53 protein-coding genes (2 of these 53 running past the window's edge) are annotated in these 57,671 nt (G+C 39.3%); 19 read left to right on the forward strand and 34 right to left on the reverse strand.

Annotation, left to right across the window (positions count from 1 at the left end):
- A protein-coding gene (gene lpxB, locus J2Y37_RS02890) for a lipid-A-disaccharide synthase (protein ID WP_349031796.1) crosses the window boundary here: on the reverse strand, window positions 1-983 show its 5' portion. Its footprint begins 295 nt before the window's first position; the window shows 983 of its 1,278 coding nt (coding positions 1-983); it begins with the start codon at window positions 981-983; the stop codon falls past the left edge of the window.
- Between the two features lie 147 nt (window positions 984-1,130).
- Here lpxB and J2Y37_RS02895 point away from each other — a divergent pair, with 147 nt between their 5' ends.
- From J2Y37_RS02895 to J2Y37_RS02915, 5 genes are all read left to right on the forward strand, one after another.
- A complete protein-coding gene (locus tag J2Y37_RS02895) occupies window positions 1,131-1,424 on the forward strand; it encodes a hypothetical protein (RefSeq protein WP_241322409.1) in 294 nt (97 codons plus the stop codon).
- Window position 1,425: 1 nt separating this feature from the next.
- Window positions 1,426-2,982 (forward strand): PepSY-associated TM helix domain-containing protein, encoded by a 1,557-nt coding sequence (locus J2Y37_RS02900; protein WP_349031797.1) that lies wholly within the window; start codon window positions 1,426-1,428, stop codon window positions 2,980-2,982.
- Window positions 2,979-3,275, forward strand: coding sequence for a hypothetical protein (locus J2Y37_RS02905; protein WP_349031798.1), 297 nt, complete (start codon window positions 2,979-2,981; stop codon window positions 3,273-3,275). Before J2Y37_RS02900 ends, J2Y37_RS02905 begins: the two co-directional genes overlap by 4 nt.
- A gap of 116 nt (window positions 3,276-3,391) precedes the next feature.
- Window positions 3,392-4,279, forward strand: a complete 888-nt coding sequence (locus tag J2Y37_RS02910; RefSeq protein ID WP_241322406.1) for a sulfite exporter TauE/SafE family protein — start codon at window positions 3,392-3,394, stop codon at window positions 4,277-4,279.
- Window positions 4,280-4,397: 118 nt separating this feature from the next.
- Complete coding sequence (locus tag J2Y37_RS02915) at window positions 4,398-5,489, forward strand: 3-deoxy-7-phosphoheptulonate synthase (RefSeq protein ID WP_004671025.1); 1,092 nt, start codon at window positions 4,398-4,400, stop codon at window positions 5,487-5,489.
- Here J2Y37_RS02915 and J2Y37_RS02920 read toward each other — a convergent pair.
- Window positions 5,475-5,816 (reverse strand): hypothetical protein, encoded by a 342-nt coding sequence (locus tag J2Y37_RS02920; protein WP_349031799.1) that lies wholly within the window; start codon window positions 5,814-5,816, stop codon window positions 5,475-5,477. The two genes, J2Y37_RS02915 and J2Y37_RS02920, sit on opposite strands and share 15 nt — an antisense overlap.
- 137 nt (window positions 5,817-5,953) lie before the next feature.
- Here J2Y37_RS02920 and J2Y37_RS02925 point away from each other — a divergent pair, with 137 nt between their 5' ends.
- From J2Y37_RS02925 to J2Y37_RS02935, 3 genes are all read left to right on the forward strand, one after another.
- The gene (locus tag J2Y37_RS02925; protein ID WP_349031800.1) at window positions 5,954-6,424 is read left to right on the forward strand and encodes a hypothetical protein; all 471 of its coding nucleotides are present in this window, start codon (window positions 5,954-5,956) and stop codon (window positions 6,422-6,424) included.
- Window positions 6,425-6,499: 75 nt separating this feature from the next.
- Window positions 6,500-8,611: a TonB-dependent receptor gene (locus tag J2Y37_RS02930; RefSeq protein ID WP_349031801.1), complete on the forward strand. Its 2,112-nt coding sequence runs from the start codon at window positions 6,500-6,502 to the stop codon at window positions 8,609-8,611.
- Window positions 8,612-8,614: 3 nt separating this feature from the next.
- Window positions 8,615-10,075 carry a PepSY domain-containing protein gene (locus J2Y37_RS02935; protein ID WP_349031802.1) on the forward strand — a complete coding sequence of 487 codons (1,461 nt, stop codon included), beginning with the start codon at window positions 8,615-8,617 and terminating at the stop codon, window positions 10,073-10,075.
- 65 nt (window positions 10,076-10,140) lie between these two features.
- On the opposite strand, the gene J2Y37_RS02940 is transcribed toward J2Y37_RS02935, so the two are convergent.
- From J2Y37_RS02940 to ybaK, 16 genes are all read right to left on the reverse strand, one after another.
- Window positions 10,141-10,884, reverse strand: a complete 744-nt coding sequence (locus J2Y37_RS02940; protein WP_349031803.1) for an adenosylcobinamide-GDP ribazoletransferase — start codon at window positions 10,882-10,884, stop codon at window positions 10,141-10,143.
- Window positions 10,885-10,986: 102 nt separating this feature from the next.
- On the reverse strand, window positions 10,987-12,573 hold the full coding sequence (locus tag J2Y37_RS02945) for a histidine-type phosphatase (RefSeq protein WP_349031804.1): 1,587 nt from the start codon (window positions 12,571-12,573) through the stop codon (window positions 10,987-10,989).
- Window positions 12,574-12,679: 106 nt separating this feature from the next.
- A complete protein-coding gene (locus J2Y37_RS02950; RefSeq protein ID WP_349031805.1) occupies window positions 12,680-13,288 on the reverse strand; it encodes a histidine phosphatase family protein in 609 nt (202 codons plus the stop codon).
- On the reverse strand, window positions 13,278-14,348 hold the full coding sequence (cobT, locus tag J2Y37_RS02955; protein WP_349031806.1) for a nicotinate-nucleotide--dimethylbenzimidazole phosphoribosyltransferase: 1,071 nt from the start codon (window positions 14,346-14,348) through the stop codon (window positions 13,278-13,280). The genes J2Y37_RS02950 and cobT overlap by 11 nt, the downstream gene beginning before the upstream one ends.
- Before the next feature lies 1 nt (window position 14,349).
- The gene (gene cobU, locus J2Y37_RS02960) at window positions 14,350-14,868 is read right to left on the reverse strand and encodes a bifunctional adenosylcobinamide kinase/adenosylcobinamide-phosphate guanylyltransferase (RefSeq protein WP_349031807.1); all 519 of its coding nucleotides are present in this window, start codon (window positions 14,866-14,868) and stop codon (window positions 14,350-14,352) included.
- Between the two features lie 2 nt (window positions 14,869-14,870).
- A complete protein-coding gene (locus tag J2Y37_RS02965) occupies window positions 14,871-15,494 on the reverse strand; it encodes a 2'-5' RNA ligase family protein (protein ID WP_349031808.1) in 624 nt (207 codons plus the stop codon).
- 77 nt (window positions 15,495-15,571) lie between these two features.
- Entirely contained in the window at window positions 15,572-17,707 is a 2,136-nt protein-coding gene (locus tag J2Y37_RS02970) for an HAD-IA family hydrolase (protein ID WP_349031809.1), read from the reverse strand.
- A gap of 322 nt (window positions 17,708-18,029) precedes the next feature.
- Window positions 18,030-19,247 carry an MFS transporter gene (locus tag J2Y37_RS02975; protein WP_349031810.1) on the reverse strand — a complete coding sequence of 406 codons (1,218 nt, stop codon included), beginning with the start codon at window positions 19,245-19,247 and terminating at the stop codon, window positions 18,030-18,032.
- 54 nt (window positions 19,248-19,301) lie between these two features.
- Window positions 19,302-21,572, reverse strand: a complete 2,271-nt coding sequence (locus J2Y37_RS02980; protein WP_349031811.1) for a TonB-dependent receptor — start codon at window positions 21,570-21,572, stop codon at window positions 19,302-19,304.
- Window positions 21,573-21,581: 9 nt separating this feature from the next.
- Window positions 21,582-22,820 carry a putative ferric acinetoferrin MFS transporter permease subunit ActC gene (gene actC / locus J2Y37_RS02985; RefSeq protein WP_349031812.1) on the reverse strand — a complete coding sequence of 413 codons (1,239 nt, stop codon included), beginning with the start codon at window positions 22,818-22,820 and terminating at the stop codon, window positions 21,582-21,584.
- The gene (locus J2Y37_RS02990; protein WP_004671003.1) at window positions 22,817-23,203 is read right to left on the reverse strand and encodes a hypothetical protein; all 387 of its coding nucleotides are present in this window, start codon (window positions 23,201-23,203) and stop codon (window positions 22,817-22,819) included. The genes actC and J2Y37_RS02990 overlap by 4 nt, the downstream gene beginning before the upstream one ends.
- Window positions 23,200-23,838 (reverse strand): GNAT family N-acetyltransferase, encoded by a 639-nt coding sequence (locus J2Y37_RS02995; protein WP_004671001.1) that lies wholly within the window; start codon window positions 23,836-23,838, stop codon window positions 23,200-23,202. Before J2Y37_RS02995 ends, J2Y37_RS02990 begins: the two co-directional genes overlap by 4 nt.
- A gap of 37 nt (window positions 23,839-23,875) precedes the next feature.
- A complete protein-coding gene (locus tag J2Y37_RS03000; RefSeq protein WP_349031813.1) occupies window positions 23,876-25,687 on the reverse strand; it encodes an IucA/IucC family protein in 1,812 nt (603 codons plus the stop codon).
- The gene (locus J2Y37_RS03005) at window positions 25,684-27,165 is read right to left on the reverse strand and encodes a SidA/IucD/PvdA family monooxygenase (RefSeq protein ID WP_349031814.1); all 1,482 of its coding nucleotides are present in this window, start codon (window positions 27,163-27,165) and stop codon (window positions 25,684-25,686) included. Before J2Y37_RS03005 ends, J2Y37_RS03000 begins: the two co-directional genes overlap by 4 nt.
- Complete coding sequence (locus J2Y37_RS03010) at window positions 27,158-28,942, reverse strand: IucA/IucC family protein (protein ID WP_349031815.1); 1,785 nt, start codon at window positions 28,940-28,942, stop codon at window positions 27,158-27,160. The genes J2Y37_RS03005 and J2Y37_RS03010 overlap by 8 nt, the downstream gene beginning before the upstream one ends.
- A 317-nt stretch (window positions 28,943-29,259) precedes the next feature.
- Window positions 29,260-29,727, reverse strand: a complete 468-nt coding sequence (gene ybaK, locus J2Y37_RS03015; protein WP_349031816.1) for a Cys-tRNA(Pro) deacylase — start codon at window positions 29,725-29,727, stop codon at window positions 29,260-29,262.
- 165 nt (window positions 29,728-29,892) lie between these two features.
- Here ybaK and J2Y37_RS03020 point away from each other — a divergent pair, with 165 nt between their 5' ends.
- The 5 genes from J2Y37_RS03020 to J2Y37_RS03040 all read left to right on the forward strand — a co-directional run bounded on the left by J2Y37_RS03020 (window position 29,893) and on the right by J2Y37_RS03040 (window position 35,431).
- Entirely contained in the window at window positions 29,893-30,198 is a 306-nt protein-coding gene (locus J2Y37_RS03020) for a hypothetical protein (RefSeq protein WP_004670991.1), read from the forward strand.
- A gap of 193 nt (window positions 30,199-30,391) precedes the next feature.
- Window positions 30,392-31,765, forward strand: a complete 1,374-nt coding sequence (locus tag J2Y37_RS03025; RefSeq protein ID WP_004670989.1) for an AarF/ABC1/UbiB kinase family protein — start codon at window positions 30,392-30,394, stop codon at window positions 31,763-31,765.
- A gap of 228 nt (window positions 31,766-31,993) precedes the next feature.
- Window positions 31,994-33,289: an acyl-CoA dehydrogenase family protein gene (locus J2Y37_RS03030; RefSeq protein ID WP_349031817.1), complete on the forward strand. Its 1,296-nt coding sequence runs from the start codon at window positions 31,994-31,996 to the stop codon at window positions 33,287-33,289.
- A gap of 22 nt (window positions 33,290-33,311) precedes the next feature.
- Window positions 33,312-34,511 carry an acyl-CoA dehydrogenase family protein gene (locus tag J2Y37_RS03035; RefSeq protein WP_349031818.1) on the forward strand — a complete coding sequence of 400 codons (1,200 nt, stop codon included), beginning with the start codon at window positions 33,312-33,314 and terminating at the stop codon, window positions 34,509-34,511.
- Window positions 34,512-34,732: 221 nt separating this feature from the next.
- The gene (locus J2Y37_RS03040; RefSeq protein WP_004670983.1) at window positions 34,733-35,431 is read left to right on the forward strand and encodes a hypothetical protein; all 699 of its coding nucleotides are present in this window, start codon (window positions 34,733-34,735) and stop codon (window positions 35,429-35,431) included.
- Between the two features lie 88 nt (window positions 35,432-35,519).
- Here J2Y37_RS03040 and gorA read toward each other — a convergent pair whose 3' ends face one another.
- Window positions 35,520-36,872, reverse strand: coding sequence for a glutathione-disulfide reductase (gorA, locus tag J2Y37_RS03045; RefSeq protein ID WP_349031819.1), 1,353 nt, complete (start codon window positions 36,870-36,872; stop codon window positions 35,520-35,522).
- A 151-nt stretch (window positions 36,873-37,023) separates the two neighbouring features.
- Window positions 37,024-38,280 carry an alkane 1-monooxygenase gene (locus J2Y37_RS03050; protein WP_349031820.1) on the reverse strand — a complete coding sequence of 419 codons (1,257 nt, stop codon included), beginning with the start codon at window positions 38,278-38,280 and terminating at the stop codon, window positions 37,024-37,026.
- A 186-nt stretch (window positions 38,281-38,466) separates the two neighbouring features.
- Between J2Y37_RS03050 and J2Y37_RS03055 the strand changes: the two genes are divergently transcribed.
- Window positions 38,467-39,399, forward strand: a complete 933-nt coding sequence (locus J2Y37_RS03055; protein ID WP_004670977.1) for an AraC family transcriptional regulator — start codon at window positions 38,467-38,469, stop codon at window positions 39,397-39,399.
- A 57-nt stretch (window positions 39,400-39,456) separates the two neighbouring features.
- On the opposite strand, the gene lpxA is transcribed toward J2Y37_RS03055, so the two are convergent.
- The 12 genes from lpxA to rimO form a co-directional block, all read right to left on the reverse strand.
- Window positions 39,457-40,245: an acyl-ACP--UDP-N-acetylglucosamine O-acyltransferase gene (gene lpxA / locus J2Y37_RS03060; protein ID WP_004670976.1), complete on the reverse strand. Its 789-nt coding sequence runs from the start codon at window positions 40,243-40,245 to the stop codon at window positions 39,457-39,459.
- Window positions 40,242-40,682, reverse strand: a complete 441-nt coding sequence (fabZ, locus tag J2Y37_RS03065; protein ID WP_349031845.1) for a 3-hydroxyacyl-ACP dehydratase FabZ — start codon at window positions 40,680-40,682, stop codon at window positions 40,242-40,244. The genes lpxA and fabZ overlap by 4 nt, the downstream gene beginning before the upstream one ends.
- A gap of 51 nt (window positions 40,683-40,733) precedes the next feature.
- The gene (gene lpxD / locus J2Y37_RS03070) at window positions 40,734-41,804 is read right to left on the reverse strand and encodes a UDP-3-O-(3-hydroxymyristoyl)glucosamine N-acyltransferase (RefSeq protein ID WP_349031821.1); all 1,071 of its coding nucleotides are present in this window, start codon (window positions 41,802-41,804) and stop codon (window positions 40,734-40,736) included.
- A 3-nt stretch (window positions 41,805-41,807) separates the two neighbouring features.
- Window positions 41,808-42,296, reverse strand: coding sequence for an OmpH family outer membrane protein (locus J2Y37_RS03075; RefSeq protein ID WP_349031822.1), 489 nt, complete (start codon window positions 42,294-42,296; stop codon window positions 41,808-41,810).
- Window positions 42,297-42,341: 45 nt separating this feature from the next.
- Window positions 42,342-44,852, reverse strand: coding sequence for an outer membrane protein assembly factor BamA (gene bamA, locus J2Y37_RS03080; RefSeq protein ID WP_349031823.1), 2,511 nt, complete (start codon window positions 44,850-44,852; stop codon window positions 42,342-42,344).
- A gap of 35 nt (window positions 44,853-44,887) precedes the next feature.
- On the reverse strand, window positions 44,888-46,243 hold the full coding sequence (gene rseP, locus J2Y37_RS03085; RefSeq protein WP_349031824.1) for an RIP metalloprotease RseP: 1,356 nt from the start codon (window positions 46,241-46,243) through the stop codon (window positions 44,888-44,890).
- A 5-nt stretch (window positions 46,244-46,248) separates the two neighbouring features.
- A complete protein-coding gene (ispC, locus tag J2Y37_RS03090) occupies window positions 46,249-47,445 on the reverse strand; it encodes a 1-deoxy-D-xylulose-5-phosphate reductoisomerase (RefSeq protein ID WP_349031825.1) in 1,197 nt (398 codons plus the stop codon).
- The gene (locus tag J2Y37_RS03095) at window positions 47,446-48,270 is read right to left on the reverse strand and encodes a CDP-archaeol synthase (RefSeq protein WP_005197084.1); all 825 of its coding nucleotides are present in this window, start codon (window positions 48,268-48,270) and stop codon (window positions 47,446-47,448) included. It lies immediately after the preceding gene.
- Window positions 48,271-48,272: 2 nt separating this feature from the next.
- Window positions 48,273-49,022, reverse strand: a complete 750-nt coding sequence (uppS, locus tag J2Y37_RS03100) for a polyprenyl diphosphate synthase (protein WP_349031826.1) — start codon at window positions 49,020-49,022, stop codon at window positions 48,273-48,275.
- A 4-nt stretch (window positions 49,023-49,026) separates the two neighbouring features.
- Window positions 49,027-49,581, reverse strand: a complete 555-nt coding sequence (frr, locus tag J2Y37_RS03105; RefSeq protein WP_004670967.1) for a ribosome recycling factor — start codon at window positions 49,579-49,581, stop codon at window positions 49,027-49,029.
- A 76-nt stretch (window positions 49,582-49,657) separates the two neighbouring features.
- On the reverse strand, window positions 49,658-50,386 hold the full coding sequence (gene pyrH, locus J2Y37_RS03110) for a UMP kinase (RefSeq protein WP_004670966.1): 729 nt from the start codon (window positions 50,384-50,386) through the stop codon (window positions 49,658-49,660).
- Window positions 50,387-50,439: 53 nt separating this feature from the next.
- Window positions 50,440-51,783 carry a 30S ribosomal protein S12 methylthiotransferase RimO gene (gene rimO, locus J2Y37_RS03115; RefSeq protein WP_004670964.1) on the reverse strand — a complete coding sequence of 448 codons (1,344 nt, stop codon included), beginning with the start codon at window positions 51,781-51,783 and terminating at the stop codon, window positions 50,440-50,442.
- A 328-nt stretch (window positions 51,784-52,111) separates the two neighbouring features.
- Between rimO and glnL the strand changes: the two genes are divergently transcribed.
- The 4 genes from glnL (at window position 52,112) to argF (ending at window position 56,541) form a co-directional block, all read left to right on the forward strand.
- Window positions 52,112-53,221 carry a nitrogen regulation protein NR(II) gene (gene glnL, locus J2Y37_RS03120; RefSeq protein WP_005197090.1) on the forward strand — a complete coding sequence of 370 codons (1,110 nt, stop codon included), beginning with the start codon at window positions 52,112-52,114 and terminating at the stop codon, window positions 53,219-53,221.
- Window positions 53,208-54,713 carry a nitrogen regulation protein NR(I) gene (gene glnG, locus J2Y37_RS03125; RefSeq protein WP_349031827.1) on the forward strand — a complete coding sequence of 502 codons (1,506 nt, stop codon included), beginning with the start codon at window positions 53,208-53,210 and terminating at the stop codon, window positions 54,711-54,713. Before glnL ends, glnG begins: the two co-directional genes overlap by 14 nt.
- Window positions 54,714-54,866: 153 nt before the next feature.
- Window positions 54,867-55,508, forward strand: a complete 642-nt coding sequence (locus J2Y37_RS03130; RefSeq protein ID WP_121929288.1) for a TetR/AcrR family transcriptional regulator — start codon at window positions 54,867-54,869, stop codon at window positions 55,506-55,508.
- 112 nt (window positions 55,509-55,620) lie between these two features.
- A complete protein-coding gene (argF, locus tag J2Y37_RS03135; RefSeq protein WP_004670955.1) occupies window positions 55,621-56,541 on the forward strand; it encodes an ornithine carbamoyltransferase in 921 nt (306 codons plus the stop codon).
- A gap of 60 nt (window positions 56,542-56,601) precedes the next feature.
- Here argF and J2Y37_RS03140 read toward each other — a convergent pair whose 3' ends face one another.
- Window positions 56,602-57,027, reverse strand: coding sequence for a type II toxin-antitoxin system VapC family toxin (locus tag J2Y37_RS03140; protein ID WP_349031828.1), 426 nt, complete (start codon window positions 57,025-57,027; stop codon window positions 56,602-56,604).
- A gap of 1 nt (window position 57,028) precedes the next feature.
- Window positions 57,029-57,286 carry a type II toxin-antitoxin system Phd/YefM family antitoxin gene (locus J2Y37_RS03145; RefSeq protein ID WP_349031829.1) on the reverse strand — a complete coding sequence of 86 codons (258 nt, stop codon included), beginning with the start codon at window positions 57,284-57,286 and terminating at the stop codon, window positions 57,029-57,031.
- Window positions 57,287-57,465: 179 nt separating this feature from the next.
- Between J2Y37_RS03145 and J2Y37_RS03150 the strand changes: the two genes are divergently transcribed.
- Window positions 57,466-57,671: the 5' portion of a protein tyrosine phosphatase family protein gene (locus J2Y37_RS03150; RefSeq protein ID WP_349031830.1), read on the forward strand. 319 nt of this gene lie beyond the right edge of the window; the window shows 206 of its 525 coding nt (coding positions 1-206); it begins with the start codon at window positions 57,466-57,468; the stop codon falls past the right edge of the window.

The raw sequence follows: 57,671 nt of genomic DNA on the forward strand, positions 1-57,671 counted from the left end.
TGCAGCAACATCGCCTCAAGTGTGGCTGTGCCTGATGCAAGTGCCACAATATCACTGGCACTCATCACCATACGGCCGATCTTTGATTCATTATCGGTATTTTCTAAAACATGAATCTTGGCTTTTAAGCTGATATCCAAGTTTTGGATACCTTGCTCAATCTGCTGTTTTCTTGCATCGTTAATCGCTGGGATCAAAAATTCAAGCTCAGGATGTTTACGATGTAAGATTTCGGCTGCACCAGTGAGTAAAGGCAATAAACGTTCAATTTCACCGCGACGGCTACCCGGCAATAGCGCAATATGCATTTTATGCGCAGATAAACCAAGCTGATGTTTTGCTTCTATAATTGGATTTTTTAAAGGTAATTGCTTTGCCAATGGGTGACCAACAAAGGCGGCTGCAACATCATAGTTTTCATAAAAGGTTTTTTCAAATGGGAATAAACACAGCACTAAATCAATACTTCGCTTGATGCTATGGACACGTCCCTGACGCCATGCCCACACTGATGGGCTAACATATTGAACAGTTTTTATCGGTAAGTTCTTTTCTTTTATCGTTTTCGATAAGCGTAAATTAAAATCTGGTGCATCTATCCCAATAAAAATATCTACAGGTTGTTCAGTCCAACGCTCAACCAAGCCATCACGTACAGCAAAGAGTTTTTTTAGGTCTTTTAAAACTTCAACAATGCCCATGACCGATAATATTTCCATTGGATAAAAACTATGGAAACCCTCGGCAATCATTTGTGGACCACCAATCCCTTCAAATTCAGCATCAATACCTTGTTCACGAAAACTGCGCATGAGTTTTACACCCAACGTGTCTCCAGAAACTTCCCCCACTACAATGCCAATTTTTAGTTTTTGCTTTAACAAGACTAACGCCCCATTCAAAAGTTTAAAAGATTCTAACAGAATGATTTTACATCGAATCACAGCAAACAATGTAATTTGTTCATGATTAGTGAAGATCATTTTAATCTAATAAATCATTGATTGGGTGAATGAGCATCTAGATTTGCGATAAATCAGCAATTGCTTGCGTTGTATATAAACATTAATATAAACAAGAATCATTTACATGTGTGATTTTCTCTCCTTCTGCTATTTCTAAGTACATTTATGGCTAAATCCACTTCCCTAACATTTGCCTACCGACTGAGTGTGTTCTATCGCTTTACATTTATATTCGTGCTTGGCTATTTAGCAATGATGTATTTGAGTTTAAGCCTAACGACACTATTCAGCTATTTTCTAGATAAAGCAGAAGCAATTTTTCTCGCGGCATTTATCTCGATTTTGTTTTATTTACTCTTTGTTATTGTTGGATTTTGTTTCAACTCATTATTGAAGTTGACATTGCTCAGTTTGGCTTTGGTGGGACTCTTGTTTGGCTTATCTGCGGGTTTAAATTAAAATGCAAAATAAAGGCGTCCGCCAATCAATGGCATGGTTACATGCTTGGACTGGCTTGGTTTTTGGATGGCTTTTGTTTGCCATTTTTTTGATGGGAACGAGTTCTTATTATCGTCATCACATAAATTTGTGGATGCAGCCGCAACTTGCACAATATCAAGTGAATCAAGATGTGGCGATAGGCACTGCGACTGATTATTTAAAAAAAAATGCGGCAGATGCGAAGTCATGGTATATCGGCATTGCCAATCCTGAGCAGCCTGTAAATAAAATTTATTGGGAAAAGGCAGATGGTGGCTATGAAAGTCGTAACTTGGATATTAATACTGGGCAAGAATTAAAATTATCAGCAACACAAGGTGGAGAATTTTTCTATCGTTTCCATTACCAACTTTATGGGATGCCGATCCTCATCGGTCGACTGATTGCGTGTTTGGCCGCATTTATCATGCTGATTGCTTTGGTTTCAGGCATTATTACCCACAAAAAAATCATTACTGATTTCTTTACCTTTAGAACCTTTAAATCACAACGCTCTTGGCTCGATTTTCATAATGTGTCTTCTGTTGTGGCACTGCCCTTTTTCCTTACCATTACTTTTACAGGTTTAGCGATATTCTTTTATCTGTATCTACCCTTAGGTATGAAAAAATTATATCCAGATAATCCATATCAATATTTCACTGAAATCAGAACAGTGAACCAAAGCAATGACAATAATGCAGCACCTAAACCCGCTGAAACAGTTTCAATTGCAACCCTCCTCACCCAAGTACGGCAACAATGGGGAGATCAAGCGCTTGCAACGATCGAAGCAAAAAATCTAAATACAGATCAAGCAACCATTACATTTAAACAATTGGAAGATCGATCAATCACCTTAAATCAAGCGCAAATTAGCTTTGACGGTACAGGTAAAATTCTTGCAGATACTCGAAACAATAGTGCGGTAGCGACCCTAAACTTTGGTGTTTATAGCCTACATATGGCAACTTTTGCACAGCCTGCGCTGCGATTTGCTTTCTTCCTGTCAGGGCTTCTTGGTTGTTTAATGATTGCTTCTGGTTTGTTGTTATGGAGCTTAAAACGTCAGATTCAAAATAAATCAAATCAGTTCCATTTTGGCTACTGCTTGGTTGATCGCTTGAATGTTGCTGCATTTGTTGGTTTGCCTATTGCAATGCTTGGCTATCTTTTTGCCAACCGATTGGTGCATCTAACAGAAACCATGCCTAACTATGAGATTTATACGTTTTTCATTGTTTGGGCACTGAGCTTCATTATTGCACTTATAACGAAACAACAATATTTATGGAAATCACAGATTCTCATTTTTGGATTGCTCGCAATTGCTTTGCCTATATATAACTTGCTTTATCTAACTCACCATCGACTCATTTCAGATCTGCAAAGCTATTGGCCTTTTTTGCGGATTGATTTATTTCTGATCGCTTGTGCACTCTTTGCTGTATTTATTTATCGAAATATTCAACCTATTCAAGCCAAAGCGCACAATAAATTAAAAGCGAAACTTGATCGAAAAGAGACAAAAAAATGATGTTATTTGCACTTATCCTGATTGGCTTAGGCATGACGTTATTATATCAATGCAGTGATAAAGCGATCCGCAAAATTAAACCGAAGCGTCAACCATTCGTACAGCGCTTTCGGTTACAGCTAAGAATGTGTGCTTTTTTCTGTTTTTTCTTGGCAGGTGCTTTGCTGTGTTTAATCTACGGGTCTTCAATCGGTTTTGTAGGATGGTGGATCTTTGCTACACCGCTGACGTTTTTTGTGATTTTGGCCGTGAATGATTTAAGCAATCAGCCACGTAAAAGTCATAAAAGCTAGAATTTGAAATACTCCTTTAGCATTTTTTTGCATAAGGAAATCACTATTCATCACAACGAGTTAGCTAAAAAAGAAATAAGATATGCTGTTTTTTGCATAATTTAGGCATATCGTCGATGTTTGGTCCAATGGAATTTATTTTAGCTGGTGTACTGGTTGGTTTCTGCGTTGGAATCACGGGTGTCGGCGGTGGTTCATTGATGACACCGATTTTAATCAGCTTATTTAAGATTGAACCGCATATTGCCATTGGTACAGATTTACTCTATGCCTCGATTTCAAAATTCTGCGGCTCCTTGGTTCATGCCAAAAAACTAAATATTGTATGGCCGATTGTCCTTTGGTTAGCATTGGGCAGTATCCCTGCCTCATTCGCAACGTCTTGGGTGTTAGAACATTATTTGAGTCAATCCGCACACTATAAACCAGTATTGACCATGGTTTTAGGCGTAATGTTGACCTTGACGGGTATCTCAATCGTCTTCCGTGCTCAAATTGAGAAGTTCTTCGATCGTTTTAGAAATCGTGAACAAGCCAATATGGAAAGCGAACAACATGCCCTACAGCATAAACGTCGATATATTGTGTTTATGGGCATTATTTTAGGCGTGTTGGTAACTCTGTCTTCTGTCGGTGCAGGTGCTTTTGGCATCATGGCGTTAGTGATTATGTTCCCCAATTTACCGATGATTCGTATCATTGGTTCTGATGTTGTGCATGCTGTATTACTGACTGCTGTCGCTGGTTTGAGCCACATGTCTTCTGGCAATGTCGACTTCAGCTTATTGATGTGGTTATTGGTTGGCTCTATTCCTGCGATTATTGTGGGAACATTGATCAGCTCGCATTTACCTGAACGATTTATCCGCAAAATATTAGGAATCACGCTATTTGCATTGGGTATAAATTTCATTATTAACCCTGTAAAAGAGAAACCGAAACCTGTTGAAACAACCCAAGTGGTTCTGATTCAGCAAACAACTCATTCTACAACAATAGTTTAAGTGCTAAATAGCCGATTGTTTATACATAAATGATGTGAATCGCTAGTTAATCAATCGGCTTTTCGTGCTATATTCGTAGACAAATTAACCTCTTCTTTCGATTGAATTTGTGACAGCAATGAATACTCTACAGTCAAATCCAGTTTCTCAGCCAGATATCGACGACGTTAACATTAAAAGCATTCAGACTTTGATTACTCCAGCAGAACTTAAAAGTGACCTTCCTTTATCAGAAGTTGCCTACCGAACTGTACTTAATGGGCGTAACACGGTTCGTAATATTTTAGATGGTAATGATAAGCGCTTGTTTGTCGTGATCGGGCCTTGTTCTATTCACGATACCAAAGCTGCGCATGAATACGCAGATCGCTTGAAAGTGCTCAGTGAAAAAGTAAAAGATACTTTATATATCGTGATGCGTGTTTATTTTGAAAAGCCACGTACAACTGTGGGCTGGAAAGGTTTGATCAACGATCCTGATATGAATGACTCTTTCAATATTGAAAAAGGCTTGCATATCGGTCGTGGGCTTTTGCTTGAATTGAATGAAAAAGGCTTACCATGTGCGACTGAAGCACTTGATCCAAACTCTCCTCAATACTATCAAGACTTAATTTCTTGGTCTGCAATTGGTGCACGTACTACAGAAAGCCAAACACATCGTGAAATGTCTTCGGGCTTATCATCACCTGTGGGCTTCAAAAATGGTACTGATGGTGGTTTAACGGTTGCAACCAATGCGATGCAATCCGTAAAACATGGTCACAGCTTCTTAGGCTTAAATGAAAGTGGTCAAGTTGCGATCATCAATACCAAAGGTAATCCATACGCGCATGTGGTTTTACGTGGTGGTAATGGCAAACCGAACTATGATGCAACTTCTGTTGCTGAAGCTGAAGCAGCTTTAGCCAAAGCGAAAGTCAGCACTAAAATCATGATCGATACCAGTCATGCTAACTCAAACAAAGACCCGTATTTACAACCATTGGTTTTGAAAAACATCACAGAGCAAATTCTTGATGGCAACAAATCAATCGTGGGTATCATGGTTGAGAGTCACTTAAAAGGTGGACGTCAAGACATCCCTGAAAATCTGTGTGACCTCGTATATGGTCAATCTGTAACAGATGGCTGTATTGATTGGGAAACCACTGAAAAAGCATTATTAGAAATGCATGAAGCGTTAAAAGACGTTTTACCCAACCGTTAATCTTTGAATAAATAAAAACAGGCTCTCATGAGAGCCTGTTTTTATTTTTAAAATCTCTATTAATTTGTCATGATTAACCAAGTCTTGAATTACTTTCTCTATATTTAGTCGATTAATATTTGGTATAACGATCAGATTCTGTTCTAAAAAGTACTGTTGCGAATGTAGGTCATCAGTCATCGTTTGTGTCAAACGAACAGGATCATAAAAGTTTAATTCAAATTTTTGATTCTTATAAGTTATTGTTAATGCAATCCATCCTTTAGCCTCCCATATCCACTCTTCTAAATCAAAATCATCAGGGAAATCTAAACTGTAATTTTTCATTTTTTCAGCTGATCAACTGTTTAATATGTTTTGAACTGTAACATTTTTTTAATTATACTGCTGCCACATTCCCCCTGCGACGTATCACCGATATGAAGCCCAGTTTTCGTCAACATATGTACAAGTGGCGTACCTTATTGGGTATGATAACTTTGCTTTGTTTACTCTGGCATATCTTGTTACCAACGATGGTACATACGGGCGTCGTACCTGCACTTTATGCAATGCCATCACATTGCCAAGTCACAGAAATTCAAAAAGTCACACTGTTATCGACACAAGTACACAGCAACCATCATACTGAACATCACCACCATACGATGCAGCAGCATAATCATCACCTTGATCATGCTCAACACGGTTCACAGCTCAGTGAATATGCACAACAAGTTTATGCACTGGCTAGCCAGATCATGAAACATTGCCCACTATGTACCTATGGTTTAGATGCAGCCGCAATTATTCCATTACTTGGCTTGATTATCATTTTCTTATTGGCTTGGTTTAGTCGTGTACGTTGTTTGTGCCATGCGTGGACACAGGATCTGTATATTCCACGTATTTTCTATATTTTCCCCCTTAAACAAGCTCCGCCAGTCGCTCTATAAATCGCAAACTTTTACATACGTATCCAGTTCATCACTGCGATACAGCTCGTTTAATGCTTTTATAGAGTTTTAAAAATGACGACTTATTTTCGTTTGTCAGTCTTAACGGCTGCCTGCCTGTCTGTGACTTACAGTTCATTGGCGATTGCTGAAGCAAATCCTGCACAAGACACCAAAACCTTAGCGACTATTGTGGTAACCGCAAGTCGTGAGGGCGAATCACTCAATAATACCCCTGCTGCGATTAGCCAAATTACCAGCCAAACATTAGCCGATAAAAATGCCACTTTTATTGGGCAATTGGTCAATCAAACCCCTGGGGTATTGATGAATGACTTGGGTAATGAACAACATATGATGTCGATTCGACAACCGATGACCACCGCAGCGGTTTATCAGTATTTAGAAGATGGTATTTCAGTTCGTCCTGTTGGTGTATTTAACCACAATGCACTCTATGAACTGAATCTTGCGGGAATTGATCGTATTGAAATCTTACGTGGTCCAGCCAGTAGCTTATATGGAAGTAATGCTATTGGCGGCACAATTAACTTTCTAACTAAAGCACCAAGTGCAACACCGACTGCTGAAATCGGCGTACTTGCGAGTAGTGAAGCTTACCGCCGTGTTGATCTTGGTGCGTCAAATACCTTTGCGACTGAGTTGGGTGAACATGGTCTACGTTTGTCTGGCTACGCGAGTGATCGTGGCGATAGTTGGCAAGATCATGCCGAAAGCAATAAACAAAGTTTCACCCTTCGGCATGATTGGCGCATTTCTGATGCCACACAAATCAAAAATATTGCCAGCTATAATCATCTAAAAGCAGACATGACTGGAAGCGTGAATGCCAAAGATTTTAGTGAACGTCCGGGTTATAGTTACCAGACATTTACCTATCGTGAAGTCGATTCCACCCGTTTATCTTCACAGATTAGCCATGCTTGGAATGAGATCAATCAAACTCAAGCAACCATATATTATAGAGACAACACCACTGAACAAAATCCAAGTTATAGCATTCGTACTGATATACGAAATGGTGTGCCTACAGGGACTTATACGGGCCAAACCACTTATAATCAGTTCAAATCTTATGGTCTAAATTTGCAACACGCCACAAGCTTTTATCAGGTGAAGTGGATTATCGGTACGATGGCAGAACATACGCCAAACAAAGCCAAAACTAATGATATTGAAGTATTTCGTGATCCGGAAACACGTATTTATACAGGTTTTAAACCACGAAAATTATTACGTGACTTCAATGTTGATGTCGATAACCAAGCCATTTACACCCAAGTCAATTGGCAAAGATTCGATAACTTAAATCTAGTCGCTGGTGCTCGCTACGACTGGATTAGATATGGCTATCAGAATAATTTAACGCCTTCGAATGTTACGGGTGCCCCGAACGAAACACGCCGCTTCCATAAAGCCAGCCCACAACTTGGCTTTATTTGGAATGCACATCCACTATTGGATATCTATAGCAACTGGTCACAAGGTTTTGTACCACCAGAAGTAAGCAATTTATACGGTGCAAACTTAGTGACACCAAATTTGTCTGAAGCAACATTTAACAATATGGATCTTGGCATACGCTTCAAACTTTTGGATGAACGTTTAGATGGTGAAATTACGCTTTATCGCTTAGATGGAGAGGATGAAGTCATTAACTATACTAAACCTGATAATACCCGCGAACCACGCAATGCAGGTAAAACGCGACATCAAGGCATTGAAATTGGTGCAACTTGGGATATTACAGATCACTACGATCAGCGTCTGAAACTATCCGGAAGTTGGGCGAAACATGAATTTAAGCAATTTCAGCCATCAGCAAGCTTAAATTATAATGGCAATCGTATGCCAAGCGCTCCAAAGGCATTTGGTACTGTTGAATACCAAATTAAACCCATTCCTGAGTTGTTGTTGTCCGCTGAAGGTGTCTACGTCGGATCATACTGGATCAATGATGCCAATACTGAAAAATATGATGGGCATACGGTATTAAATCTACGCGCAACCTATCGCCGCAATGCTTATGAAATCTATGGTCATATCATCAATGCCGCAGACGCGCATTATGCTGAAAGTACCTCATTTAGTAATAACCAAGCGAGCTTTACCCCTGCTGCACCGCGTACCTATTTATTAGGTTTACGCTATCATTTCGGGAAATAAGCCATGAATGCCAACCAACTCAAAAAGCTACTGAGCTTTCATCGTAGCCTTGGAATGGTGTTGGGCATTTTGGTTCTATTTTGGGCTTTAACAGGTGTGTTGCATCCAATTATGAGTGCAACACAACCGCAGCCTTTGAAACGAATGCCTCCACCGCAACAACTAGATTTAAACAATGCTTTACCAGCAAAAACGGTCTTAGAGCAAAATCAGATCAAGCAATTTTCTGCACTTCAAGCCATTCAAATCAATGCCGATCAAACAGCATATCGGGTATTGGGCACAGACCAAAATATTGCTGAATACTATGATGCGCATTCAGGTCATCGTATTGAAAATGCAGAATCACAAGATGCCAAACGTTTAGCCGTTTGGTATACAGGTCTTGCTGAGGAGCATATTGTTTCCACGCAACTGGTTACAGAATTTAGTGATGATTATCCGAGTGTAAATCGCTTGTTGCCAATCTGGCGTGTTGATTTTGATCAAGGTTTACGTGCCTATGTTGATCCTAGTCATGCACGACTTGCCACAATTTCTAATGACCAAAAGATGTGGATGGCACGGATTTTCCGCTTAGGTCATACATGGACGTGGAATAATCAGCAATGGTTTGGTCAAACACTTTTGATGCAGTTTGCTCTGATTGGTATACTCGTCATCACGTGTATGGGAATCGGACTGTTTTTCAAAATTCATAACCGAAAAAACCATCGTTTACGTCTGAAACCAATTCGATTCCTACATCGCTATTTAGGCATCAGTCTGAGTGTATTTATTTTACTTTGGGTGATCAGTGGTTTTTACCATCTTTGGCAAAAGAAACCCGAAATCGAAAATATTCAGCCTATTTTCAAGACACAAGATTTAGATCAAACGTCGTGGCAACTAGCAACAGCTCAGTCGATACAGCAATTACACCTAGTACCCATGTCATTCGATCACGATCAAACACGGGCTGCGTGGATGATCCAACTCATCGGCAAAAAAGACATGCAAGGCAGTATGACCGCAGCCAAAGAACATGATCATCATGGTCAGAGTAAAAATCAAACACCTGCGATCCAATGGATTGATGCTGAACAAGCCAAACCAGTTGACGTGCTTGAGCAAAGTAAACAGCTCGCTGCCGATTATCTCAATGTACCGATAGAAAGAATTAGGCAAAGTTCATGGATTACCAGCTTTGGTGGGGAATACGGCTTTATCAATAAACGTCTTCCAGTGATTAAAATTGATACCCATTTAAACGATCAATTACGACTCTATATCGAGCCAAGTAGCGGTGTAATCGCGGCAAAAGTCACGGCACAGGATGCACTCGAAGGCATAAGTTTTACTTATTTGCATAAGTGGAGTTGGTTACCGATTGATAAAATTGTTCGTGATATCTTATTAGGTTTAATCGCTGCATTGATTGCTATTTTGGTGATACTAGGCTTCTGTGCCTACCGTAAAAGATAATGTTTTTTTGATCCTCTCACGAACAATGAGAGGATCAATATCGCTCGAGATTCAATTTCATGAGTCTAAGACAGATAGAAAAATGTAATCAGAAAACTGATCAAGACACCCATCTCTGATAACTCAATCGAAGCACCAATCGTATCACCAGTAATCCCACCAATTCTTTCAATGAACTTCGCACGTAAATAAAACAGCAGCAGTAAAAAAATTGCTAAACAAATAATGCCAGACCATCCAAACACACAAAGAAATGACAATGTAATGACAAATACCATCCATGCCGCCGTTTTTGGGATCAGATCAGCAATAGAACGTCCCAAACCTTGTTTTCGCACATAGCTTGTAGTTAGGAAAAGAAATAAAGCCGCACTTCGCCCAATTGCAGGGACAATAATCAAAAGCGTAGATAATTGTTGTTCTAATAACACATAAATAGCGACAAATTTAAGCAAGCAAAGCATGATCAAACTTAAAACACCGATAGGCCCACATGCTGGGTCTTTCATAATTTTAAGTGTACGTTCAGGATCACCGAAACCACCAACCCATGCATCTGCGGTATCTGCTAATCCATCTAAATGTAATCCGCCAGTCAGCCAAATCCACAATACGAGGATAATACTTGCCAGCAATAAGGTTGGCAGTTTGAATAGCAATATTGAGCAGGCAAATAAAACCAAACCGATCAATAGTCCAATGAAAGGATAAAACAAAATAGCTTGTGCATTTTGCTGTGCGGTTGGTATATTTTTTAATTGAATCGGTAAAACAGTTAAAAATTGCAAGGCAATCCAAAAAGGTGTCATGCTAGAAATCTCAGCCAAGCTATATCTTTTATTCACTCATTATGAAGAAATAAAAATGGGAATAGCAAGCCTATTCCCATCCTAAGAAATTATTAAGTTAGATTATTGAATTTGATAGCATTGCTTAAGCTTTAAATAATCATAATAAAAACTGTTTGCGCGATATCGAGCATAGTTACATGAAGGTTTGAACAAGGTTTCTTTTTCATTGTAGAGCATTTTGACTAAGGTACTTCCTTGAGCATTTTGATAAATATCCCACTGTAAATTGGCCGCCATAGGCGATACCAATTCACCTCTCCATGCACTATTTGTATAGTTATAGGTTTGGCGTAATGGCAAAGTTTGCATCATGTTATGCAACTCAAAAGTCGTCGCAAGCGGAATAATGATTTCAGCATGCGCAAAGCGTAAAACTGCACGATGTGATTGTTGTTTATCTACGACTGCATCGACCTGCTTAAACAGATCTTGTTTCAATCCCTGAGCAATCGCACTGGTGACTTGATTCGACTCGCTAAAGCTGGGACCTTTTTCATAGAAATCATTGGCATCATTAAATTCTGCATAGAACTTTGCTGCATCTTCAGGCATATATTTATCAAAATCGACACCTTTGAGTTCACTCTGCATACCTCCCATGATTGAATAAAGCTCATATAAATAAGCGGCTGCATCCACAGCACTAGTAATGCTATTTTTACCCTTGCCTTTTTCAGTAATGGTTTCCCCATTCGGTGCGACTACGCTATATGAACCATTATTGCTAAAAGTATAAGCCTCACTCGTCCCTAGTTTTTGAATAAACTCAGCTTTGAAAATTGGCCTAAGCACTTGCATTGCAACCGTTTCAGCACGTGTATCACCTGTCAGTTCTTTCAGCTTTTGAGCTAAATCCTGATCTTCTTCGGCAAATTTCTGGTAAGCCTGACTCGCATCATAAACGGCTTTTTCTTGCTCAGATAAAGATTGAGCCAAATCTTGATCTGCCGTTAACTTATGGAAATAAAGCTTGAAGCGATCTACGCCACCATCTTCAACTGTTGGCACACTTTCACTGGCTAGGCTAGTATATGAAATTGGTGTAATTTTATCTTTAAGCTTTTGGTTTTGTTGAATAAGTTCATCAGTAAAAAACTTAGCGCTATCCACGGCACGGTCTACACCCGAACTTTGCACTAAAATAGATGACGGTTGGCTTTCTGCTGCTTTAAATAAATTTGGTAGGCGTTGCAATAATCGATCTGCAATTCCTCTATGCTCTAAAATCCCCGTCAAACTTTCATTGCCGTAACCAAACTGGCGAATACCCTCGACACCATAGCCTAACAGAATATTTGCTTTCATCATGCTTTCTAGATCTGCACCGAGTTTTTCACCTAACGGGGTCAGCGCATTTTCAGCCTTTGCCTGTTTCCATAGATTATAAAGTGCTAAATCATATTTGATACTTGATAAGCCTCGAGAACCATGACGTGCAACTAATTCAGTAAAAACAGATTCGAAGCCTTGTGGAATTGGCTCATATTTTTTTAGATCTTGTAAGGGCTGATAAGGTGTTTTAGTTTGATAATATTTTGATGGTGTATTATTTTCAGGCTTTGTCTGTGGTTGCTGATGATCATCATTGTTGCAAGCGACCAACAAGATACTTGCGCATAACACACTGCTTTTAAATAATATATTCATGAATTATTTGCTTATAGATAAAGAAGTGCCATGTATCATAGACAGGAGCAATGACAGTTCTATTAAACCATTCAGTAAAAATTTTAAATACAGTTGTATTTAGAAGCTAAGGAGCAAGTGTCTTTTCCATAAAACCAATCCCACTATCAGTGTCAAGCAACTCTAATTGATACAGTTTTCCCAGTTCTGCTGGCATTTTTAATAACTCATCTAAGCTATGTTGTCTTGCTAAACAGGTTAGTAACTTTATTACCCCTCCGTGTGTAACAATCAGCGCTGTTTCCCAACTGTTCTCCTGCATTTGCTGATGAATTTGTTCAAAACCTAACGTGACTCGTTGTTGAAATCGTGCAAATGATTCACCATTTGGTGCTTGATATTGAGTCGGGAATTGCCAAAAATTTGCCAGTAACTCAGGAGTCGTTTCATAAATCCTTTGAGTTGAAACACCTTCCCAATCACCAAAATACATTTCTTTGATATTTTCATTGATCAATAGCGGGCGTTGCAATTGATTGGCCAAATTTTCAGCAAAAAGACGGCACCGTTGCAGAGGGGAACTGATGATGACATCCCAATACTGCTGAGCGTCAAGATAACCTTGAACGGTTGTTTGCATCTGCAACCAACCTTTCTCTGTCAATTCATCATCAAGGTGTCCACGTAAAGTATGGCTTAATGTCGTTTCACCATGGCGCAGAAGATCAATCCGCAACTTTATCCCCTGAAACTGCCGCTTCTGCAAAGGTTGCCATCTGATTATGCAGCACACAAGCCAGTTGTATCATCGACAATGCTGCACCTGCACCACTGCCTTCACCTAATCGTAGATTCATCTTGAGAATGGGCTCAGCATTGAGTTCTTTTAATATTCTTTGATGGCCATACTCAGCGGATTGATGTCCGGATAACATCCACGCTCGTACTTTAGGTTGAATACGAACCGCACATAAAGCAGCTACAGAACTGATAAAGCCATCCACCACGATTGGTAAACCAAGCTGTGCGCAACGTACATAAGCACCTGTCATCGCAGCAATTTCAAGTCCACCCACTGCCGCCAAGATTTTTAGTGCATCATCAGCGACATAAGACTTGTGTAGTTTTACAGCTTGATCAATGACGTCAATCTTATGTCGCAATTGTTGATTGGTGATACCTGTGCCTACACCAGTCAATTGTTGGGCACTTTCATTTAATAACAAACATGCCAACGCAGAGGCTGAACAAGTGTTGCCAATGCCCATTTCCCCCGCAATAAAAATATCCGCTGCTTTTGATTTGGCTAAATCCACACTGTTTTTACCTAAGCTAAGCGCAGCTAAGCATTCTGACTCAGTCATCGCCGCTTGTTGTGCAAAGTTTGCTGTGCCAGCTCGAATACAATGACGCTCGACACCGACATAATCGTAAACTTCACCAACAGTTCCGCAATCAATCACCTGTAACTGAGCATGATGATGTTTGGCAATCACGCTAATCGCAGCACCACCTGAGGCAAAATTTTGTAGCATTTGGCGTGTCACCGCTTGAGGATAGGCAGAAATATTTTCTGCAACCACACCATGATCCCCTGCAAAAACACTAATCCAAGTTGTTTTAATTTGCGGGTATACTGTTGCTTGCAATCCAGCTAAGGTAATCGCAATCTGTTCAAGATCGCCAAGCGCACCTGTGGGCTTGGTTAACTGCAATTGACGTTGTTCAGCTTGCAATTTTGCATTCATATCGGGCTGTTTAACAGGTTCCAACCACCATTGAACAGATTCTGTCATGCTATTTCTCATCTTTTAAAATCATTGGAAAGCCCGCCACACAAAACACAACTTTATGTGCTAACTGCCCTAAAACCTGATGTAAACGCCCTGCTTCATCGACAAAACGACGACTAATTTCACCCATTGGTACGACACCAAGCCCCGTTTCATTACTGACGAGAATGATTGTTGATTTTAACTTTGGTAATACATCTAAAAGTTTTGCGGTTTGTTGTTGCTGCAATTCAATATCATCGTGCAGCAATAAGTTCGTCAACCATAAAGTCAGACAATCAACCAAAATCAACTGATTTTCTTGATCCAATTGCAATAATTTATCAGCGAGAAAGATCGATTCTTCACAAAGCTTCCACTCCGTTGGGCGTTGTTGCTGATGGTGCTCTATTCGCTGTTGCATTTCGTCATCAAGTGCTTGAGCTGTTGCCACATACACCACAGATAAGCCGCTTTCTCTAGCGACTTGCTCAGCTAAACGACTTTTACCTGAACGTGCGCCACCTAAAATCAGTTGCAACATATCTAATCCAGTCTAATTTGGTGATAAGGATAAAGTAATCCTTGTAAAATCTGAGCTTTATAATAGCCGAAAGTGAGTTGATTGACCTGAATTTTAAATTTTCGTAGTGGCAGTTTTTGAATACGTTGCAGAACAAACTCACTTTTCCAAGCTGCACGATAAAGTCCCAATGTGATGTGCGGACAATATACTGGCGCGGCAATTTCAATTGAGGTTTGTGAAAGTTGCTGACGGATTTTAGTTAAGACATTATTTTTATCATGAATGTGCAGAAATAAAGCACTGCTAAAACTATCAATATGCATTACTTCGAGCTCAAAAGTATCGAGCTGTAATTTTTCAAGCTGTTCAATCTGCTGATTCAGTTTATAAACTTCAAAATCATCATCAAACTTCGGTGAACTTTCTGTTAAGAAACCTGCAACAAATAAGGTGATATGGTATTGGCGTTGATTCGAAGGAATCAGCAGATCTGAAAATGCTTGTTGTAATTGTTCTAGATATACAATCAGTTCAGGCTGATTGATTTCGATATACCACAAACCGTATTTGACCCGACCATGATGCCATTCTGGATAATCATGAATACCTGTTGCCATCAGTTTTGTAAATGCTTGCAATAACACAACTTGTAGATCATTTTGAAGTTGTGTTATTCAAACATAAATTGCTTCATTCTTTAAAGCACTTTTGGTACTTTCATTTAAACGCTTTCTAGCCGAGTGACCAAGAGATTTTGAACATCAAGTTGCATACCATCTTCTTTCAATTGTGACTGTATCCCACGATAGAGTACATCTAGCAAGGCTTTACGCTGACTTTCAGAAATATCCAACTGCGCAATATTTTTTTGTAGATGCTGTACGATCACCATTTCATCTATATCCAGAACTTTTAAAGCATATACATAACCATAAATCGCTCCTTTCAATAAATTTTGATAAGGAATGTGCTGATGAATATGTTGCTCGATACTACCCAAAACGCGTTCATTAAGACTTAGCTTCCTTAAAGGATCTCTAGCCACGCGCTCACAAGGATCTTTGTAGGCCGATCGACATGAGTCCAAAAAGCTCTCTGCCATACGATCAAGTTCTTTGGCTTGATTTGGCACGACATTGCCTAGACCCAATTTAACCTCATCAACCAGTTGCTCAACAAAACACTGCATTCGTTGATCAGACATCGCGATACCGATGGTTTCCATGTCATTTAGACTTGCATACCACGCCAACATAGCATGACAACCATTCCACAACCGATTTTTAATCACTTGAATATCGGCAATCTGATCGACTAAAACCATTTGGCGCATTTTACTTAAGAGTGGACTTCGATTTTCAACATAAATGGGCATATCTGCTTCACTGTTGAATAAAATGAGATCCATATTTTGTGTGCATTGACCTGCTTGAAATTGCTCTCGTAGCTCCTCCAAGCATCGTGTCATTTGTTGCTCGTGTTTTTCACTCAACGTAGTTTCATCTGAAAGCTCAATAGCATCTGCATTCAAGTTAGCTTGGCTTTGTATATATAAACGATGCTTAATGTTGAGTTGGCGGTATAGGGTTTGGTCGGTCAGTTTTGAAACCATTCGATTCACGACGGTATCGCAAAAATAGTGTTCACTTAGAATGTGTTCAGCGATATCTTCATCAGTTATTTCAAGTAAAGCATCACGAATATATTTGAGTACGAGATACTTTGCACAGACTTTATTGAGAATGATTAAAAATGTAATGGGTTCATTATTTTGCTGTATATCTTGCGACATAAACCGTGCAAGTAAGCCTTTCGCAATCACTCGCGCTTCAGATTCAATCGCATTTTCAGGGATACACAATGCAATCAGGCTCGACTGCATATACATTTCAAGCATTTGCTGTTCATTGTTGGCATCAATGGCGGTTAGATTGTCAATTCGCTCATCATAAGAGGATTGACCATATCGAATGCTATACCCAGCAAATGTATTCACAGACTCGAGATACAAACGATTTCTGGTCGAAGCCAAAATTCGTTTAGGTCGGGTAAAACCATCCCAGTGCGACAGAACTTGAGCAATATATCCGCCACCTATTGCCCCAAAACCATGAATACCAACTGTCAACTGATTCAGGCTTTGCGGAAAAGCTTCTTGTAAAATCGGCATCCCCATTTCAGGAATATATTGATCCAAAGCATTTAGACACGCATACATATCTTGATAATAGAAATTTGCCTTTGAAAGCATATCATCGTTTGGTTCTTTGATATCTTTAAGCAGAATAGTGATACCACTAGCATCAAATGCAGAGCGAATACCATTTTCTGAATCTTCAAACATTAAACATGTCGATGTATCTAAATTTAACTGTTCCGCAGCTTTCAAGAAAATTTCGGGATGTGGCTTGCCTTTTTCGACTTCATCACCACAAACCAATACATCAAAAAACTTATACACGTTGGCATTAATTAAATACTCTTCGGCGATTGCCCGACGGCTTGAAGTCGCAACAGCCATCCTTAAACCAGACTTTCTTAAACGCTCTAGAACTTGAACCAATCCCTTTTTAATCGGTACACCGAGATGTCGAACAGACTCTAATTCTAATTCATCCGCACGCTTTCGAATTGCTTGATAAGGAACATCCTCACCATAAAATTTTTGAGCAAGTTGCTCAGCCGTTGTTGCACTCAAACCTAAACAGTTCATGAGATAATCATCTGAAAATTCCTGTCCGATGAGTTCTTGAGATGCCTGTTTCAATGTTTGAAACCGTAACCGCTCAGTATCAAACATTGTTCCATCCATATCAAAAATTGCCCCATGAACAGGATAATCATGAAAAATCAGCATTTTGACTCCTAAAATATTTATTACGCTATCTAGAGTAACCAATAAAGATGCCAATAATTCAGACTGTAAATAAATGAAATGAAATTGATTAAATATTATTCAACAATGTGCTTTTCTCATCTTATTTTGTTAGAACCAAGCAAAATACTTGCTCTATTAGAAAAAATATGATCGTTTATTGAGCGAATTTATGCTTTTGATTAGACATACGCAGTAAAGCGTATGCCTAAACTCTGTATATTATTGATGGGGCGAAAATCTGGAACGATGCCATTATTCATTTTTTATTCCACCCAAAAATCTTATACGTAACTAAAAAATATTAAAAATTTCTGAGCAAGGTCTTCTGATTTGAAAATGATATGACCAGTAAATAAATCACCACAGCGATCATCAGTATTAAGAGCGAATAAAATGGTAATTGAATGCCCCATTGATATAAAAAAGTGCTCAGTAAAGGCGCTACGATTAAACCGATCGCTTGAGTGGCTGTACAAAAACTTGCCATTTTGACTTGTGCTGATTGAGCAACAGATTGGGCTGCCCCAGTTGTAAATGCAGGTAAAAGGCTTGCCACACCAACCCCATAGAACACATAGCTTGCTTGAAATATCCAAATATGCATCGCATATAACGATAGGATTAGTCCAATCATCATGCTAAATGTACCCAACAATACCAATGCCATCAATTTCAAACGCATTACTTTTACAATCAGGATCTGCGTAACCACCAAGCTAAAGCCAACGATGAGCATACATTGGGAAAAATAAATCGCACTTTGTTGTGTTGTTAATTGAAAATGATCTTGAATATAGAATCCAGCAGTCATATTCAAAGTGACGATCGCGACGAATGTACTAAACCCAAGTATCAACCAAGGCAGCGCTGGCTTCAGTGAGAAAGAATCTGCTTGTGTTATATCTTGTTGTTTTTCAGCAGTTACAGCAGACATCACCGAGTCTTTCTGAAAATAGAGCGTAATAATTAAACTAAAAACCACCAATAAAATGACAGCAACCCACATCGGCAATAGAATTCCACCGAACAATAACACTGAGGTCAGAAATGGGCCAACGATCATACCTAAACTATTCATCGCGCCATACATCGCCATTTTTTGGCTGCGTTGTTGCTCATCTATGACATGTTGCATCACATAACTTTGTAGACCAATTTGTGGCATCGCCATAAAACCACCCGTACTGGCTCGACTAATCACTAACAATGCAAAAATAACCAAAACAGGTAATGTCTGTTGTATTCCCAAATAGAGAATTGCTGTAAATATAGCCCAAGTAATGGTCATGCCCCAGAAACCATAATTCATTAATTGATAAGGCGTCTGTATTTTTTTCCCTTTGGCGATCAGAATGGATGCAATTGCCATACAAATCGCACCTGCTGAAACAATCATGCCACCTTGTAACTCTGTTAAGCCAAGCTCACGAATTAATGGTGCGAGTAAAGGCAAAATCATTGAGAAACAAGTGCCGTTGGCTAAAGTTGCCCAAGCCAATAATTTAAAATTTTGCTGCATAATGTGTATTCATCAAAAGAAAAGGCATCCTGTGAAGATGCCTTTTTGATTGGATTAGTATTTGAGTGTATAGCTCAAACCATAAGTACGACCTTGAGCTGGTAGGCTAGAGATATCACCGTATACAGTTGAAACTGCTTGGCTATATACTGACTTGTAATCTGTATTCCAAACATTATAAACACCAAAGCCTAATGTCCCTGGACCAGCTTTTGCATTGGCAATCACATCCATAACCGCAAAACCTTTAATTTCTGCTGCTGGACTGCTGCTATTTGCAATCGCGTCTTTACGTGCTTTATCCGTACCATCGATAGCTAAAGCTTGTACTCGCAACCCTAGACCATCATTAAATTGCCAGTCTGAATATACTGTTGCTTTTAAAGGCGCTACTCGAATTGCATCTAGCTCTTGCCATTTACCATTTGAGTTTTTGAACTGACCACGTGTATAAGCTAAAGTCCCTCCGACATTCCAATCATCTGAAACGGTATATTTGACATTACCTTCAACGCCATACACTCGTTCATCAGTATCAATAACCTCAATCGCAAAACTTGGCGGACCAAATTTCAACGATTTGTCAGATTTGTTATAGAACGCCGTAATACCTGTACTTAATGCGTCATCTTGTAGACGCCAACCTAACTCAAAACTATTTACTTTGATTGGATCAATCGTTTGATTACTTACAACAAAGTTTGCTGGAACATCTCTCAACATGCGTTGTACATCAGGTAAATTCGCACCTTGCGAGAAGTTTGCAAACACCTGTTGTGCATCGGTTAAATGATAAAGTGCACCCACATTGAAAAGTGTTGCATCATGCTTAACTGAACCACCTTTTAAAGTTTTAGCTTGATAAGTTGGAACAAAGTCGGCAACCATTGCTTCAGAATAAGGAACTGAGTCTTTAACATCACTATCAATACGCTCATGACGAATACCAGCTTGTAGATTTAAGCGATCTGTTGCTTCAAATTGGCTTTGTAAGAAGAAACCAAGCTTTTCCGTATCAACATCCGGACCAAAAACATAATTATTTAAAGGCTTGAATTTCAGACCATTACTCACCATAAAGGTTGTTAAATCATATAATTGTGCTGTTGCACTTCCTTTTTCTTGGTCATAATCTACACCATAAGTTAAGTTTAGCGCACGTTCAGCAACATTTAACTTACTTTGCAGTGCCACACGTGCACCAAATACATCAATATCTGTTTCAGATTGGGTAACAATATTTGTTCCGCCTCCTGAAATAGATGAATGTACTAAAGCATTTGCACTTGGATAGAATCTGCCTTTTTCAGTACGATAGTAAGCTTCTGCATTTAAAGTCTGTCCCCAAAAATCTTGATTTTCATATTGGGCATTTACCGCACCACGCTTTGTTCGTGGTTGAGTATCAAGCTCTAAACCTTTAACCGCTTTCTGGCTTGGTTTTGTGCCTTTAACTAATAACACAGCTAAACCTGGACCATAGTCAGCACCATACTCACTGTCTTGTTCATCGTTATAGTACTGTGCACCAACACTTAGTTTTTGTTTGTCTGCAAACTGCCAGCTCAAACGACCATTAACATCTACAGTGTCTGTATCTTGACGGTCTGTTTGTGCAATTTCTGGACCGACACGATCACCATGGCTGTCTTGGATTTCTCCACGTTTGGTATAGCTTGCCCCTAAAAAACCACTCCAATCACCTTGATTAAAAGATGCGGACTGAAATGCTTCATAAGCTAAAGCATCGCTTTTGAAATTATCGCCAGATGTAACACCAAGTTTTGTTTCAAAGTTTACGCCATCACTAGAACCTCTTTTGGTGATAATGTTGATGATCCCCCCAGTAGCACCAGCACCATAGATACTGCTAGCACCTGATACAACTTCAACTCGCTCGATCATGTCTGGACTAATGCTATTTAACTGACGCGAACTATCACGTGATCCAGTTTGTGGTACACCATCAATCATATATTGCACAGTACGACCACGCATGGTCATACCGTAATTACTGGTTGTACCAGAACTTGGTGTTAACGATGGAACCAAAAAACCTAAAATATCCGCTGTACTTTTACCTGCTGCTGCTTGTTTCGCAATATCTTCTTGGCTGATGCTGTAAACCGTCCCTGCAATCTCAGCAATACTTTGTGCTGAACGTGATGCGGTCACAACAATCGGTGCAAGTTGTGTTGGCTTTTGAACTTCTGCTGCAACATTGGCTTGAGTCGTTGTATCGATCTCAGTTGTTTGCGCATAAAGCTGAGCGCTCACCGCCAAGCTCAAAAGTGTTAATGTTGTCGAAAGCGTATGAACTTTCATAAATAACCCCTAGATAAGTTGTTTCGATTGTTTTGCTTTGGAAATCAAAACCTGACTGAGTAAAACGCTCAAAATGGATGTAGCGGCAAGAATTAAATAAAAGTTTCCATAGCCAAACGCTTTGGCTAAGAAACCTGACATCGCACCACCAATGAAATAAACCAATAATTCAAAACAAACTAAAATGGTAAAATCCGTTCCAGCTTGCTCTTTGGAACTGGTCTGCATGAAATGTGCATATAACGCCGTCATCGCGATATAACGAATCGCAAGAATGACAACAACAAATACGCCAAGTAATCTCTGCCATTGATCAAACCAACTGAGTAAAACAGCAACTCCCAATAAGGCATAAATCAAAGTTCGTGCCCAACCTGCCCAAATCAGTAATTGTGTTGCTGCTATTTTTTTCAAAAGAAATGCAGCAGATACGGCTGCTAAAAACCCTACACCAGCTCCAATCACTGACATGAGGACACCAATTTCAGACAGTGACCATTTTTGATCAATCAGCATTGGGTTCAGCATTGCCATTGCTGGTGCTTCAACGATGCGATAGCAAACGATCAATGCTAAAGCCCATAACATTTCAGGGCGTTTAAAAGCTCGGATCAGACTCGGTGGTTGCTTTGCAATTTTCTCGGTGCTTGATTTTTCTTTGATTTGGGAAATGGCAAGCATAGTCAATGCAGTCATTGCAGCAAGTGACATCAGTGCCGTCTGCCAACCGTAAAGCTGATAAAGCCATAAGGTCGCAGCACCACCCACCATACTGCCAAGTGCAACGCCAATGCTTTGCGCCATACTCCCTAAGCGGTACTCAGATTCTGAAAAAGTTTCGACGGTATAGCCATCAATCGCAATGTCTTGGGTTGCAGCAAAAGTTGAAATCCAAAGCCCTACGATGACAAATACACCAAGTCCATAATCGAACTGCGTGAGTGCTAAAGCGACCACACCCAAGACCAATGCGATCTGCGTAAATAGAAGCCAAGTTTTACGTTTGCCAAGTGCTTTAAAATAAAAACGATCGATTAATGGTGCCCAAAAGAACTTAAATGCCCATGGAATATAGAGCAGCGACAACATCCCAATCCAGCGTAAATCTACACCTTGATGACGCAAAATCGCAGGTAATGCAACGTTGTAAAAGTACAATGGTAAGGCATGTGCTAAATAAAGCACGACGACAACAGATAGACTTAATGCAGATACTTTTTGAATATTGAGCGTATTTTGCTGATTCATAAATACCTCTGCATCGCCCATTGCATGGCATCAGTTTTATCGACACTCACAAAATACGGAACGTGCCATGCTTTATGCAAAGCAGGTGTATCTAATCGAATACGATCCTCTTCGTCCTGCGCAATACGAGCAAAACCCAAACAATACTGGTAAAAATCTTGTTTATATTGTTTGTACCACTTGCCCTGTATCGCGCGGTATTCTTCAGGAAATGCTGTATTCACATCGGTCTGCATAATCAACACAAAATTTCTTTTTTGTTCAAAATAGTGCTGAATATGTGCTAGCCATTGTTCAAATTCTGCCACTGAGACTTGCGCCGCAAAGCGCATGTCTAAGATGTGCATCTCATTGATTGACTTTTCATTGATCAATAAGCTCATGTAACACTCAAGGATTTGGCTGGCTGTTCAGCGAGCTGTTGTTGAGAAGCTTGGTAATATTCCCCAAACTTGTGATAAAACGTTTCTCTATAGCAGTAATACAACATGGCAGTTTTCTCTGGCATCGGAATCAGACGTTGACTTTCATAGCAAAGCTCTTCTACTACCGCTGCATAAGGTTTAACCGTATGATCTGGTTCTCCTACGATTTTTTTAGCATTTGAATATTCAAAAATATAGAAACTCAGTAAACGAATCGTTGGACGCAAAAAGCCTTTGCCAAAAACAGACTTATCGCCAAATAACAAATGCCAACCTAAATCATCATCATCACCTTCATAATAACGACCTAAACGATCCCGTTTACCTTCATAGATTTCGGTATAACCCACATCTTTTCCATCAATACCCACAATGAGTAAACGGTGATGATCATCCGCTAGCATCTTGTCAAAATAAACTTGTAGTTCTAATTCAGACTTATTTAATTGCCATTGGGGGATCACATGTGGTTCATGCATCCATTTGTGTAATAAAGGAATATCTTGTGGATATTGGACTTGTCTTAAATAGTATTGCGTCCCATTCTCATAGTATTCAAAAAAATCAGGAAGTTGTCTAGAGATTGTTTTCATATCAAAACCTTCAAATTCAAAAATTGTTTACAAATGCTTAGCCTGCCTTAGTATTAACATTCTGGACTGACCAGTCAGCTAAGGTGCTCGGACTAACAGGATTCGCGATTGGATCAAGGAAAACAGGCACAGGACGTTCTGCTTCATCGTTATAACTTGTGGTAAATAAACGCACACGGTTTAGACAAATTTTGGTGTAGGTTGGGCGTAACATGGCAAACTTTTCAGCACGCTCTGCCAGTTCTGGATGTTGATGGTGAAATTCAACAATCGTATTAGAAATCGTTTGCCAAAAATCCAGCTCTGAATATTCAGGATAATCTTGCAAGAACACATTACAGATATAACGGTAATGCACCATGAATAGACCAGTGAAAATAAAGTGACTCAAATCAGAGGCTTCATGACGTAATAACAAATCAGCTTCAGATGGCAATTGAGCCAACTCTGGGAAATCCTCATCGACCAAATTAATATCATCAATAAAGTCTTTTAAGACCAATGCTTTTGGTACACCATTTTCATGTACCAGCATGGTGTTTTCGCCATGGGGTGAGAATGCCAAACCGTAGCGGTACAAACAAAGCAACAACGGGCTAAGACAAACTTGTGCAAATTGCGCTAACCATTGCAACGGATTGAGACCTGAAGCTTGAATCAACACACTGAGAATGGACTGCCCTGAAATATCTCGATGTAATAAAGCAGCTTGAGAAAGCACTTGTTGAGATGGATCAACATAGCGATCTACACTTTCGCGCCATAAGCAACCAAATAACTCTTTAAATTGATAAGGCGCACCTTCTATTCGATCAAAACAGGGCTGATGTATGGTTAAAGTCGCAACTTCACCTAAAAAAATGACACCTGTTTTCTGTAGATCTTGATCCTGTTGATGGATTTGTTTTAACCATGCCGTCACTGCTGGAGCAGCAAGATTACGTTTCGATGGTAATCCGCGATAAACTGCTGTATTAAAAATACTGACAGGCATCTTAATGTAATGACGTTGTAGGTTTGATGTATTGCAAAGCGTGCGAATTGACTGCATCGGCACATAGCTATCTTGACTGATGCTCAGCTCAATAATTTTCTGATCCACGATTTCATTGGCATAAGTTGGAACAAGCCATTGATGCCATTGCCAAGCATGGACTGGAATCAAAAAGTAATCTTGTGGGTTTAGGTTTTTCGTTTGTAGAATACTTTGGAACTGTTGCAGTTCATTTGTATCAAATTCGTGTTGGTACAAATCACATGCGTTCCATTCTTGAGTACTGCGATATTCAGCTAAATCACGATGGACTGCTAACCAGAGCACTTTCATTTCAGGTGAAAGTTCTGGCGCTGATGAAAGATAATCATCATAACCAAAACCCATACGTCCTTTACTCATAATCAGCCAAGGATGACCACGTAACATGCCTTCAACTTTATAATGTGGTTCAGTCAAAACCGCATGGCTTGCCAAGCGATTCACATCAAATAAATGCGCTTCTGCCAACCAAGTATTGTTCATTTCTTTAATCAAATACGCTTTGGTAAATGGCTTTACATTGGAACTGTCAGCCATAGCAACAATAAATTCATGCAGATTCCAAGCAGGTTGATCCTGATCATGACTTAGATCACGTACAGAACCTTCCAAAATCTTCCAATGCCCAAGCAAATATGGATGACCTTGAAACTCATAGTGACGATCGCCTAGATCTAACTGGTAATGTCCAGCAGTTGAAGCGTTCACTTCAATAATTTCTTCATAGAGAAACTCTGCAATTGCCATTTCAATAAGACGCTGTCCTGCGGCACGCCATTGCTGCTGATTAATTTTTAACGTTGCAAAGTTCATATCAGTTTCTCATACGTTGGATGCGCAGAAGTAGTTTGAGTACGTTTATTGGAACAACGGCTGCTTGAATGTGCTATCAACACGCCCTGTTCTGTTTTCTTTAAAATCAAATGGTTTTTGCTACTCACTTTTTCACCGAGGCAATCATCTGAACGTACGTTTTCATCTGCTAAACAAATTTTAGGGTTTTGGGAGAGATTAAAATGTTGGAAAGTTTTCTCTTGCTGACCAAGATCATAGAGTTGCTCGCCAAGCAATTGATTGATAATTGTTGCTGCGCGGTATGCACCAAGCCCTAAATCAGGCGTCCCAACACCATGACTATGCATTTCCTGATTTTGGACAAAAATATTGCCATTCAAATGATGAACAACACGATAGTCCTCAGTGATTTTCCAGCGCTGTTTATGGTCAAATTCAATATATGGCTTCAGCAATTGCATAAACTCAAAGTCTGGTGTGAAATAGCCTGTTGCTGCGACCAAGAAATCACAATCGAGATGGAAAGCCTGTGGTGTGGCACGGTGTTGGAAATACAAACGAATTTTTTGCGTATCCAACACTTCTGCGTCTTTCAACTCACATTGGCTATGCAAATGCGTTTGTAAACGCTGCCCTGCAATGGAGCGGTGATAAAGCTTTTGATAAATTTCCCGAATCGTTTTTGCGCTGATGCCCTTATACAACAAAGCCTGCTGCTGCAATTGCTGATCTTTTTGCTGTACTGGCAATTCGTAAAAATGCTGTGCATAGTCTGGACTAAAGTGTTCTAAACCTAATGGCGCATATTCCATTGGGAAGAAACCTTGAGAACGCGTAAACCAATGCAAATCAAATTGATGACGTGATTTATCCTGTTGTTCATCAAACAGATCAATAAACACCTCAGCCGCAGACTGTCCAGCACCAAGTACCACTACATCGCCGTGTAAATCCGCATCAGCGTGTGTCATATACTGAGCTGAATGCAGACATTGTTGTGGTTGCTGTTGCTGAACTTTAGCCAAACATTCAGGTAAATAAGGCACATTACCGCTACCGATTACTAAATGACGGCATAAATAACTTTGTTGAACACCTTGTGATTCCACAACCACTTTAAAACCAATTGTTTGAGGCTCAATCTTTAAAACACGCGATTGATATTCGATACAATCGAGTTGCTCAGCAACCCATCGGCAATAATGGTTATACTCACAACGAGGGATATGTGGTTGCTCTAAAAAATAGAACTTATATAAACGTTGCTGATGACGTAGATAATTTAAGAAACTAAAGGGGTTGGTTGGATCAACCATTGACACCAAATCTGCCATAAATGGCACTTGCAATACCGTATTGGGTAACTGCATTCCCGCATGCCAATCAAACTGAGCCTTTTGCTCGAAAAACACATAATTCAAAGCGCTTTTATTTTGTAGCAAGCTAGCAAGACTTAAATTAAATGGCCCTAAACCTATTCCAATAAAATCAAGCATAACTGACATCCTTCTGTGAGATACACAGCGGATTTGGCAGTTGTACATAAACGGATTGATGTTCGACAGGTGAAATCAACTCATCTAGTTCATGCAACCGCGTCAGTAAATTCCCCTTATATGGCAAGGTGTCATTGAACAATAAACCTTGTAATAAAGTGCTATCTGGATATTTCAGCAACTGCTCTTGTAAGAATACTTTTAAATATTCGAGCAGGATATCTTCACTAATATAACCTGTTGCTCCAATCGCATTGATAATGCCAAATAAAGTATTACCAAAGAAATAATAACTAAAACGCTCGTCCACAAAATCTTTAGGGCCTACCGCAAAGGCTTTTTCTTTGAGTTCAGGGAGTGCTGCTAAAATTTCAGTGGCAAACTCTTCGATATAATAGAAACCTTGATTGTCACGTAACCACAAAGTTTTTGGGAAATGGTTCTCTAATTCAAGTAACACATTTTGTTGATGCGATTCAAATGCCATACCATGACGATGATAGACATACATCAAGGGTTGCAAACTAACCTCAAGGAAACGATTGAACCAATCCAAGGCAATGTCTGAATAATTTGTTTCATGATTTGCTTTGGCTATTTTTGCAAACAGTGCATTAAATCGGTTTAACGGTTTACTCGGATGATCCTGACATAAAGATGCAATACAGGTGACTTGCTGTTGTGGATGAAATGGCTGGTCTCTGAAGATACAAATACTTTCATTTACCACTTCTTCATCAATTTTCAACGCAATCCAAGCTGGGTCATTGACTGCTTTCAAGCTTGGGCACTGCTTTAGAATATTTTGACCAAATTCGCTGTGCCATAAACGATGTGTAAGTTCGCCACGATGACATTCTTTGGCTAAATTCACACGAATAGAATTGGTGATCATCACCGAAAGTGACGGCTTCATCATCCACGGTGCATTGAAACTTGCTAAAGTTCGAATCGATGTCGTAGGAGAAAATTGCCAGCCGCGCAAACCAAGATCAAGCAATTGCCCTGTTTGCCTTAAACGTTCAAACCACGGTTTGCTTTGTAAATAACGTGCTTGCCACGGATGTAAAGGGAGTAACTTATATTCCGTGTGTGTTCTTAGGAGACTTAGATCCGCTTCAGACAAATACCACTGTAACGCTTTTTTTAATTGACTAGAAATACGCTCATCTGTTGCACTACCTTCAGCAATATAGTCCTGATGAACTAACCAATAATACATCTGCGTCAGGCTTTTATTTTCAGGAGAAAACTTCAGCCAATCCTCGTGAACAAAGCCCGTTCTACTTTTTGGCGCAGGATGCATACTATGCCCCAAAATCAAAGCTTGCTCTGTTTCAATAAAGCTTTGCCCTGCTTTTATTAAATCATCAAATTCATGTTCACGATTTTGTAAAAACTGTTGTAGCGCATCACGACTTTGAATCCATTTCTCGACTAAAGACGAGGCATCTAAGAGAATAGACGATTCAAAAACCAGCTCTTCAAGTAAAAGCCCCACGATCGAGACTGGGCTTAAGGTTTTAATTTGTCCATGAATAATAATCTGTGGAAGATCGGCTAAACGATGTCGTCCGACTCGACTGACATAAGATAAAGGGAAATAACATTGTGCATGTATCGAATGTATCGGTAACGATAACAGCGTCAAACCTTGGCTAAACGCTAGTTGTTGCGAATTTTGCTGATTTTGATTTAGCAAGTGACCTTTGCCAGTTTCTTGCGTATATGCGTTGACGAAATGTTGTATCGCCAACCGATTAGCAAGTGATTGCATCTGTCGGTATCCTCTTATGAAGAGAGTAAATTTTTTTTCGAAATGTTTTGAGCTCTAAACAAACCTTAGCATAAAGTCTTATGGTTAAGATTATATTAATGATAATAATTATCATTTATAATTTCAATTTAATAATTAAAATAAAGAATTATTCTTAATCTATTGATTTAAAATGTTTTTATTGGAAATCTGCTTTAAAAAGATACAAAGAAGAACAATCGTTATTATTAGATAATATGATCAGCTCTCTAACATCAATTGTTTTTATAGATATAAAAATTTTTGAAAATATGCCGAATTAATATACTTTTCACATATTAAACATCCAAAACATCAAAAAAAGCAGCGCTAAGTATTTGTGCTAAGTCGTGCGGAGCAAGTCCTATGTCCAATCCTCTCTTCCCACCACTTACATATATCTTGTTAAAAGCTTTCGCCGTTGCATCAATCACTGTTTTTAATCGTTTCTTCTGCCCTAATGGGCTAATTCCTCCAACCAAATAACCAGTTAAACGTTCAGCATCTTTTGGATTTGCCATTTGTAGCTTTTTACAGCCCACTGCGGCAGCAACTTTTTTGAGGTTCAATTGATTATTTACAGGCAATACCGCCACAAAATAATTTTTCCCATCTGTTACCATGAGTGTTTTAAACACTTCTTCCACATTCAAATTTAACTTTTCGGCTGCTTCTAAACCAAAACTTTTGGCATTAGCATCATGCTCATATTCGTGAACTGAAAATGCTATTTTATTTTTTTCCAATAACTTACATGCTGGTGTCATAGTAGATCTATGTTCTTCATTTGATTTTTAAAAGTGTTAATAGTGTAGCATTCTAATAAACAAGATTAAATTTACTTAGGCTATTTTAGACATAAAACTATTCTTGATAAATTGCATGTCATCCTCATATATTTCTTAAATGTAAATGATTCGGTACAGCAACTCATGAGCTACAAACATAACAATTTAATGGCAATGCGCCATAATTACTGGGAAGATGAATCATCCACTGCTGTACAAGCTGAAAAGCAATTTCTAAAAGATACTTTAATTGAAGAAGGTATTTTTCAGAATGCAACGTTAGAAGACACTAAGTACTTCTTTTTCACCTTGCCTAGCATCATTATCGTTAAAGCGCATGCGCTTGGTTTCCATCACAACTTTGTAAAACAAATGTTGATTAAGCATATTCATTCAAATCGTGAAGCTCTGATGCAGAAATCAACATTGAAGATTCAGTTTAAAATTTAGGACATTTGTATATCAATGTGATTCAAAAGGTTAGCAAATTACTTAGGCTATTTTGAACCATTGATCTGTTTCACGAATTTAGACTGATAATTCAAACGATTGAACTATTTTAATACGTTTAAAAGCTGTAATATCCACTACAATTTAGCTCTCGGCTTCACTCCCTTCGATTTCAGCATAGGATTTTTCTTTCATGTCCGATCAGAACGATAAGCTTAAGAACCTGAAAACCTCGTCTGTGGATCGTCGCTTATCGATCGCAAAAGCTTCTTTACTCGCTGGCACACGTTGGGCAACAGCTAACGCGACTTCTATGTTTTCCAATGAGGAAGAAAAAGAAAAAAAACGTAAAAAAGCCATGAGTGATCAAGCCAATTACCTCGTCGCAGAAATCGGTAAGCTCAAAGGGTCGATCGTCAAGATTGGACAAATGATGGCTTTATATGGCGAACATTTTTTACCTGAAGAAATCACACAAGCTTTAAATACGCTCAACAATCAAACTGTAGCGTTAGCTTGGCCTGCGATTAAAGTGCATTTACAAGCACAATTAGGTTCGAGATTAGACGATCTAACCATTGATCATGAGCCGATCGGAACAGCCTCACTGGCACAAGTACATCGCGCTACACGTAAATCTGATGGCTTAGAGCTGGTTTTAAAGATTCAATATCCGGGTGTTGCTGAAGCGATTGACTCAGATATGAATCTGTTCAAAAACATGTTGAAACTCACTCGCATGGTGCCGCAAACACGTGAATTTGATCAATGGTTTGATGAAGTTCGTGAAATGATGCATCGTGAAGTGGATTACGGCATCGAAGCAGCCACAACTCGCCGCTTTGCCGCACGTTTAAAAGAAGATCCTCGCTATATCGTTCCTCAAATTGTAAATGAGTTCTGTGCTGAAAAAGTGCTCTGTATGACCTTCGAGCGTGGTGTGCCGATTAACAGCCCTGTTATGCTCTCTCTACCTCAAGAACGTAGAAACCAATTGGGCGAAGCTTCTTTAGAAATTGCTGTACGTGAACTGTTTGAATGGGGTGAAATGCAGACCGATCCAAACTTTGGTAATTATTTGGTTCGTCTAGGCAATGGCGATGATGTAAGAGATAAAATCGTTTTACTTGATTTTGGTGCAATTCGCCAATTTGATGACAATTTACTCTCTGTGGCACGTAACTTGATTCAAGCCGGTTATGAGCATGATAAAGCTGCAATGGTAAAAGCCATGACAGGTTATGAGTTTTTTGATGCGATGCCTGAAAGCATTAAACCGGGTATGGCAGATGTGTTTTTGGTTGCAACTGAAGCATTTAGCTGTCCAAGTAACAATCCAAATATGCCAGCAGGCATTATGGATGATCAAGATCGTTATGATTGGAAAAAAAGTCAGCTTCATAGCCGCGTTATGCAACAAGCAGCACAATCCATGGCTTCACGTTATTTCTCGGTGCCACCAAAAGAATTTATGTTTATTAGCCGTAAGTTTATTGGTGCTTATACATTTATGACTGTGATTGAAGCAAAAACCAATGTACGTAAAATGATTCGTCAGTTTGCGTAACTCATCCTCATAAAAGTCACTTTGACCAATCTGATTTGTCAGTTTGGTCAATTTTTTTTAGATTAATTTTTTAGTATTTTTATTTACTTATTTAAAAACAAATAGATAAAATAAAACCATCATGCAAATCACCCTTTATCTATATCCAATCAGCAGGTCAAAGAAGACATAGTCTTTCGCTCTAGAACATGTCAGCATAAAATCACAACCATCCTCTAGGATAAAAACATGTCGAATATGATGAATAAAGCTCAAGGTATTGGGCTATCTTTGATCACAAAACTTGCAGGAAGCGATGTGCTTGATCAACTCAAATTACGAAAATTTGTAGAAAAATCATTATATCAAGGTTCAAAAACTGGTTTTAAAGTACTTACAAAAACGCAGAAAGCCTTTAAAGCACAACCTATTGATAAACAACGTTTACCCAATCAAATTAACAAAAATTTATTTGATCTCAGCTTAACTGAAGAACAGCAAATGACTGCGGATGCAATGTCACAATTTGCACAAGAAGTGTTGTATACACTTGCTCATGATGCCGATCACAATGCGCAGTTTCCAGAACAACTCTGGCAACATTTAGTAGACTTAGGCTTAAACTACTATGCTCTACCTGAAGCATTAGGCGGTGTTGCAGCCGAACAAAATATCGTCAGCAATATTCTCATTGCAGAAAGCTTAGCAAAGGGTGATTTTAGTTTAACTGCAGGCTTACTGAGTACATTCAGCGTCATTAATGCCATTACCCGTTGGGGTTCAACTCAAGTCCAGTCGATGTATCTCCCGTGCTTTGCTGAAGATACTGACGTGACCGCAACTTTTGCAGTGCAAGAAGCAACACCTGCATTTAATCCATTCCAATTGAAAACCACAGCGACAGAATCAAATGGTCAAATCCTCATTAATGGTGAAAAAACTTTAGTTGTGCTTGGTGATACTGCCGATGTTTTCTTGGTGAGTGCCGAGTTCGATGGAGAAGCAAATATCTTTGTCGTGCAGTGCGATGACAGTATTTCGATTAAAGCCAATCCAGCTATGGGATTAAAAGCAGCCGAAACCGCAACATTACGATTTAATAACACCCCTGCTTTACCTTTAGGTGATGCAGATTTTGACTACACTGCATTTGTCGATTTAGGTAACTTAATGTGGTGTGCAATGGCTGTTGGTACATGTGAAGCGATCAAGGAATACTGTATCAAATATGCCAATGAACGTACCGCATTTGGTGAGCCAATCTCTCATCGTCAAAGTGTTGCATTTATCATTGCCGATATGGCGATTGAAATTGATGCCATGCGTATGTTGGTGCTAAACGCAGCGAGTTTGGCAGAGGCTGGACAACCCTTCCATCGTGAAGCATATTTAGCTCGTTTACTCTGTGCTGAAAAATCAATGAAAATTGGTACAGATGGCGTACAAATTCTAGGCGGGCACGGTTTTACCAAAGAGCATCCTGTTGAACGTTGGTATCGAGACTTACGCGCAACTGCAATTTTACATTCTGGCTTACATGCTTAACTGATCACCTGAGGATAATACGATGAACTTACAAAATCCTAAAAAATTCAAAATGATGGTCGATCAAGCACATGAAGTCGCGTTGAATGTATTGCGCCCGATTTCTCGCAAGTATGATAAAGCTGAACACGCCTATCCAAAAGAGTTGGATATGCTAGCCTCTTTAGTCGATGGTATGAATGAAGGTGGTGAAGGCATCAATGCGGGTGCGGCTGTTGGACAACGTGGTGCCGCTGAAACAGGCAATAAGAATGGCAATAACATGTCGACTGCACTTGGTATCATTGAGATGTGCTATGGTGATACGGGTTTATTACTCAGTATGCCGCGCCAAGGTTTAGGTAACTCTGCCATCGCTGCGGTCGCCAATGATGAACAACTTGAACGCTTCAAAAATACTTGGGCAGCGATGGCCATTACGGAGCCGGGTTGTGGATCCGACTCTGCCGCTATTCGTACTACAGCGACCAAAGATGGCGATGACTATATCCTCAATGGTGAGAAAATCTTCGTTACCTCTGGTGAACGTGCTGACTCGGTTGTCGTTTGGGCAACTTTAGACAAAAAACTTGGTCGCGCTGCGATTAAATCCTTTGTTGTACCAAAAGGTACTACAGGAATGAAGGTAGAGCGTCTAGAGCATAAGTTGGGGATCAAAGCATCGGATACCGCAGTGATTAGTTTCATCGACTGTCGTGTTCCTGCTGCCAATTTACTGGGCAATCCTGAAATTGATGTCGCTAAAGGTTTTGCAGGCGTGATGGAAACCTTTGACAATACACGACCACTAGTGGCTGCAATGGCAATTGGTTGCGCTAAAGCTTCATTAGAACGGATTAAAGAGATATTTAAAGACCAACTTGATCCTGACTATAAAACACCCTATCTCCAAACTTCAAATTTAGCTGCCCAAATCTATCGTATGGAAGCTGAATGGGAAGCTGCACGTTTGTTAATGATCAAAGCAACATGGATGGCGGATAACAAGAAACCAAACTCCAAAGAAGCCTCGATCGCCAAAGCAAAAGCTGGACGTGTGGGCAATGAAATCACCCTAAAATGTGTCGAACTTGCTGCAAGCCTTGGTTATGGTGAAGATGAGTTGTTAGAAAAATGGGCGCGCGATTCAAAAATTCTTGATATTTTTGAAGGTACGCAACAAATTCAGCAACTCATTATTGCTCGTCGTGAGTTAGGTAAATCATCAAGCGAATTGAAGTAATCGAAATCTGTAAAAATATTGCATTAGAAAAGGCTTTCGAGTCTTTTCTTTTTTATTTATTATCTAAGTAATAAGCATAAGTTAATAGATGAATAAAATTCGCCTCCACCCTTTAATTTCATTTCCAACAGTCCATTGCACATTAGACAGGGATATAAATTAGATTCTATATTATAAAAATAAAAATTAGACGAAAGCTATTAAAAACATAGGCTAAAAAAATGAAAGTAGATTATACACAAGATGAAATTGATTCTCGCACCCTTAAACTGATTGTGGGGTTAATTGCATTATTTCTGGCGAGTTTAACAAGTTTTTTAACGCATGGAGAAATCCAATCTATTAGTGAATCTTATCATCATGATGGATTAGTGCGTAATATATTCGTAGGTTGTCTATTTGCAATAGCTTCTTTCCTATTCGCTTACAACGGTCAAGAACCTCAAAAAGAAGCTCTCATTAGTAAAATTGCCGCAGTTTCAGCACTTGGAGTTGCATTATTCCCTTGCAAATGTGAGGTAATGGGTAATGTCTGCAAAAATATTAATGAATATAATCAAATAGTTTTTGGAATTATGCATATTATATCTGCGATTGTTATGTTTCTCATTTTAGCTAGATTCTGTCAAATTTTTTACCAAAGGGCAAAAACAAAATTTCTACGAGATGGAAATATCATGGCAAAACGAAGATCTTATATATATCTTATCTCAGGAATTACAATTGTCTTATCAATGTTGATACTAATACTAGATATGTTAATTCAATATTTACCTAATCCCATCATTCTAAATCCTAGACTAGTGTACTGGTGTGAATTTTTTGGACTTGTCGCGTTTGGAATCTCTTGGCTAACATCAAGTAAAATTTTACCATTTATGGCAATGGAACATGAAGAGTTGCACATCTTAAAAAAATAATTATTCTCTCTTGTAGTTCCTGAGAAATATTTCCACATAGGAATTCAGTTTAATTTACGATGATAAGGTAAATTAAACTGAGTCTTACCTACCGCATCGTTACAAATTCTTCGGCCGAAGTTGGATGAATTGCAACAGTATTATCAAAATCTTGTTTAGTTGCACCCATTGTCAATGCGACTGCAAAGCCCTGCAAGATTTCATCCATCCCCAAACCAATCCCATGGATCCCAACAATCTTCTCTTCTTCACCAACACAAACCAATTTCATTTTAGTTGGCTGTCGATGCTGGGTAATCGCACTAAACATCGCAGTAAAAGATGAGTTATAAACTTTCACTGAATGTTTACCATATTTTTCAATTGCTTCAGCTTCAGTGATTCCAACTGTGCCAATCGGTGGATGGCTAAACACCACGGTTGGAATATTGTCATAATCCAAATATTCATCAGGCTTATCGTTAAACAGTCTTTCAGATAAGCGACGACCTGCTGCTACTGCAACAGGTGTTAGCTCCATTTTACCCGTGATGTCACCAACCGCATAAATGCCCTCTTGCGAGGTATTCTGGTACTTATCAACCTCGATATAACCTCTCTCATCTAACTTAATATTGGCTTGATCAAGATTCAGACCCGATGTATTCGGCTCTCGTCCTGTTGCCCATATTAAGCAATCAACAGTATGCTGCTCACCATTTTCTAAATGTAACACGACCGAACCATCTTCATTTTTTGTGACCCGCTTAGGCACCGCCTGCGTATGTACGATGATTCCATCTGTTTGCATCACTTCAAGCAAAGTTTCACTGATGAAACGATCAAAACGACGTACAGGTAAATCCTTACGAATAAACAATTCCACCTTTGAACCTAAGGCGTTCAGTACACCAGCAAGCTCAACTGCGATATAGCCAGAACCCACAACGGCTGTTCTTTTAGGCAAAGCTGTTAATTCAAAAAAACCATTTGAATCGATGCCATATTCAACGCCATCAAGCTTAGGTAAGGCAGGCTGCGTTCCCGTTGCAATTAAAATATGTTCCGCAGTGTAGCGCTCAGCATTGACTTGAATGGTATTTTTATCAATAAAAGTTGCAGCACCATGAATCATATCAACTTTATTGTTACTTAGGCTATTTTGATAAGACTGATGAATTCGCTCGATATAGTCTTGTCTATTCTTGATTAAGATCTGCCAATCAAAAGACTCTAGTTTGCTATTGAAGCCATAATCAGATCCGTATTTTTGAATGGTTTCAGCGACTTGTGCAGCATACCACATCACTTTTTTAGGTACACAGCCAACATTGACACAAGTTCCACCGATTTCGCTCCTTTCAATCAAGGCGCATTTTTTACCGTACATCGCTGCTCGATTCACCGATGCAATACCACCGCTACCACCACCGATCACAATATAATCATAATGTTTTGTCATTTCAGCCTCAATATCAGGATTTTTAGTTTTACGTTATAGATAGATATACAGCAAGAGCATTTAAAAACTGCCCTTTTTTATTTTTTTAATACAAGAAAATAAAAAAACACCGATCATTGCTGATCAGTGTTTTTTTATTGGAAGCTTAAAATTAGCCTGTAACAGCAACTTCAATGGATGCTTGTTCTAAAGACTGGTCAGCCACACCAAATTTTTTCAAAATTTTAGCACGACGTTTTGGATAGATATTGGCTTTATTTAAATCACCTTTGTAATGATCAAATACACGCTTATCCATCATTTTGAACCATAGTGGTGGAATCAACGCAGGAAGTAACATGCTTGCATAGCCACTTGGCAACTCTGGTGCTTCATCAAAATGACGTAATGCTTGGAATGGACGAGTTGGATAAGCATGATGGTCTGAGTGACGCTGTAACTGATACAAGAACAAATTGGTCACAATATTATTATTGTTCCAGCTATGTTCTGGCATCGTGCGTTGATATTTCCCATCTGCATTTTTCTGACGCTTCAAACCATAGTGTTCGATATAATTAATAATCTCGAACAAAGTAATGCCATAGAATGCCTGAGTTGCTAAATAAGGAATTACACCCTTACCAAATAAACCAATCATCGAGCCGTGGAATGCTGCACTCATTCCCCAACCTTGAAGTAATTCATTATCTTTAGACCAGAATTCTAAGCCTTTACGTTTTAAACGATTGGTCTCGATCTCGATTGCTGACTTAAAAGAACCGAAGACTGTACGTGGCCAAAACTCATAAAATGTCTCACCCATTTGTGAAGATGCTGGATCTTCTGGTGTCGCCGCACGTTTATGGTGGCCATAAGGATGTTCTATACGGAAATGATTGTACCCTGTTGGAACAAGTGCCAAATGTGACAAAATATGGTCAATGCGATCATGTTTATGGCTGAGTTCATGTGCGGTATTAATCGCAATACCATTAATCGCACCCATTGAAATACCAAGGAAAATTTTATCAATGAATGATGTTTCTTTTCGACTTGTTAAATAACATGCATAAAAATTCGCTGCATACTGTAACGGAATAAAGCTTTTGACTAAACGCGAATAGTATGGATCTTTCTCTAAAAGCTTAATATCTTCTTCAGATGGATTATTGGCATCTTTACCAATGATTGTATCAATTGTTGGAATGACAATATGTAAAACAATCGGCCCACCCAATGCAAAGATTTTCTTCAATGGACGAGGTGCAAATTGGTAACCAGCTAAAATACCAATACCGATTACAGGTAAAGCTGGACTAATTGCCCATAAATAACGTTTACGGTCCAACTCCATTTTTGATTTTGGAATGCTTACTGGCGTAAGTTCATGCTCAACATTTACTGGCGCATTCATCATCTTTTCCATATCTTTTCTATATACTTATATTTTCTAGGAAAATGTAGCAGATTACAGTTGCAAGCGTCCAAAAAACCTATTTCAGCGTCTTTGGCATTTTCCCCCCTGTTTTTGTCCTTTAAGCACATAAACAGATATTGAGTTATCTCCATAGCACTCTATAATTTAAGAATAACTACATCATGTAAAAATCATATGGATGCCCTAAGTAAAATTTTTGCTGATATTCATTTAAACCACACTGAATATATCTACTTGAAAACTCAGGGAGAATGGAGTTTTTTTTGCCAAGATCAAAGCGCTTTGATTGTGCATATTGTTTTGGTTGGTTCGGTTTATATTCAAATTGATGCCCAGAACAGTTTGACTGCTCATGCTGGCGAAATTGTGATTATTCCTTCTGGGAAAGCGCATATTGGTGCAGACAATGCGATTACCAAGCTCGTTGATGCGATTGATATTTCAAAATTCTTCGATGGTCACAAAGAAGATGCCTTAGAGTTTGGTACAGAATCTTCGAATAAAAATCTAATTTTAACGATCCGTTGCCAAATTGATACCATCATGGCGCGCCCTTTTGTTCAAGCACTTCCGTTATTGATTCATCTGCAACAAGGAGATGCGACTGCACCTGAATGGCTACAAATAGGATTGCATTTCCTAGCATTGGAAACTCAGAATATTCAGGCAGGTCGAGACATTATCATTGACCACTTGGTGAATATTTTACTAATCAAATGTATACGTGATCATATCCAACAAATATCGACTCAACACGGTTGGCTCAGTGCGCTCAACCATCCTGAACTCAGTAATAGCTTAGCTGCAATTCACAACCATCCCGAAGATGCTTGGACCGTCGAATTATTGGCAGAACAATGCTGTATGTCACGCTCAAAGTTTGCCAGTTTATTCCATGAGGTTATCGGTGAATCACCGCTAGCCTATTTACAACAACATCGGATGCGTTTAGCCAGCCAATATCTACGAAAAAGCAGTTATTCGATTCAACAAATTGCAAATAAAGTCGGATATTCATCGGAAACCGCCTTTAGCCAAGCGTTTAAAAGAACCTTTGAAGTATCACCTAAACAATATCGACAACAATTCATTGAGGACGACGACTAAAATGCAAAAAAGACACCTCAGTGTCTTTTTTCTTATCTATTAACCGCACTGAATCAATTAACGCACAATACCGCGCGTTGATTTTTCTAAAGAGTCAATAAATAGTTGCGCTTCTGGTGTATTCACCAGTACTTCATTACGAATCTGTTCAATAGCCTGCTCAGAGGTGAGGCCAGACTTATAAATCAGTTTATAGGCAGCTCTTAAGCCTTGAATGGTATCTCTTGACCAGCCTTTACGTCGCATACCTTCAATGTTCATACCATATGCATGCGCTGGGTTTCCTGATGCCATCACATAGGCAGGAACATCTTTGAGAATCAATGCAGCACCACCAATCATACTATATGAATCAATACGGCAAAATTGATGAATACCAGCATTACCACCGACAATAATATGATCACCAACATGTACATGGCCTGCAACGCCGACATTATTGGCAAAAATATTGTGATTCCCAATCACACAATCATGTGCGATATGAGTATTCACCATAAAGAGGTTATGACTACCAATCTTGGTAATGCCTTTATCCTGAACTGTACCTCTATGCAAGGTACAATGCTCACGGATAATATTGTGGTCGCCAATTTCCAACCACGTTTCTTCACCTTGATATTTCAAATCTTGGCAAATTTCTCCAACACTAGAGAATTGGAAAATATCATTATTTTTACCAATCCGCGTAAAACCACCAATCACTACATGTGAGTGTAATTTTGTCCCCGTGTCAATACTTACATTTGGGCCTACAATACAATACGGTCCAATCTGCACATCTGATGCGATTACTGCAGATGGATCGATAATAGCTGTAGGATGTATTAAATTTTGACTACTCATGCCTGCTCAATTTTTTGGTGTGAAATAATAATCTCTGCCGTTGCAGCGATAATACCGTCAACGCTTGCAGTACAATTGTACTTGTAAATGCCGCGTTTTTGCATAACAAGTTCAGATTTTAAGATAAGCTGGTCACCAGCAACAACCTGTTTCTTAAATCTTATTTTTTCTGCACCAGCAAATAAGAACAACGAACCCGCTTTTGGCTTTTGATTTGTTAATACAAAACCTAATATACCAGAGACCTGTGCTAAAGCTTCAATGATCAATACACCAGGCATAATCGGATAAGTGGGAAAATGTCCTTGAAGAAACTCTTCATTAATAGACACATTCTTATAACCGACAATGCTGTTTTCAGTCACTTCAGTCACACGATCAACTAATAAAAAAGGATAGCGATGAGGTAAATATTCGCGAATGGTCAAAATATCCATTGGCAATTCAGGCATTGTAAATGTTGGTAATGTAGATTCGGTCATAATAAATTATTTACGTAACTTAAGGGTTGATTCAAGGGACTCTAATTGAGCTTGCATATGATCGAGTCTTTTCGTGATTTGGGTCAATGGCACATCTGCTAATTGTCTTAAGCGCACAATGGTCTTTTTCCAATGACTATTTTCAAAAAGTCCAACACCAGAAGAATACGTTCCAGCCTCATAAATATTTTTTGTGACCATTGACATTGCTGTAAGTGTCACATTATCCGTGATTTCAAGATGCCCAACCACCCCACAGGCTCCACCTAGAATACAGTTTTTGCCAATTTTCGTACTGCCAGCGATTCCACATTTCGCGGCGATTGCTGTATTTTCACCAATATGTACATTGTGAGCGATTTGCACAAGGTTATCAATAATGACACCATCTTTCAAAATCGTGTCATCCAAAGCACCTCGATCAATACTACAATTTGAGCCAATACGCACATCATTACCGATCTTGACTGAACCAAGTTGAGCAATTCGATGCCATTTCCCTTCATAAGGTGCAAAACCAAAGCCTTCTGTCCCGATCGCAGTATTTGCATGGATCCGAACACGATCTTTTAATGTCGCTTGTCCCGTAATGGTGACATGAGCATCAATAAAGCAATCTTTGCCGATCTTAACACCGTCATCAATAAATGAATGGGCTTGAATAATTGTATTTGCTCCAACCACACAGTTTTCGCCAATGATCACATAATGTCCAATATAAACATCATCGGCAATGATTGCTGAGGGATGAATTTGAGCCGTGCTTTCAATACCACGCTGGAGGATTTTTGCTTCGAATATATGCGTGAGAACTGCAAATGCTAAATAAGGGTTATCAACAACGATAAAATTTTTCTTTTGTGGAAGTTGCTGCTTCAATGTTTCCGTGACGATATAAACACCTGCATGACTTGCTTCTGCTTGGGCTAAATATTTTTCACCATTCACAAAACTAATATGCTGGTTCTGAGCCAGCTCTAAACTTGCCAAATTAGAAATTTGAAAGTCTTTTTCACCAAAAAACTCACCTTTTACAAGGTGAGCAAGTTCTTCTAAACGATAACGACTTCTATTCATTGATTATTTCATTGCATTAACCTTTTGAATCATTTTATCAGTTAAATCATACTTAGCGTCAGAGGCAATCGTAGAATTTTTATTCATAATAAAGTCTAAATTGTTTTCTTTACGAAGTTGTTCGGCTGCTTGCTTAACACGATTTTCAAAAGTCGTATTCATGGTTTGCAAACTTGACTGAACTTTAGTCTGTAAACCTTGTTGAGTCGTATTGAACTCATTTACTTTTGCTTGATATTGTGCAGAAAGTTTTTGTAAATCAGCTTGATTTGCAGATTGCGCTCTTTGTTGCAAACTCTCGATTTCTTTGCCTAACTGTTCCAATTTGGTCGATGTCGGTTTTACCGATTGACCGAGACTGGCGTTCTGCTGTTTCAAATAGGTACTACTTTCAACAACTTTTGCTAAATCGACGACAGCAATACTTGTTGCATTACTCATCGCAGATATCGTTAAACCTAAACCGAACATGACAGCGGTTAATGTTTTCATGATTCCATCCTTTGTATATTTTTCAAAAATTAAACAAGGTCGTACTTAGAATGTACGACCAATTTCAAATTGGATTGATTTAGTGTCATCACCCTTCTTGTCATTAAGCGGGTAAGCATAACTCAGCGATAACGGTCCAATCATAGTGATCCATGTAAAACCTGCACCAACACTGTAGCGCATATTTCCAGCATCAAAGTTGTAGTTGTCTTTACAGTATTGTTTTATATCGACATTGCTACCATTTACTAAAACATTACCTCTAGGCACATCACATTTAGTATCAAATACTTGTGCACCTTCAGCAAACAATACAGGTCTGACTTGACGCGCCCAATCACCTTTAAATGGCAGAGGCAGTGCGAGTTCAGTACCAAACTGAACCAGTGCATTACCACCAACTTCCTCAGGATCAGGATCATTTCGATCTGTTTCTTGAAAAACAACACTTGGATATTTTGGACCCAAAGAGCTGTTATCATAGCCACGAACCGAGCCATAACCACCTGCATAGAAGTTCTTATAGAACGGCAGATCATTACCAAAACCTAACTTACCATATCCCCGAAGTACAAAACCTTTTGGTAATGATTTAAATGCTTGCGCATCATAAGTTAGTTTTTGATAGTCAACATCACTACCCGGAAGACCCACTTCTAGGCCAACACGATGCGACATACCTGATGTCGGGAAAACTGGTCGGTTAAGCGTATTATATGACCAACCTAGATTTAAATTATAAGTAAGGAATTCGCCTTCAAAAGCATTATCATATGGTCTTTCTTTACCTGGAATACAGTTGCCAGTATATTTTTCATCAATTATTTCTAGGTCTTCAGTAGGGCAATATGTACTACTGCCTGTTGCCTTACCGCCATTATTCAGTAAATAATCACGAATATAAGTCGATACACTTGGCCCCGTTCTTACTTTTGTTTTATCAATACCTAACGATGCACTTAAACTTTGGTTTTCATCAATCGGATAACCAAAGCTTAGACTTCCGCCTAAACTATCTGTCACGTAGTTATTGACATTATAATCTTCGTTTAGCTTGGTTTTACGATAGTAAACGTTATAACCACGACTCACACCATCAATGGTAAAGTATGGGTCAGTCACACTTAGGTTGTAATAGTCTTGTGTTTCAGAGCGTGATAGATCGACTGCAACACGGTTACCCGTTCCCATAAAGTTAGTCTGACTTAAACCTGCTTGGAAAGTCACACCACCATTTTGAGAATAACCAACTGCTAAAGTTGTGGTTCCTGAATGTTGCTCTTCAACAGTGACATTTAAATCAACTTGGTCAGGTGTGTTTGGTACACGAACAGGCTTAACATCAACGGTTTTAAAGAAACCTGTACGCTCTAAACGAATCTTGGATAAATCAATTTTTTCGTTACTTGCTAACGCACCTTCCATTTGGCGCATTTCACGACGTAAAACCTCATCAGCAGTCTTATTATTACCTGTGAAGTTCACACGACGTACCGTAACTTGTTGACCGGGATTGATATAGTAATTGAGATTCACCAATCCAGTTTGGTTATTAATCTCAGGTACGACATTCACCTCAGCGTAATAATAACCAGCATTACCATACTTTCTCAGTAATAGTTGCTTAACGGCATTCACTCTTTCTTGTGAATAGGTTTCGCCATCTTTATATAGTTTTAGTGCTTTTAGTTCTTCAGGCTTATAAAGTGCATCACCCAAGAACTTGGTTTCGCCAAACTTAAATTGACTACCTTCATCAACAGAAACTTCGATAAAGATATTCTTTTTATCTTCACTGATATTCAGTTGTGAATTAATAATATTAAAATTGATATAACCTTTGTTGAGATACAACGCACGTAAAGCTTCTAAGCTCGCTGCCATTTTTTCACGTGCATAGCGGTCATTACGAGTAACAACAGAAGCCCAGCCACTTTCTTTTACTGCGAAAGCTTGCTTGATATCACTGTCACTAAATACAGTATTACCAATGATATTAATATCGAATACTTTAGCTGCTGTTCCTTCGTTGAAGTTCAATAACAACTCAACACGGTTGTTTGGTCGTGCAACTGTTTCTACTGTCACATCAGCATCATAACGACCTTGCTGGGTATACTGTTGTTCAAGTTCAGTTTCAATGATCTGTAATGCAGACTTCTTGAACACTTCGCCCTCAGCGATTCCCATTTTCTTCAAGCCTTGTTCCAAAGCTTCTTTTGGAATAAGTTTATTTCCTTTAAATTCCAACTTGGAAATCACTGGACGTTCGACGACTTTGAACACCAATACATCGCTTTCTTTATAGACTTTAATGTCATCAAATAAACCTGATGCATATAAACTACGAATAGCCTCAGCAATCATTGGATCATTGACACGATCACCACTATTTATTGGCAACATCGAATAAATACTTGCAGGTGTTAAACGCACTAGCCCATCAATTCGTATATCTCGTGCAAGAAACTCATCTGCTGCGTATGCTTGTTGTACCACTGCCATCGCACTGACCAGTGCCAAAGGCATTAATAAATGTGTGTGACGCATGCCCATATATTTTCCAGTAAGTTAAATTCCATTTGCGTTTTTTATAAACGCACGAAGTCGTTAAATAAAGCCAAAAGCATCATGCTACCGAGCAGTACCATACCAACTTTTAGACCCAATATCTGTATTTGTTCGGAAACAGGTTTACCACGAATGAGTTCGATAAAGTAATAAACTAAATGTCCACCATCAAGCATCGGAATCGGCAATAAATTCAAAATCCCCAAACTCACACTCATTAGTGCCATAAAGGAAATAAATGTCTGCCATCCCATTTCAGCACTTTGACCTGCAACTTTAGCAATCGTGATTGGCCCTGACAAATTATCTAGCCCAATTAATCCACGTACCATTTTGACGATCGAGTTAAAAATCATACTTGAAAGCTGTACGGTTTTATCAACCGCGACACCAAAAGCCTGTAAAGGTGAATACTGAATGGTTTGCTTATAGTCATTCGGAATCGTGACTTGACCTGCATCACTCTTCACTCCCAGCACACCAGTCACATTGCCCATATTGTCACGCTGACCACGGGGTATCATCTGTAAATGTACCAGCTCACCTTGTCTCATCACATCAATATTTAATAACTTTTCAGGTGATTTTTGAACCACACTCACCACATCAAACCAGTCTTTCATGGCAACATCATTAATTGCCACAATTTGATCGCCTTCTTTCATCCCTTGGCGAATCGCAGTGCCATCAGCAGTCAGTTCTTTCACGACAGCAGGGATCATTGGACGATAAGGCAGGAAACCCAATGCGTCTAAAGGTGATTGACTTTGATCTTTGAGAAAGTTTTGGATCGCCAAGTTAAATTGTTTTTCAGTACCGTCTCGCTCAACCAGCACCGACACTTGACCAGATTCACCCACACGGTTAATTAAAGCAAAGTTTAATTTTTCCCATGTCGGCGTCGTTTGACCATCCACAGCTAGAACTTTATCACCGACCTGTAGATCGACCTGAGCGGCAGGTGTATTTGGCATGATTTTACCAATACGCGTATTCAACTGTTCTTGTGCAGGTAGGAACAAAATCCAAAATAAAAAAACTGCAAAAATGAGATTAATTAAAGGACCCGCAGCAACAATTGCAATACGCTTCCACGGTGGCTGTCGATTGAATGTATAAGGAAGGTCTTTTTCTGCGACATTTCCCTCACGCTCATCCAACATCTTGACGTAACCACCTAAAGGCAACGCAGAAAGCTGATATTGAATACCAGATTTTTTAGATTGCCATTTCAGTAAAGTTGGACCAAAACCAATCGAATAAACTAAAACTTTTACACCAAGCTTGCGTGCAACCCAATAGTGACCAAACTCATGAATTGCGATCAGAGGCCCAAGCAATAAAATCGCTGCAACAATCATAAATAGTGCATTCATACGATTTAGCCTCCTATATCCACAATGTATTTCTCTGCAATCCGTCTAGCGATCATATCAGTATGCAAAATGATGTCTATATTTTCTGCTTTAGCATTTTGTACAGCTTCTAAACTCTGTTCGACAACTTGAGCAATTTGCGTAAAACCGATGCGGTTTTGTAAAAATGCAGCCACTGCAATTTCATTTGCTGCATTCAAGATCGTAGGTGCTAAACCACCTGCTCTCATCGCCTGACGTGCTAGATTTAAAGCAGGAAACTTAACTTCATCAGGTGCTTGAAAGTCCAACTGAGCTGTCGCAAATAAATCCAATGCAGGAACATGTGTTTTTAGACGCTTTGGCCATGCCAATGCATGTGCAATCGGCGTACACATATCGGGGTTACCCATTTGTGCCAAAGTTGAACCATCCACATATTGAACCATTGAATGAATGATACTTTGTGGATGCACAACAACTGTAACAAAATGTTCTGATATTGAAAACAAATGGCATGCTTCGATCAGTTCTAGACCTTTATTCATCAAAGTCGCTGAGTCTACTGAGATCTTTTGTCCCATCGACCAGTTTGGATGTTTGCACGCTTGTTGTGGTGTTACTGCACTTAATTGTTCTAAAGTGTGATTGAGAAATGGGCCGCCAGAGGCTGTCAATAAAATACCAGAAACGCCTAGCTGTGGCTGCCCTGTTCGTTCAGTGGTTAAGTAATCATGTGGTAATGATTGAAAAATCGCATTATGTTCAGAATCTACGGGTAATAGTAACGCATTATGCTCACGTGCAGCCTGCATCATAATGTCACCCGACATCACCAATGCTTCTTTATTAGCAAGTAATACACGTTTACCCGCTTTAACTGCGGCAAGTGTCGGTAATAAACCAGCAGCACCAACGATCGCTGCCATGACAATATCAACGTCAGGATGCTCAGCAATCTCAATTAAGCCAGTTTCATCCGAAAGAATTTCAATTTGTTTTAAATTTTCTTGGTTAAAACGCTGTTGCAGTTCACTGACTTTTTCATTCGGTACCACAACAATTTTAGGATGAAATTTTCTACAAATCTCTAAAAGCTCATCTAAACGACTAAAAGCAGAAACCGCAAATACAGTGTATTGCTCTGGGTGCTGCGCTAATACTTTTAAAGTACTTTGTCCAATTGAACCTGTCGCACCCAATATACAAACAGCTTGTGTCATTTATAGATCTACACCAATAAGTTTTAAGATATACAACCCTGTTGCAAAAATCGGGGCAGCTGCGAGCAAAGAATCTATTCGATCAAGCACACCACCATGTCCAGGGAGTACGCGACCAGAATCTTTAATCCCAGCACGGCGTTTAATCATCGACTCGAACAAATCGCCCAATACTGAGGCAAACACGGTAATGATAGAGAGTATTAAGAATAAGACGAGCTGTACAGTGGTTAAATCTAAATAAAAATACTGCACAACAAACATAATAATGACAGTCGTTGCAATACCGCCATACAATCCCTCTAGGGATTTGTTTGGACTTACAAAAGGTGCAAGTTTCTTTTGACCAAATTTACGTCCAACAAAATAAGCACCACTGTCCGCGCCCCAAACCAGCAAGAACAAATACATTAACCACCACGGCGAACTAAACCATAGGGCATACAATGCAGTGACTGCAGCAGAAATTAAGATAAAGCCAATGATATATAATGACGGATTGTACCAACCATCTGATTCAGGAAAGTTTTTAACCCAATAAATACTTCCCAACCAAGTGAGAATAGAAGCAGCCCAAAGGAGAAGTGCCACATCATCGTAGAACAATGCCAGTGCTGATACCAGTGCTACACAACCACCATACAACCAAGCCTTAGGTTTTGGCACAGTGGTCGCAGTACGTGGCATAAGCTTAAACCACTCATAACCTGCCACCCCCGCAGCTAAAATCATAAGCATAAACATTGGATAATGTGATTGCGTTGCAAACATGCAACTTAAAACAACAGCAACTAACACCAATGCGGTAATAATCCGCTCTAACATTATTAATTCTCTATTTTCGCTTGTTGAATCTGTTCAGATGTCTTACCAAAACGTCTTTCACGTCCTGAAAAAACGCGAAATGCATAATCTAATTCTTTAATTGTAAATTCTGGCCATAAGGTTTCAGTAAAATACAATTCTGCGTATGCTGCTTGCCAAAGTAAAAAGTTAGATAGACGATAGTCCCCACCAGTACGAATTAACAAATCAACAGCAGGTAGATCATTTAGACTGACATATTTATCAAATAAATCAACATTTATCTGATCTGTTTGAAGTTTTCCAGCCAGTGCATCTTCAGCAATACATTTTGCAGCATGAGCCATATCCCACATACCACCATAACTTACGGCGATGGAAAGTGTCATGGAATCAAAAGCTGCGGTTTTCTGCTCTGCAAGTTGCATTAAATCACGTAATTCATTTGACAACCGAGAACGATCCCCAATGAAACGCAGTGCAATGTTGAACTTTTCCATCCGCGGAAGCTGCTCATGAATGGTTTCTTCAAGCAATTGCATGAGCAAATCAACTTCGTATTGAGGACGATTCCAATTCTCGCTGGAGAATGCAAAAACGGTTAACGCTCGAACACCCATTTTTTTACAATGTTCGACGATAGGATCTAAGACATTTTTGCCTTCACGATGCCCATCACCTTTTTGCATTTGCTTTTTTTTGGCAAAACGATTGTTGCCATCCATAATGATGGCAACATGTTGAGGAAGAAGCGGTTCTTCTTGCAAGGTCATAGAATTAGACCTTCATCAATTCTGCTTCTTTTGCCGCAAGACGTTTATCAACCTCTGCAACATATTTGTCTGTAATTTTTTGGATATCATCACCTGCGCGACGATCATCATCTTCAGAAATTTCTTTTTCTTTCAATAATGATTTGATGTCACCCAAAACGTCACGACGAATATTACGAATCGCGATTTTTGCATTCTCAGCTTCTGTACGTGCTACTTTTTGCATATCACGGCGTGTTTCCTCAGTCAAAGCTGGTAATGGAACACGAATAGAATCAGCAGTGATTGGATTCAATCCCAAGTCACTTTCACGAATCGCTTTATCAATTGCAGAAACCATTGTACGTTCAAATGGCTGAACGACTAGCGTACGCGAATCCTCTACACCTACGTTCGCAACTTGGTTAAGTGGCACGTCAGAACCATAGTAAGAAACCATTACACCATTTAAAATAGATGGATGAGCACGTCCAGTACGAACCTTTGCAAACCCCTGCTCTAAAGATTCAAGGGTTTTCTGCATGCGCTGTTCGCTATCTTTTTTGAGATCGTTAATCATATGATCTTCCTTACTTATTCAATAGGTATTACAAGAAAATTATGCGTAGTATAAAGAGCTTTATGCTGCACGTATATTAGTTGGTGACGTGAGTACCTTCTTTTTCGCCCATTACGACCGAAAGTAATGCGCCAGATTTATTCATATCGAATACTTGGAGTGGAACATTGTGGTCACGACACAAGCAGATCGCAGTCAAATCCATAACACCCAATTTCTCATCAAGTACTTGATCGAAAGTTAAGTGGTCATATTTAACTGCATCATCATATTTGCTTGGATCTTTATTATAGACACCATCAACCTTTGTTGCTTTAAGGATCAAGTTTGATTCGATCTCAATACCACGCAAACATGCTGCTGTATCCGTCGTAAAAAATGGATTACCTGTGCCTGCAACGAATACGCATACTTCGCCTTGGCTTAGATAACGAATTGCATCACGGCTAGAATATGACTCAACCACTGTACCGATCTGTAACGCAGACATTAAGCGAGTTTTAATATTACGGCGTACCAATGCATCACGCATTGCCAAACCGTTCATTACTGTTGCCAACATTCCCATTTGGTCACCCGTTACGCGACCCACCAAACCATCTTTTTGCAATTGGCTACCGCGATATAAGTTACCACCACCAACCACGATACCCACCTGCACACCTAAACCAACTAAGTGCGCAATCGACAATGACATTTGATCAAGGACTTGGGCATCAATACCCATATCTTTATTTCCTGCTAACGCTTCACCAGAAAGCTTGAGCAAGATACGTGCATAACGTGGATTCTTAGAAGTTGACATACTTTTATACTCCAAACCGAACAATCTCAAAAATTCTTAAATTTAATCCAAAATCAAGCAGATTTAATCTGAATCAACTTTGCAAATAAATCATATTCATCTGCATCGGTAATTTCGACTTCAAGCAAATCCCCTGCTTTAATCAGGCTTTTATCAATATCTTCAACAAAAACATTCCCATCGATTTCTGGTGCATCTGCGTATGAACGTGCAACAGCAACTGGAAATTCGTCTTCTAAATTATCAACAAGTACAGTCATGGTTTGACCAATTCGTTTTTGCAACTTTTCCGCTGAAATTTGCTGTTGGACTTCCATAAAACGTTCATAACGTTGTTGTTTAATTTCTTCAGGAACATGATCAGGAAGATCGTTGGCTGTTGCACCTTCTACTGGCGAATAAGTAAAACAACCAACACGATCAAGTTGAGCTTCTTTCAACCAATTCAATAAAATTTGGAAGTCTTCTTCTGTTTCGCCTGGAAAACCAACCACGAATGTTGAACGAATCACCAAATCAGGGCATTTTTCTCGCCACAATTTAAGGCGCTCTAACGTGTTTTCACTATGTGCTGGTCGCTTCATCAATTTTAAGATACGTGGACTGGCATGCTGAAAAGGGATATCTAAATATGGCAAAATCTTGCCTTGACCCATCAGGTCAATCACTGCATCAACATGTGGATATGGATACACATAATGTAAACGCACCCAAATTCCAAGTTGACCGAGTGCTTCACACATATCATAGAATTTGGTTTTTACTGGCTGGCCATTCCAAAAGTCCAACTTATATTTAGTATCCAATCCATAAGCAGACGTATCTTGAGAAATCACCAAGACTTCTTTTACACCTGCACGCTTCAGCGCAGCTGCTTCTTCCAACACCGAACCTACAGGACGAGAAACAAGATCACCACGCATACTTGGAATAATGCAGAACGTACAACGATGGTTGCAACCTTCTGATATTTTTAAATAAGCATAATGTTTTGGTGTTAAACGAACACCTTGCTCTGGAACTAAATCGACAAATGGATTGTGCTTTGGTGGTGCAGGTACATATTCATGTACCGCTTCCATCACATCTTGATATGCTGCCGCACCTGTTACTTTAAGAACATTTGGGTGCATTTGGCGTATTTTATCTTCGTCTTTGCCTAAACAACCTGTTACGATAACTCGACCGTTTTCGCTCATGGCTTCGCCAATCGCGTCTAAAGACTCTTGTACTGCAGATTCAATAAAACCACAGGTATTAACAACAACCAAATCTGCACCGTCATAATCTGATGCAACTTGATAACCTTCAGTCTTTAACTGAGTTAAAATTCGTTCAGAATCTACCAATGCCTTAGGACAACCTAAAGATACAAAACCGACTTTGGGGGTCTTCATGAATCTGCGCTCCACTTGAATCGGCGTATTGTATGACTTTTCTTGGCTTACGCATAGCTGCAAAAACATCTCTTTGTGTAATGCACCAAAATACAACCAATCTTTTAAATAAAATCCATTAATGCACTATTTTGGAACATGCTAATATATTAAATTAAAGCGATGTATGTGAAAAATACCGTATAAATAGATCACTTCATAAATAAGCTATTGAAATTTAGCCAATACAAAGTTGGCGTGCATTTTGCATAAACTACACTTTAGAAGTTAATGGCTATTCATTCAAATTGATATTTATTGCGCCATTTTAAAACAGGACGATTCACAAATGGATCAACACAACACTATCGACTATCGACTCTTAGTAGATAATCTGACAACTGCCATTTTATTGGTCGATAGTAACCTTAATATTTTTTATTTGAATTCTGCTTGTGAAGCATTGTTTGATATCAGTCTACTCCGTGCCTCAAGACAACCCGTCTTGAATTTATTGCACGCTCATGATGATTCATTCAATACACATGAAGCTTTATTAAAAACATTAAAAAGCGGACAACATTACACACGTCGTGAAGCAGTGATCAATGTGAGTTTTAAATCAATTCATGTTGATTATACGGTTTCACAACTCAGTACTGGGAAAAACCATACTCCATTATTACTCATCGAACTCAACCCTATTGATCGCATGCTAAAGATTTCCAAAGAAGAAAACTTAGTTCAACAACATCAAGTGGCTCGTCAATTGGTTCGTGGTGTCGCTCATGAAATCAAAAATCCTTTAGCAGGCATTCGCGGTGCAACTCAACTACTCGCACGTAGCTTAAATGATGATCGTTACGGAGAGTTTACCGACATTATTATTAGTGAAGTGGATCGACTCACCAATTTAGCAGACACCATGCTCGGTTCACGCCAATTGCCAAGTTATGAACTTGTGAATGTGCATGAGCCTTTAGAGCGCGTTAGATCATTGATTACAAATCAAACCAAGAAGAAGATTAAAATTACACGCGACTACGACCTTTCATTGCCCGATGTTATGGCAGACCGCGATCAACTCATTCAAGTCATGCTCAACATTAGCGTAAATGCCGTTCAAGCCATGACGGAAAATAAAGATTTCTTTGTGGATTCTGAACCTGAACTTATTTTACGAACCCGTATACAACGCCTAGTGACCATTAATGGTTCTCTTCATCGCTCAACCGTTCGTGTTGATATTGAAGACAATGGACCCGGTGTACCTGAAAGTATTTTAGAGTCTGTATTTTATCCGCTGGTCACTGGACGAGCGAAAGGTACAGGTCTAGGCCTCAGCATTGCACAAAATATCATGCATCAACATAACGGAATGATCGAGTGTCAATCCGTTTCTGGAAAAACCGTTTTTAGCTTATATTTACCTTGGGAGTCGGACCGTGTCACGAAATAAAATTTGGGTAATAGATGACGATCGTGCCATGCGCTGGGTACTCGAAAAAACTTTCAAAGAAGAAGGTTTTGACGTTACCAATTTTGAAGAGGCACAAACCGCACTAGATCGCTTACATGAAGATGCACCAGATGTCATTCTGACGGATATTCGCATGCCTGGTATTGATGGTTTAACTTTTTTATCTAAAGTTAAAAACACCCATCCGGATCTGCCTGTGATCATTATGACCGCTCACTCTGATCTAGAATCAGCGGTATCCAGCTATCAAACAGGTGCTTTTGAATACCTACCAAAACCTTTTGATATTGATGAAGCATTAGCACTGGTCAATCGTGCTATTTTGCATATCAATAAATTACAACAGCAAGAAGCGACCAAAACCGCAGCAGCAGCACCTATTCAATCCACTGAAATCATTGGTGAATCACCTGCCATGCAGGAAGTCTTCCGTGCGATTGGACGTTTATCACAATCACATATTACAGTGTTGATTAATGGTGAATCAGGGACTGGTAAAGAACTGGTTGCGCATGCCTTGCACAAACACTCACCACGACGCGCTAAACCTTTTATTGCACTCAACATGGCAGCAATTCCAAAAGACTTAATTGAAACTGAGTTGTTTGGACATGAAAAAGGGGCATTTACGGGTGCGAACACCCAGCATCAAGGACGTTTTGAACAAGCCAATGGCGGTACATTATTCCTAGATGAAATTGGTGATATGCCATTTGAGACACAAACTCGTTTACTTCGCGTCTTAGCAGATGGTGAATTTTATCGCGTTGGCGGACATGTGCCCGTCAAAGTTGATGTGCGTATTGTTGCTGCAACCCATCAAGATCTGGAAAAGTTGGTGAATGATGGTCGTTTCCGCGAAGACTTATATCATCGCCTAAATGTCATTCGTATTCATATTCCAAAACTTGCACATCGTAGCGAAGATATTCCTATGCTGGCGCAACACTTCTTAGCCCGAGCAGGTAAAGAGTTAGGCGTAAGCCCAAAAATCTTACGTACTGAAACAACCGACTATATGCAACAACTACCTTGGCCGGGAAATGTCCGTCAGTTAGAAAATACCTGCCGTTGGCTCACTGTCATGATTACAGGTCGTGAAGTCTATCCCGAAGATCTCCCTGCAGAACTCAAACAAGTCTCTGTACAGAAAATCTCAAGTGACGCGACATCAACAACTTCTACTACCAGTCCAGCCTTAGTTGACCGAATGGCAGTTCATCACTGGGATGAGTTATTGTCTCAATGGGCAATTCAAAAACTCAAAAATGGTGAAATGAAGATTCTCGATATCGCCACACCGATGTTTGAACGCACATTGATCACGGCCGCATTACAACAAACCCGTGGTCGTAAACGCCACGCCGCTGAGCTATTAGGTTGGGGTCGCAACACACTCACTCGCAAGCTTAAAGAACTAGGAATGGATTCAACCGAGGAAGATGAAGAAGAGGAAAGCCGCATAGTCTAGCGCTTCAACATCTTTAGCAAAAAAAAGCGAGTCATTTAGGTGCTCGCTTTTTTGTTTTGTAATGGGCGTGACATATACCTCAATAAGATCACCATACAATGCATATGGTTTTTGCTATAATGAGGATTACCCAACATATGAGTATCGAATACGATGACTGATATTTGTTACCCAAATTGTGAACGACCTCAAACCCGTCGAGGTCAAGAACGTCGCCTTGCCTTACTTCTTTGTGCAACCGACATGTTTCTTGAGAAAGGTTATGATGCTGTCTCTTTGGATGATATTGTCAATCATGCTGGTGGATCCAAGACATCCATCTATAAATATTTTGGAAACAAAGAAGGGCTTTTTAGCGCAATTTGTGATTACCGAAGAGAGGTTTTCTTTAACGGGGTCTGCTTACCTTATGCCTCAGAAAAGATCAGCTTAAAAAATTACTTATCTAAGACGCTCCAGCGCTTTTACCAACATATTATTCAACCTGAAAATATCGCATTTATGCGTATGTTTACCGAGCAATCACAAAAAGATGCACAATTAGCAAATTATTTTTATAACAAATGCGCCTCCAACATTCAAAACACGATCGCTTTTGCGCTTGAACAAGCACATTCAGACAATGAGATTTTTTGTTCACAACCCCATTTTTCAGCCACGATGTATTTTGGGATTCTACGTGATGTAGAGTGGCGTATTTTGATGGGTCTAGACGTATCAGATAATGATGCTGAAATATTTGATTATATTAATTATTCTGTAGAACTATTCTTAAAAGCTCATCAAAAGGTCTAATTCTTTTGCATTTTTTTAGACCTATAGTATAGTAGTCAATTCTTTTTTATTCACCACCCAATAAAGAGCAATTAGTTATTGTTTTTATTCAATAATTATTGTGGGAGTAACTATGGCGCTTCGGCATTTTCTAACTTTACGTGACCTATCTTCTTTGGAACTGCAACGCATTTTAGATCGCGCGCATGAACTTAAGCGTATGCAACATAGCAATACGGTATATCAACCTTTTGTTGGTAAAGTTTTGGGAATGATTTTTGAGAAATCGAGTACGCGTACACGTATTTCTTTTGAAGCTGGTATCGACCAGTTTGGTGGTAGTGCTATCTTTTTATCTCCACGCGATACCCAATTGGGTCGTGGTGAACCGATTGAAGATTCTGCACGTGTTATTTCAAGCATGCTTGATATCGTCATGATCCGTACTTTTGGTCATGACATTGTCGAACGTTTTGCTTCTTACTCAAAAGTTCCTGTCATCAATGGTCTCACTGATGACCATCACCCTTGCCAATTACTCGCTGACTTACAAACCTTCCAAGAACATCGTGGCAGCATCGAAGGTAAAACAGTTGCGTGGATCGGTGATGGCAACAATATGTGTAACTCATATATTGAAGCAGCACATATGATGGGCTTTAAACTAAAAATTGCTGCGCCTGAAGGTTATGAACCACAAGCGAAATTTTTAGCCGAATTTGCCGATTGTGTTGAAGTTTTCAACAAAGCCGAAGATGCAGCCGTTAATGCTGACTTGATCGTGACCGATGTTTGGGCTAGCATGGGCCAAGAAGAAGAGCAAAAACTTCGTGAGAAAGCGTTTGCAGATTTTCAAGTCAATGAAAAACTCATGGATCTGGCTCATCCTGATTGTTTATTTATGCATTGTTTGCCAGCACATCGTGGTGAAGAAATCTCTGAAAATATGCTTGATCATAAAAATGCCGTGGTTTGGGATGAAGCAGAGAATCGCTTACATGCACAAAAAGCATTGATGGAGTTCTTACTGAACGAGAATCTAAAAAAAGGTTAATTGCCAGTATCAAAAAACAGCATCATTTGATGCTGTTTTTTATTGATGAGTTAAATTTTTTTAATGGGTTTGAGCAAATGGATTAATGATTTCAACGCCCATATCTTGAAAATCAGAAACATTACGTGTAACCAATACCAAATTATGCTGTATGGCAATTGAAGCAATCCACGCATCATTTTCAGGCGCTTTATCAGGAATATGTAGATTCGCACATAATCGTGCGGTATCCGAATCAATGGTTAATATACGTTGATGAAATGCTGATTTCACAGTATTTTCAAACCAAAGTCGTAATATCTGCCCTTGTGCTGGATCTTTCCGCTCTAAACCCAATACGCCTCGCTCTAATTCCATCATCACAACAGTACATGTATAGAACGTATGCGTATTTACACTTTTCGCCCACGCAGTTACACCAGCATCTGCTTTACTTTTAGGTAAACGGCGCATTTCACTAATAATATTGGTGTCCAGTAAATACATATCAAAACTCTATCGTACGACGCTGTGTTTGACTACGTTTTGGTATTTCCATTTCAATATCGGCGACTTCTGCATTTGTCTGCATAAACCAATCGGCAAGTGTTTGTGGCTGATTCTGAATAAGTTTCTGATAATCCATATAACTCATCAAAATATGTGTGTATTCCCCTCTGTTTGTGATTAAAACAGGGGCTTTATCTGCTTCTTTCTTAGCCGTATTGGTATGCTGATTAAATTCTTTACTATTCATCGTTTTCATCACGCCCACACTCCAAACGCTACTTAGTTGCAATGTTACTACTTTTATGATGTAAACAGAATATAAAATTAGGCTTTTTAATAAATTGAACACTTAAATAAAAACACTTATAGTAATCCCAGCCCTTTAGATTAAGTTTCTCTTTATGAGAAAACTTCAATGACGACACAGCGGATCTTATGACGACACTTGAGCAAGCTTTATCTGAAATACCAAGTTTCTCCGTGGTGCATGAGCATTTATTTAGCTCAGCTCAACCAACTGCAGAACAATTACAGCAGATCAAAGAGTATGGTTGCAGTACAGTCATTAATCTCGCAACCAGCAAATCCGAGAACCATTTGCTCAAACAAGATCAAATTTGCTTAGCGCTTGGATTAAATTA

The organism is Acinetobacter sp. 3657 (assembly GCF_031456775.1).
In the GTDB taxonomy this organism is placed as follows: Bacteria; Pseudomonadota; Gammaproteobacteria; order Pseudomonadales; family Moraxellaceae; genus Acinetobacter.

Bases quoted from the DNA above. Each gene is read 5' to 3' on its own strand.
- J2Y37_RS02895 (WP_241322409.1), top strand. From the start codon at position 1,131: ATGGCTAAATCCACTTCCCTAACATTTGCCTACCGACTGAGTGTGTTC.
- J2Y37_RS02900 (WP_349031797.1), top strand. From the start codon at position 1,426: ATGCAAAATAAAGGCGTCCGCCAATCAATGGCATGGTTACATGCTTGG.
- J2Y37_RS02905 (WP_349031798.1), top strand. From the start codon at position 2,979: ATGATGTTATTTGCACTTATCCTGATTGGCTTAGGCATGACGTTATTA.
- J2Y37_RS02910 (WP_241322406.1), top strand. From the start codon at position 3,392: ATGTTTGGTCCAATGGAATTTATTTTAGCTGGTGTACTGGTTGGTTTC.
- J2Y37_RS02915 (WP_004671025.1), top strand. From the start codon at position 4,398: ATGAATACTCTACAGTCAAATCCAGTTTCTCAGCCAGATATCGACGAC.
- J2Y37_RS02920 (WP_349031799.1), bottom strand. From the start codon at position 5,816: ATGAAAAATTACAGTTTAGATTTCCCTGATGATTTTGATTTAGAAGAG.
- J2Y37_RS02930 (WP_349031801.1), top strand. From the start codon at position 6,500: ATGACGACTTATTTTCGTTTGTCAGTCTTAACGGCTGCCTGCCTGTCT.
- J2Y37_RS02935 (WP_349031802.1), top strand. From the start codon at position 8,615: ATGAATGCCAACCAACTCAAAAAGCTACTGAGCTTTCATCGTAGCCTT.
- J2Y37_RS02940 (WP_349031803.1), bottom strand. From the start codon at position 10,884: ATGACACCTTTTTGGATTGCCTTGCAATTTTTAACTGTTTTACCGATT.
- J2Y37_RS02945 (WP_349031804.1), bottom strand. From the start codon at position 12,573: ATGAATATATTATTTAAAAGCAGTGTGTTATGCGCAAGTATCTTGTTG.
- cobT (WP_349031806.1), bottom strand. From the start codon at position 14,348: ATGACAGAATCTGTTCAATGGTGGTTGGAACCTGTTAAACAGCCCGAT.
- cobU (WP_349031807.1), bottom strand. From the start codon at position 14,868: ATGTTGCAACTGATTTTAGGTGGCGCACGTTCAGGTAAAAGTCGTTTA.
- J2Y37_RS02970 (WP_349031809.1), bottom strand. From the start codon at position 17,707: ATGCTGATTTTTCATGATTATCCTGTTCATGGGGCAATTTTTGATATG.
- J2Y37_RS02975 (WP_349031810.1), bottom strand. From the start codon at position 19,247: ATGCAGCAAAATTTTAAATTATTGGCTTGGGCAACTTTAGCCAACGGC.
- J2Y37_RS02980 (WP_349031811.1), bottom strand. From the start codon at position 21,572: ATGAAAGTTCATACGCTTTCGACAACATTAACACTTTTGAGCTTGGCG.
- actC (WP_349031812.1), bottom strand. From the start codon at position 22,820: ATGAATCAGCAAAATACGCTCAATATTCAAAAAGTATCTGCATTAAGT.
- J2Y37_RS02990 (WP_004671003.1), bottom strand. From the start codon at position 23,203: ATGAGCTTATTGATCAATGAAAAGTCAATCAATGAGATGCACATCTTA.
- J2Y37_RS02995 (WP_004671001.1), bottom strand. From the start codon at position 23,838: ATGAAAACAATCTCTAGACAACTTCCTGATTTTTTTGAATACTATGAG.
- J2Y37_RS03000 (WP_349031813.1), bottom strand. From the start codon at position 25,687: ATGAACTTTGCAACGTTAAAAATTAATCAGCAGCAATGGCGTGCCGCA.
- J2Y37_RS03005 (WP_349031814.1), bottom strand. From the start codon at position 27,165: ATGCTTGATTTTATTGGAATAGGTTTAGGGCCATTTAATTTAAGTCTT.
- J2Y37_RS03010 (WP_349031815.1), bottom strand. From the start codon at position 28,942: ATGCAATCACTTGCTAATCGGTTGGCGATACAACATTTCGTCAACGCA.
- ybaK (WP_349031816.1), bottom strand. From the start codon at position 29,727: ATGACACCAGCATGTAAGTTATTGGAAAAAAATAAAATAGCATTTTCA.
- J2Y37_RS03020 (WP_004670991.1), top strand. From the start codon at position 29,893: ATGAGCTACAAACATAACAATTTAATGGCAATGCGCCATAATTACTGG.
- J2Y37_RS03025 (WP_004670989.1), top strand. From the start codon at position 30,392: ATGTCCGATCAGAACGATAAGCTTAAGAACCTGAAAACCTCGTCTGTG.
- J2Y37_RS03030 (WP_349031817.1), top strand. From the start codon at position 31,994: ATGTCGAATATGATGAATAAAGCTCAAGGTATTGGGCTATCTTTGATC.
- J2Y37_RS03035 (WP_349031818.1), top strand. From the start codon at position 33,312: ATGAACTTACAAAATCCTAAAAAATTCAAAATGATGGTCGATCAAGCA.
- J2Y37_RS03040 (WP_004670983.1), top strand. From the start codon at position 34,733: ATGAAAGTAGATTATACACAAGATGAAATTGATTCTCGCACCCTTAAA.
- gorA (WP_349031819.1), bottom strand. From the start codon at position 36,872: ATGACAAAACATTATGATTATATTGTGATCGGTGGTGGTAGCGGTGGT.
- J2Y37_RS03050 (WP_349031820.1), bottom strand. From the start codon at position 38,280: ATGGAAAAGATGATGAATGCGCCAGTAAATGTTGAGCATGAACTTACG.
- J2Y37_RS03055 (WP_004670977.1), top strand. From the start codon at position 38,467: ATGGATGCCCTAAGTAAAATTTTTGCTGATATTCATTTAAACCACACT.
- lpxA (WP_004670976.1), bottom strand. From the start codon at position 40,245: ATGAGTAGTCAAAATTTAATACATCCTACAGCTATTATCGATCCATCT.
- fabZ (WP_349031845.1), bottom strand. From the start codon at position 40,682: ATGGATATTTTGACCATTCGCGAATATTTACCTCATCGCTATCCTTTT.
- lpxD (WP_349031821.1), bottom strand. From the start codon at position 41,804: ATGAATAGAAGTCGTTATCGTTTAGAAGAACTTGCTCACCTTGTAAAA.
- J2Y37_RS03075 (WP_349031822.1), bottom strand. From the start codon at position 42,296: ATGAAAACATTAACCGCTGTCATGTTCGGTTTAGGTTTAACGATATCT.
- bamA (WP_349031823.1), bottom strand. From the start codon at position 44,852: ATGGGCATGCGTCACACACATTTATTAATGCCTTTGGCACTGGTCAGT.
- rseP (WP_349031824.1), bottom strand. From the start codon at position 46,243: ATGAATGCACTATTTATGATTGTTGCAGCGATTTTATTGCTTGGGCCT.
- ispC (WP_349031825.1), bottom strand. From the start codon at position 47,445: ATGACACAAGCTGTTTGTATATTGGGTGCGACAGGTTCAATTGGACAA.
- J2Y37_RS03095 (WP_005197084.1), bottom strand. From the start codon at position 48,270: ATGTTAGAGCGGATTATTACCGCATTGGTGTTAGTTGCTGTTGTTTTA.
- uppS (WP_349031826.1), bottom strand. From the start codon at position 49,022: ATGACCTTGCAAGAAGAACCGCTTCTTCCTCAACATGTTGCCATCATT.
- frr (WP_004670967.1), bottom strand. From the start codon at position 49,581: ATGATTAACGATCTCAAAAAAGATAGCGAACAGCGCATGCAGAAAACC.
- pyrH (WP_004670966.1), bottom strand. From the start codon at position 50,386: ATGTCAACTTCTAAGAATCCACGTTATGCACGTATCTTGCTCAAGCTT.
- rimO (WP_004670964.1), bottom strand. From the start codon at position 51,783: ATGAAGACCCCCAAAGTCGGTTTTGTATCTTTAGGTTGTCCTAAGGCA.
- glnL (WP_005197090.1), top strand. From the start codon at position 52,112: ATGGATCAACACAACACTATCGACTATCGACTCTTAGTAGATAATCTG.
- J2Y37_RS03130 (WP_121929288.1), top strand. From the start codon at position 54,867: ATGACTGATATTTGTTACCCAAATTGTGAACGACCTCAAACCCGTCGA.
- argF (WP_004670955.1), top strand. From the start codon at position 55,621: ATGGCGCTTCGGCATTTTCTAACTTTACGTGACCTATCTTCTTTGGAA.
- J2Y37_RS03140 (WP_349031828.1), bottom strand. From the start codon at position 57,027: ATGTATTTACTGGACACCAATATTATTAGTGAAATGCGCCGTTTACCT.
- J2Y37_RS03145 (WP_349031829.1), bottom strand. From the start codon at position 57,286: ATGAAAACGATGAATAGTAAAGAATTTAATCAGCATACCAATACGGCT.